Source organism: Micromonospora sp. SD12 (assembly GCF_052068495.1).
GTDB lineage: Bacteria > Actinomycetota > Actinomycetes > Mycobacteriales > Micromonosporaceae > Micromonospora > Micromonospora echinofusca.
Window position 1 is genome coordinate 56,910 of the sequence record NZ_JBQHDF010000009.1, and the last position, 55,963, is coordinate 112,872.

50 protein-coding genes (2 of these 50 only partly in view) are annotated in these 55,963 nt (G+C 74.7%); 14 read left to right on the top strand and 36 right to left on the bottom strand.

The window, feature by feature from the left end; translation table 11 throughout:
• Positions 1-325, bottom strand: the start of a protein-coding gene (locus ACTMS2_RS18840) for a DUF4012 domain-containing protein (RefSeq protein ID WP_441176538.1). The gene continues 1,454 nt to the left of window position 1, outside the view; the window shows 325 of its 1,779 coding nt (coding positions 1-325); it begins with the start codon at positions 323-325; the stop codon falls past the left edge of the window.
• A gap of 120 nt (positions 326-445) precedes the next feature.
• A complete protein-coding gene (locus ACTMS2_RS18845) occupies positions 446-1,669 on the bottom strand; it encodes a glycosyltransferase family 4 protein (protein WP_441176539.1) in 1,224 nt (407 codons plus the stop codon).
• Positions 1,670-1,831: 162 nt separating this feature from the next.
• Between ACTMS2_RS18845 and ACTMS2_RS18850 the strand changes: the two genes are divergently transcribed.
• Positions 1,832-2,386, top strand: coding sequence for an arsenate reductase/protein-tyrosine-phosphatase family protein (locus ACTMS2_RS18850; protein ID WP_441176540.1), 555 nt, complete (start codon positions 1,832-1,834; stop codon positions 2,384-2,386).
• Here the strand turns inward: ACTMS2_RS18850 and ACTMS2_RS18855 are convergent.
• A complete protein-coding gene (locus tag ACTMS2_RS18855) occupies positions 2,367-3,824 on the bottom strand; it encodes a polysaccharide biosynthesis tyrosine autokinase (RefSeq protein WP_441176542.1) in 1,458 nt (485 codons plus the stop codon). The two genes, ACTMS2_RS18850 and ACTMS2_RS18855, sit on opposite strands and share 20 nt — an antisense overlap.
• A gap of 331 nt (positions 3,825-4,155) precedes the next feature.
• Here ACTMS2_RS18855 and nhaA point away from each other — a divergent pair, with 331 nt between their 5' ends.
• Positions 4,156-5,472 (top strand): Na+/H+ antiporter NhaA, encoded by a 1,317-nt coding sequence (nhaA, locus tag ACTMS2_RS18860; RefSeq protein ID WP_441176544.1) that lies wholly within the window; start codon positions 4,156-4,158, stop codon positions 5,470-5,472.
• A 122-nt stretch (positions 5,473-5,594) separates the two neighbouring features.
• Here the strand turns inward: nhaA and ACTMS2_RS18865 are convergent, their stop codons facing one another.
• From ACTMS2_RS18865 to ACTMS2_RS18905, 9 genes are all read right to left on the bottom strand, one after another.
• Entirely contained in the window at positions 5,595-5,876 is a 282-nt protein-coding gene (locus ACTMS2_RS18865; RefSeq protein WP_441176545.1) for a hypothetical protein, read from the bottom strand.
• Positions 5,873-6,235, bottom strand: a complete 363-nt coding sequence (locus tag ACTMS2_RS18870; protein ID WP_089000051.1) for a DUF1622 domain-containing protein — start codon at positions 6,233-6,235, stop codon at positions 5,873-5,875. The genes ACTMS2_RS18865 and ACTMS2_RS18870 overlap by 4 nt, the downstream gene beginning before the upstream one ends.
• A gap of 101 nt (positions 6,236-6,336) precedes the next feature.
• Complete coding sequence (locus tag ACTMS2_RS18875) at positions 6,337-6,924, bottom strand: TMEM165/GDT1 family protein (protein WP_441176546.1); 588 nt, start codon at positions 6,922-6,924, stop codon at positions 6,337-6,339.
• Positions 6,925-7,184: 260 nt separating this feature from the next.
• Positions 7,185-8,150, bottom strand: coding sequence for an L-histidine N(alpha)-methyltransferase (gene egtD, locus ACTMS2_RS18880; RefSeq protein ID WP_441176547.1), 966 nt, complete (start codon positions 8,148-8,150; stop codon positions 7,185-7,187).
• A gap of 45 nt (positions 8,151-8,195) precedes the next feature.
• The gene (gene egtC / locus ACTMS2_RS18885) at positions 8,196-8,942 is read right to left on the bottom strand and encodes an ergothioneine biosynthesis protein EgtC (protein WP_441176548.1); all 747 of its coding nucleotides are present in this window, start codon (positions 8,940-8,942) and stop codon (positions 8,196-8,198) included.
• Between the two features lie 28 nt (positions 8,943-8,970).
• Entirely contained in the window at positions 8,971-10,308 is a 1,338-nt protein-coding gene (gene egtB / locus ACTMS2_RS18890) for an ergothioneine biosynthesis protein EgtB (RefSeq protein ID WP_441176549.1), read from the bottom strand.
• Positions 10,305-11,537 carry an ergothioneine biosynthesis glutamate--cysteine ligase EgtA gene (gene egtA / locus ACTMS2_RS18895; protein WP_441176550.1) on the bottom strand — a complete coding sequence of 411 codons (1,233 nt, stop codon included), beginning with the start codon at positions 11,535-11,537 and terminating at the stop codon, positions 10,305-10,307. The genes egtB and egtA overlap by 4 nt, the downstream gene beginning before the upstream one ends.
• 236 nt (positions 11,538-11,773) lie before the next feature.
• On the bottom strand, positions 11,774-12,565 hold the full coding sequence (locus ACTMS2_RS18900) for a hypothetical protein (protein ID WP_441176551.1): 792 nt from the start codon (positions 12,563-12,565) through the stop codon (positions 11,774-11,776).
• A 16-nt stretch (positions 12,566-12,581) separates the two neighbouring features.
• Positions 12,582-13,211 (bottom strand): RNA polymerase sigma factor, encoded by a 630-nt coding sequence (locus ACTMS2_RS18905; RefSeq protein ID WP_441176552.1) that lies wholly within the window; start codon positions 13,209-13,211, stop codon positions 12,582-12,584.
• A 545-nt stretch (positions 13,212-13,756) separates the two neighbouring features.
• Here ACTMS2_RS18905 and ACTMS2_RS18910 point away from each other — a divergent pair.
• Positions 13,757-15,118 (top strand): protein kinase domain-containing protein, encoded by a 1,362-nt coding sequence (locus ACTMS2_RS18910; protein ID WP_441176553.1) that lies wholly within the window; start codon positions 13,757-13,759, stop codon positions 15,116-15,118.
• A gap of 82 nt (positions 15,119-15,200) precedes the next feature.
• Here the strand turns inward: ACTMS2_RS18910 and ACTMS2_RS18915 are convergent, their stop codons facing one another.
• From ACTMS2_RS18915 to ACTMS2_RS18935, 5 genes are all read right to left on the bottom strand, one after another.
• Positions 15,201-17,684: an ABC transporter permease gene (locus ACTMS2_RS18915; RefSeq protein ID WP_441176554.1), complete on the bottom strand. Its 2,484-nt coding sequence runs from the start codon at positions 17,682-17,684 to the stop codon at positions 15,201-15,203.
• Positions 17,681-18,475: an ABC transporter ATP-binding protein gene (locus tag ACTMS2_RS18920; protein WP_441176555.1), complete on the bottom strand. Its 795-nt coding sequence runs from the start codon at positions 18,473-18,475 to the stop codon at positions 17,681-17,683. Before ACTMS2_RS18920 ends, ACTMS2_RS18915 begins: the two co-directional genes overlap by 4 nt.
• 149 nt (positions 18,476-18,624) lie before the next feature.
• Positions 18,625-19,290: a response regulator transcription factor gene (locus tag ACTMS2_RS18925; protein WP_358167407.1), complete on the bottom strand. Its 666-nt coding sequence runs from the start codon at positions 19,288-19,290 to the stop codon at positions 18,625-18,627.
• Complete coding sequence (locus ACTMS2_RS18930) at positions 19,287-20,531, bottom strand: sensor histidine kinase (protein ID WP_441176557.1); 1,245 nt, start codon at positions 20,529-20,531, stop codon at positions 19,287-19,289. The genes ACTMS2_RS18925 and ACTMS2_RS18930 overlap by 4 nt, the downstream gene beginning before the upstream one ends.
• 63 nt (positions 20,532-20,594) lie before the next feature.
• Positions 20,595-21,284 carry a DUF305 domain-containing protein gene (locus ACTMS2_RS18935; protein ID WP_441176558.1) on the bottom strand — a complete coding sequence of 230 codons (690 nt, stop codon included), beginning with the start codon at positions 21,282-21,284 and terminating at the stop codon, positions 20,595-20,597.
• 138 nt (positions 21,285-21,422) lie between these two features.
• Between ACTMS2_RS18935 and ACTMS2_RS18940 the strand changes: the two genes are divergently transcribed.
• Positions 21,423-22,874 carry an LVIVD repeat-containing protein gene (locus tag ACTMS2_RS18940; protein WP_441176559.1) on the top strand — a complete coding sequence of 484 codons (1,452 nt, stop codon included), beginning with the start codon at positions 21,423-21,425 and terminating at the stop codon, positions 22,872-22,874.
• Between the two features lie 74 nt (positions 22,875-22,948).
• Here ACTMS2_RS18940 and ACTMS2_RS18945 read toward each other — a convergent pair whose 3' ends face one another.
• The 4 genes from ACTMS2_RS18945 to ACTMS2_RS18960 all read right to left on the bottom strand — a co-directional run bounded on the left by ACTMS2_RS18945 (position 22,949) and on the right by ACTMS2_RS18960 (position 26,912).
• Positions 22,949-23,170: a DUF2188 domain-containing protein gene (locus ACTMS2_RS18945; protein ID WP_441176687.1), complete on the bottom strand. Its 222-nt coding sequence runs from the start codon at positions 23,168-23,170 to the stop codon at positions 22,949-22,951.
• A 125-nt stretch (positions 23,171-23,295) separates the two neighbouring features.
• Positions 23,296-24,228, bottom strand: coding sequence for a PfkB family carbohydrate kinase (locus ACTMS2_RS18950; RefSeq protein WP_441176560.1), 933 nt, complete (start codon positions 24,226-24,228; stop codon positions 23,296-23,298).
• A gap of 108 nt (positions 24,229-24,336) precedes the next feature.
• A complete protein-coding gene (locus tag ACTMS2_RS18955; RefSeq protein WP_441176561.1) occupies positions 24,337-25,947 on the bottom strand; it encodes an asparagine synthetase B family protein in 1,611 nt (536 codons plus the stop codon).
• A 5-nt stretch (positions 25,948-25,952) separates the two neighbouring features.
• Complete coding sequence (locus tag ACTMS2_RS18960; protein WP_441176563.1) at positions 25,953-26,912, bottom strand: DUF5715 family protein; 960 nt, start codon at positions 26,910-26,912, stop codon at positions 25,953-25,955.
• 1,146 nt (positions 26,913-28,058) lie between these two features.
• Here ACTMS2_RS18960 and ACTMS2_RS18965 point away from each other — a divergent pair.
• A complete protein-coding gene (locus ACTMS2_RS18965; protein ID WP_441176564.1) occupies positions 28,059-30,278 on the top strand; it encodes a family 43 glycosylhydrolase in 2,220 nt (739 codons plus the stop codon).
• Between the two features lie 95 nt (positions 30,279-30,373).
• Here ACTMS2_RS18965 and ACTMS2_RS18970 read toward each other — a convergent pair whose 3' ends face one another.
• Positions 30,374-30,901, bottom strand: a complete 528-nt coding sequence (locus ACTMS2_RS18970) for a 2'-5' RNA ligase family protein (protein WP_441176565.1) — start codon at positions 30,899-30,901, stop codon at positions 30,374-30,376.
• Between the two features lie 101 nt (positions 30,902-31,002).
• Between ACTMS2_RS18970 and ACTMS2_RS18975 the strand changes: the two genes are divergently transcribed.
• Complete coding sequence (locus ACTMS2_RS18975) at positions 31,003-32,799, top strand: DEAD/DEAH box helicase (protein ID WP_441176566.1); 1,797 nt, start codon at positions 31,003-31,005, stop codon at positions 32,797-32,799.
• A 65-nt stretch (positions 32,800-32,864) separates the two neighbouring features.
• Here ACTMS2_RS18975 and lon read toward each other — a convergent pair whose 3' ends face one another.
• The 5 genes from lon to ACTMS2_RS19000 form a co-directional block, all read right to left on the bottom strand.
• Complete coding sequence (gene lon, locus ACTMS2_RS18980; protein ID WP_441176567.1) at positions 32,865-35,195, bottom strand: endopeptidase La; 2,331 nt, start codon at positions 35,193-35,195, stop codon at positions 32,865-32,867.
• Between the two features lie 38 nt (positions 35,196-35,233).
• On the bottom strand, positions 35,234-35,491 hold the full coding sequence (locus ACTMS2_RS18985) for a hypothetical protein (RefSeq protein WP_441176569.1): 258 nt from the start codon (positions 35,489-35,491) through the stop codon (positions 35,234-35,236).
• Positions 35,492-35,514: 23 nt separating this feature from the next.
• A complete protein-coding gene (locus ACTMS2_RS18990; protein ID WP_441176570.1) occupies positions 35,515-36,621 on the bottom strand; it encodes a putative manganese transporter in 1,107 nt (368 codons plus the stop codon).
• 70 nt (positions 36,622-36,691) lie between these two features.
• The gene (locus ACTMS2_RS18995) at positions 36,692-37,561 is read right to left on the bottom strand and encodes a manganese catalase family protein (protein WP_357720787.1); all 870 of its coding nucleotides are present in this window, start codon (positions 37,559-37,561) and stop codon (positions 36,692-36,694) included.
• Positions 37,562-37,618: 57 nt separating this feature from the next.
• The gene (locus ACTMS2_RS19000) at positions 37,619-38,380 is read right to left on the bottom strand and encodes a sensor histidine kinase (protein WP_441176572.1); all 762 of its coding nucleotides are present in this window, start codon (positions 38,378-38,380) and stop codon (positions 37,619-37,621) included.
• 58 nt (positions 38,381-38,438) lie between these two features.
• Here ACTMS2_RS19000 and ACTMS2_RS19005 point away from each other — a divergent pair, with 58 nt between their 5' ends.
• From ACTMS2_RS19005 to ACTMS2_RS19015, 3 genes are all read left to right on the top strand, one after another.
• The gene (locus ACTMS2_RS19005; protein WP_441176573.1) at positions 38,439-39,080 is read left to right on the top strand and encodes a response regulator; all 642 of its coding nucleotides are present in this window, start codon (positions 38,439-38,441) and stop codon (positions 39,078-39,080) included.
• 137 nt (positions 39,081-39,217) lie between these two features.
• Positions 39,218-39,565, top strand: a complete 348-nt coding sequence (locus ACTMS2_RS19010) for a histone-like nucleoid-structuring protein Lsr2 (RefSeq protein WP_441176574.1) — start codon at positions 39,218-39,220, stop codon at positions 39,563-39,565.
• Positions 39,566-39,878: 313 nt separating this feature from the next.
• Positions 39,879-41,129, top strand: coding sequence for an MDR family MFS transporter (locus tag ACTMS2_RS19015; protein WP_441176575.1), 1,251 nt, complete (start codon positions 39,879-39,881; stop codon positions 41,127-41,129).
• 50 nt (positions 41,130-41,179) lie between these two features.
• On the opposite strand, the gene ACTMS2_RS19020 is transcribed toward ACTMS2_RS19015, so the two are convergent.
• The gene (locus tag ACTMS2_RS19020) at positions 41,180-42,418 is read right to left on the bottom strand and encodes a hypothetical protein (protein WP_441176577.1); all 1,239 of its coding nucleotides are present in this window, start codon (positions 42,416-42,418) and stop codon (positions 41,180-41,182) included.
• A 360-nt stretch (positions 42,419-42,778) separates the two neighbouring features.
• Entirely contained in the window at positions 42,779-43,663 is an 885-nt protein-coding gene (locus tag ACTMS2_RS19025; RefSeq protein ID WP_441176578.1) for a hypothetical protein, read from the bottom strand.
• Positions 43,664-43,818: 155 nt separating this feature from the next.
• On the opposite strand from ACTMS2_RS19025, the gene ACTMS2_RS19030 reads away from it, so the two are divergent.
• Positions 43,819-44,385 (top strand): GNAT family N-acetyltransferase, encoded by a 567-nt coding sequence (locus tag ACTMS2_RS19030; protein WP_441176580.1) that lies wholly within the window; start codon positions 43,819-43,821, stop codon positions 44,383-44,385.
• 12 nt (positions 44,386-44,397) lie between these two features.
• On the opposite strand, the gene ACTMS2_RS19035 is transcribed toward ACTMS2_RS19030, so the two are convergent.
• A complete protein-coding gene (locus ACTMS2_RS19035; protein ID WP_441176581.1) occupies positions 44,398-45,255 on the bottom strand; it encodes a phytanoyl-CoA dioxygenase family protein in 858 nt (285 codons plus the stop codon).
• Positions 45,256-45,399: 144 nt separating this feature from the next.
• Between ACTMS2_RS19035 and ACTMS2_RS19040 the strand changes: the two genes are divergently transcribed.
• A complete protein-coding gene (locus ACTMS2_RS19040; protein WP_441176582.1) occupies positions 45,400-46,128 on the top strand; it encodes a helical backbone metal receptor in 729 nt (242 codons plus the stop codon).
• Between the two features lie 36 nt (positions 46,129-46,164).
• On the opposite strand, the gene ACTMS2_RS19045 is transcribed toward ACTMS2_RS19040, so the two are convergent.
• Positions 46,165-47,052: a TerC family protein gene (locus tag ACTMS2_RS19045; protein WP_441176688.1), complete on the bottom strand. Its 888-nt coding sequence runs from the start codon at positions 47,050-47,052 to the stop codon at positions 46,165-46,167.
• A gap of 550 nt (positions 47,053-47,602) precedes the next feature.
• A complete protein-coding gene (locus ACTMS2_RS19050; protein WP_441176585.1) occupies positions 47,603-48,301 on the bottom strand; it encodes a CBS domain-containing protein in 699 nt (232 codons plus the stop codon).
• A 191-nt stretch (positions 48,302-48,492) separates the two neighbouring features.
• Here ACTMS2_RS19050 and ACTMS2_RS19055 point away from each other — a divergent pair, with 191 nt between their 5' ends.
• Together ACTMS2_RS19055 and ACTMS2_RS19060 are read left to right on the top strand one after the other, a co-directional pair.
• Positions 48,493-49,062, top strand: a complete 570-nt coding sequence (locus tag ACTMS2_RS19055; protein ID WP_441176591.1) for a hypothetical protein — start codon at positions 48,493-48,495, stop codon at positions 49,060-49,062.
• Positions 49,063-49,365: 303 nt separating this feature from the next.
• Positions 49,366-49,758 carry an FKBP-type peptidyl-prolyl cis-trans isomerase gene (locus tag ACTMS2_RS19060; protein ID WP_357720756.1) on the top strand — a complete coding sequence of 131 codons (393 nt, stop codon included), beginning with the start codon at positions 49,366-49,368 and terminating at the stop codon, positions 49,756-49,758.
• 277 nt (positions 49,759-50,035) lie between these two features.
• On the opposite strand, the gene ACTMS2_RS19065 is transcribed toward ACTMS2_RS19060, so the two are convergent.
• Positions 50,036-50,386 (bottom strand): STAS domain-containing protein, encoded by a 351-nt coding sequence (locus ACTMS2_RS19065; RefSeq protein ID WP_441176592.1) that lies wholly within the window; start codon positions 50,384-50,386, stop codon positions 50,036-50,038.
• Between the two features lie 153 nt (positions 50,387-50,539).
• Here ACTMS2_RS19065 and ACTMS2_RS19070 point away from each other — a divergent pair, with 153 nt between their 5' ends.
• Positions 50,540-51,559 (top strand): SMP-30/gluconolactonase/LRE family protein, encoded by a 1,020-nt coding sequence (locus ACTMS2_RS19070; protein WP_441176593.1) that lies wholly within the window; start codon positions 50,540-50,542, stop codon positions 51,557-51,559.
• 76 nt (positions 51,560-51,635) lie between these two features.
• Here ACTMS2_RS19070 and ACTMS2_RS19075 read toward each other — a convergent pair whose 3' ends face one another.
• The 3 genes from ACTMS2_RS19075 to ACTMS2_RS19085 form a co-directional block, all read right to left on the bottom strand.
• On the bottom strand, positions 51,636-52,904 hold the full coding sequence (locus ACTMS2_RS19075; RefSeq protein ID WP_441176594.1) for an Ig-like domain-containing protein: 1,269 nt from the start codon (positions 52,902-52,904) through the stop codon (positions 51,636-51,638).
• A 283-nt stretch (positions 52,905-53,187) separates the two neighbouring features.
• The gene (locus ACTMS2_RS19080; RefSeq protein ID WP_441176689.1) at positions 53,188-54,852 is read right to left on the bottom strand and encodes a right-handed parallel beta-helix repeat-containing protein; all 1,665 of its coding nucleotides are present in this window, start codon (positions 54,850-54,852) and stop codon (positions 53,188-53,190) included.
• Positions 54,853-54,994: 142 nt separating this feature from the next.
• Positions 54,995-55,963 carry the 3' portion of a dihydrolipoamide acetyltransferase family protein gene (locus ACTMS2_RS19085; RefSeq protein WP_441176595.1) on the bottom strand. Its footprint extends 408 nt past the window's final position, so 969 of the gene's 1,377 nt are visible here — the last part of the coding sequence; the start codon falls outside the window, past its right edge — the gene reads right to left on this strand; the stop codon is at positions 54,995-54,997.

Consider the following 55,963-nt stretch of genomic DNA (forward strand, 5'->3'; position numbering starts at 1 on the left):
TGTCGCCGGCGTACGGGGTGCGCCGACCGACCCACCAGCCGGGGTCACCGGTCGCCGCCCGGGCGCTGCCGGACTGCTCCTGCAACGCCGCGAGGGTGCGCTGGGCCCGGGCGGTGTCGCCCCCGAGCACCTGCGCGCTGAGCTCCCGGGCCAGACCGGCGGCGTTGAGCAGGTGGGCGCGGGCCTGCCAGCCCCGGAAGCCCACCCAGCCGGCGGTGAGCAGCAGCAGGGAACCCACCACGAGGGTGGCGAGCAGGGCCCGGCGCACCTGCCGCCGCCGGCGGGAACGACCACGCCGTCGACGCGGTCTCGCGCTCTCCGTCACACCACACGTCCTTCCTGGAAGACGGCCACCGGGCCGCATTCCGCTGCCGTTGCACACTGCTAACGATCGGTTTCACCCGGTGATGACGCGGTCGCCCCCTACGCGGGCCCCGCTCGTCGCTCACCGCACGCCGGCGCGCCCGGCGGCCGCCTCGTACAGCAGCTGTTCGATCCGGTCCACGCCCGCCGACATCGACATGTCGCGCAGGTACGCCTCGCGCCCGCGCCGGCCCATGTCGGTGCGGGCGGGCGGCGGGATGGTCGCGGCCAGCCAGAACCGGTCGGCCAGGCTCGCCCAGTCCTCCGGCGGGCAGGAGAGCCCCGCCCGGGCCCGCTCCACCACCTCGGCGGTGTCGCCGCCGGCGGAGGCCACCACGGGCGCGGCGCACGAGAACGCCGCCTGGAGCTTCGCCGGCAGGGTGCTGCGCAGCTCGGGCAGGTCCCGCAGCATGACGAGCTGGTAGTCGGCGGCGGCGTACAGGTCCGGCATGTCCGGCGGCGACCGCCGCTCGACGAAGCGAACGTTCTCGGCGCGCAGTTCGGCGGCGAGCCCCCGCACCCGCCGCTCGTCCGCGCCCGATCCCACCAGGACGAGGTCCACGGTGTGGTCCAGCGCCGCCGCCGCCCGCACCGCGGTCTCCAGTCCCTGCCGGGCACCGATCGTGCCGGCGTGCATCACCACGCAGCGCTCGTCGCGCCGCACCAGCCTGCGGGCCGCCCGGCTGGGCCGTGCGGGTTGGAAGATCCGCTCGTCGGTCCAGTTGAGCACCACCCGCACCCGGGCCGGGTCGGCGCCCGCCGCGACTACCCGGCCACGCAGCGACGGCGCGGCGACCGCGACCCGGTCGGCGGCCCGGTAAGCCCGCGTCATCGCGGCGGCGATCCGTGCGGCCCACCGCCCGTTCTCGGCCCCGACGGGCTCGTCCTCCGCCCAGACGTCCTGCACGTGCACGACGGTCGGCACCCGGCCCAGCACCCGCGGCAGGGCCGCCGCCGCGAAGGCGTTCGCCGGCGGCAGGTGCACGTAGAGGGCGTCGACGTCGGCCAGGAACGACCGCCCGGTCAGCGTCGCGCTGCCGGCGAACGACAGGTGCCCGGCCATCCGGGTGCGCACCGAGCCGTCGCCCGCCGAGTAGCGCGGCACCCGCCGTACGGTCAACCGCTCGCTGCGCGTCTCGTGCCGCCAGCGCTGCCGCCAGCCCGGATAGACGTGGCCGCCGGGATAGTCGGGGAAGCCGGTGAGCACCTTCACCTCGTGCCCCCGCACGGCGAGCTCCTCGGCGAGGCTGCCCGGGATGAACGCCGGCTCGGGCGGGAAGTGGTACGACAGGATCCCGACCCTCACCGACCCGCCTCCGTCCGGACAGCCCCGCTCGGCGCGGCACCGTGACGTCGGGGCGTCCGGCCCGCGTACGATGCCGACATCCCCTCCACGACCGGCCGGCTCCGACGGCCGGCGACCGGCGCGGCGCCACCGTCCGCGACGGCACCGACGAGAGGGGTCCGCATGGTCGACCGGGTGCTGTTCGTCTGCCACGCCAACCTGTGCCGCTCACCGATGGCCGAGTACATCGCCCGCCGCCTGCTGGCCGGGCGGGCGGTCACGGTCGCCAGCGCCGGCACCGACGCCGTCGACGACCTGCCGATGCACCCGTACGCGGCGGACCTGGCGGCGGAGACCGGCGGGGACCCGACCGACTTCCGCAGCCGACGGCTGCGCCCGGAGCACCTGGTCGGGGCGACGCTGGTGCTCGCGGCGACGCGCCGCCAGCGCTCGGTGTGCACCGCGCTCGCGCCGGCCGCGCTGCACCGGACGTTCACCGTCCGGCAGTTCGGCCGGCTGGCCGCAGCCGCCGACCCGACGACGGACCCGGCCGGGGCTCCCCTGCGGGCGGCGGTCGAGGCGGCCGCCCGCGCCCGGGGGCGGCTGCAACCCGCCACCCCCGACGCGGACGACCTGCGGGACCCCATCGGCGGGACCGTCGCCGACTTCCGGCGCTGCGCGGAGGAGATCGAACGGTCGATGCGACCCCTCGCGGCGCTCATCGGGACAGCCGGGTGAGTTCCTGCGTACGGTCGCTGACGACGTCGACGCGCTCCGCGTGCCGGGCCACCGGGGCCGAATCGGCCGGCAGGTCCGGCGTCGCGGCGCCCGCGACCACCCGGTAGGCCTCGTACTGGTACGCCTCCGCCTTGGCCACCTTGGCCATGTTCAGCACGCAGCCGAGCAGCCGTACGGAGACCGAGTTCAGGGCGCGGGCCGCCTGCGCCACCTGGCTGCGCGAGGTGCGGCCCTGCTGCGAGACCAGCAGCGCGCCGTCGGCCTGCACGGCCACCACCACGCCGTCGGTCACGGCCAGCAGCGGGGCGGTGTCGATGATGACGATGTCCGCCGACTCCCGCAGGGCGAGCAGCAGGTCCGCCATCGCCTTCGAGCCGAGCAGCTCGCTGGGGTTGGGCGGCGCCGAGCCGCTCGGGAGCACCAGCAGGGACTTGTCGCCCCAGCGCTGCACCACGTCACCGACCTGGACGTCGCCGACCAGCACGTCGGTGAGCCCGATGCCGGCGTCGAGGCCCAGGTAGTCGGCGACCTTCGGCCGGCGCAGGTCGGCGTCGACCAGCAGCACCCGCCAGCCGGCCTCGGCCAGGGCGATCGCGAGGTTGCAGGAGAGCGTGGTCTTGCCCTCCCCCTGAAGGGCGCTGGTGACCGCGATGACGCGGGCGGGCTCGTGCACGTCGACGAAGCGCAGATTGGTACGCAGCTTGCGCACCGCCTCGGCCCGGGCGGAGTTCGCCGCCTCGCCGACGATCAACGGTTGCGACTTCGCGGTGCTCTCGAAGGGGATCTCGCCGAGCAGCGGGCTGCCGGTGGTGCGTTGGAGACCGGCGGCGTCGCGCAGGCGGACGTCGGCGACCCCACGCAGGATCGCCAGGCCCACGCCGGCGAGCAGGCCGAGCAGGGTACCGACGGCGAAGTTGCGCACCGGCTGCGGCGAGACGGGCGTCGGGGTGACCCGGGGCCCGCTGACCACCTCGATGCGGATGGGGCCGGCCTTGCCGTCCTGGGTCGTCTCCACCTTCTGCACCAGCTCGACGAACTTCGCCGAGAGCAGTTCGGTGACCTTCAGGGCCCGGTTCTGGTCCGTGTCGGTCACCGACGCGCGCAGCAGCACGGTGCCGGTCTCGGTCGAGGTGCTGACCCGGCGCTGGATCTCCTCGGCGGTGAGCCCGACGGAGTTCTCGGCGACCACGCTCTGCGCGAGGCGGTCGCTGGTCAGCAGTTCAGCGTACGACTTGACCCGCTGCTGGAGGAAGAGGCCGCCCTGGTAGGCGTCCGTGACGCCCTGGCTGGGCGTGGTGACGAAGAAGGTCACCGACGCGACGTAGCGGGGCTGCGCCCGGACGGTGACGAGGGCGGTGACGCCGAGCGCGACCATGACGGCCAGGAGCACGATCCACCAGTGCCGGCGCACGAGGCGGAGTTGGCGGTACACGTCCATCAGGCGCGCCTCCGTACCGGGCCGGTAACGCCAAAGAACTTCACGAAAACCCCCAAGGTCGACTTAATCTCGTGAAACCATTAAAGCGACTCATACGCCTTATGTCCCGAGTTACGTATTTTCGGCCCTTGACATGTGCGCCCGACCCACCACCGGACAAACGGGCGGACGGCGTTCCGGGTGGCGGGAGAAACCGACCGGGCGTGACCTCGGCAGCAATGGGCCGTCCCGACTCGCCGGTCACGCCGCCGCTGGATAGGGTCGGCAACGGTGTGCCGGGAAGCCTGGTCGGCGTCGTTCCGTGCTGCCCAAGACCGAGGTGGATCCGCGCATGACCGACCGCACCCCGCACGCCGACCGCCCCCGCCCGAACCGGCGGTTCTTCTCGCGTACGTCCTGGCCGGAGGCCCGGTTCCTGGCCGACGTGCTGCGCACCGAGACCGTCGGCGGCGGGCTCCTGCTGCTGGGCGCGATGATCGCGCTCACCTGGGCGAACTCGCCCTGGGAATCCTCCTATGCCGCCCTCCGCGCGTGGGTGCCCTGGTCGGGCGGCGCGGCACTGCACCTGGACCTGGACCTGGCCGCCTGGGCCGCCGACGGTCTCCTGGCGATCTTCTTCTTCGTCGTCGGGCTGGAACTCAAGCGGGAGTTCGTCGCGGGCGAACTGCGCGACCCCCGCCGGGCGGCCCTGCCCGTGGTCGCGGCGGTCGGCGGCATGGCGGCGCCCGCCCTGATCTACCTCGCGGTCAACCTCGGCGGCGACGGGCTGCGGGGGTGGGCCATCCCCACCGCGACGGACATCGCCTTCGCCCTGGCCGTGCTGGCCGTCATCGGCTCGCACCTGCCGCAGGGCCTGCGCGCCTTCCTGCTCACCCTCGCCGTGGTCGACGACCTGCTCGCCATCACCGTCATCGCGATCTTCTACACCGACGACTTCAGCCCGCTGCCGCTGTTGGCCTCCCTGGTCCCGATCGCCGTGTTCGGCCTGCTCGTGCAGCGGCGCAAGACGTGGTGGTGGGCACTGATCCCGCTCGCCGCGACCGCCTGGACCCTCATGCACGCCTCCGGGGTGCACGCCACCGTGGCGGGCGTCCTGCTGGGCTTCACCGTGCCCGTCCTGCGGGGCAAGACCGGCGACTCGCACGGGCTCGCCGAGCACCTCGAACACCGCTGGCGTCCGATCTCCGCCGGCCTCGCCGTACCCGTCTTCGCGTTCTTCGCGGCCGGTGTCTCGCTGCGCGGCGCCGACCTGGGCGCGATCGTCACCGACCCGATCGTGATCGGCATCGTCGCGGGCCTGGTGCTCGGCAAGGTCATCGGGATCTTCGGCTCGACGTACCTGCTCGCCCGGTTCACCCGCGCCCAACTCGACGAGGACATCACCTGGACGGACCTGCTCGGGGTGGCGCTGCTCGCCGGGATCGGGTTCACCGTCTCCCTGCTGATCGGCGAACTGGCGTTCGGCTCCGGCACCGCAGCCGACGACAACGTCAAGGCGGCCGTGCTGACCGGCTCGGTGGTCTCCGCACTGCTCGCCACCGTCGTGCTGGTACGGCGCAACGCCGCCTACCGGCGCATCGCGCAGGCGGAACAGGTGGACGCCGACCGCGACGGCGTGCCGGACGTCTACCAGCACAGAGAGGGCTGACCGGACCGGCTCGTCCGGCGCCGGCCGCCCGGCGCCGACAGGTCACCGCGCCGCGCCGGGGTCGCGACAGGCGGGCTCTGCCGGGTCGGGACGCACCCCCGCCGGCCGGGGCGCACCGCTGTTCATCCGGGCGCGTCCGGGGCCCGCTGCGGCGGGTTGTGGGCACGCCCGTGCGGCGCGCCGGCGGTGAGCGCGGCCCAGAGCAGCCGGCGCAGCAGCACGATCGCCGCCGCGGCGGCCAGGTCCGGCCAGTCCTGACCGCCGGCCAGCCGCAGCAGGCCCGCGGCGGTGAGCAGGTCCAGCAGCACCCGCATCGCCGAGCGCCAGGAGCCCGTGCCGACCAGCACCGCCAGCCCGGCCAGGGCGGCGGCCGCCGTGACGGCGGTGACCAGGTCCCGGATCACCCGCCGCGCTCCGCCCCCCGCACCTGCTGCTGCTCCTGGCGGATCTCCCGACCCAGGAAGTAGTTCAGCGCGGTCCGGATCGCGGCGATGGCCGCCAACTGCCCGATCTGGGCGAAGGTCGGCGACACCGCCGTACGCAGGATGTCCGCCGCGAGCTGGAACTCCAGCCCGAGGGTGAGGAACCGCCCCAGGGAGAGCCGGATCGGGGTGAACACGGCGGCGCTGCGGTGCCGCAGCCCCTCGACCACGAACCGCAGCGCCGCCCACGCCGCCCCGACGAAGATGACCACCGCCCCGGCGACCTCCACCGCGGTGACCAGGATCTGGTAGCCGTGGCGCAGGATCTCCTCGACACCCATCCGCTGGCGTTACCCGGCCAGCGGGGCGGTAGTCGGCCGCCAGCGCGGCAGCGGACGGCGGGAGGTAGCGGCCGGTAGGGCGGTGGTCGGATGGTCGGCCGTCAGGTGAGCTGCGTGACGGCCTCCAGGATCAGCCAGAGCCCGCAGATCGCGAAGAGCACCGCGGCGCCGTACTTGATGGTCTTCTCGGGCAGCCGCCGGCCGAGCATCCGCCCGACGAGGATGGCGAGCGCGTCCGCCGCCACCATGCCGATCGTGGAGCCGAGCCAGGTGCCGAACCAGCCGTACTGGGTGGCGAGGGTGATCGTGGCCAGCATGGTCTTGTCGCCCAGCTCGGCCAGGAAGAACGCGACCGACACCGCGACGATGGCGGACTTGCTGGTCTTCTCGGCCTTGCGCTTCTCCTCCTCGGTGAGGGTGTCGCCCCGCAGGGTCCACGCCCCGAAGCCGAGGAACGCCAGGCCCGCGACGAGCGAGATCCACTCCGTCGGCAGGGCGGCACCGAGCCCGTAGCCGATCGCCACCGAGGCCAGGTGCACCACGGCGGTGGCGACGGTGATCCCGATCAGGACCGGCACGGTTTTGAAGCGGGTGGCGAAGGTCAGGGCCATCAGCTGGGACTTGTCCCCCAGCTCCGCGACGAAGATGACGCCGAAGCTGACGACCAGCGCGACGAGGAAACCTTCCATGACATCCTTCCGGATCAAGCCGGGAGGAGGTACGGGGGCGCCCTCGACCCGGCTGCTACAGCCTGGGTCGAAGGTCTCGCCCGCCTCGGATGACGAGGCCGCGTGGCCGGATGCGGAACGCACCAGTGTGTCGACCACGACATTGGGGGCTACTCCCCTTCGCGCCGCCCAGCCTAGCCGATCACCGATCGTCCCGGCCCCGGCGGGTGAAGATGCTCACCCGCCGGGACCCGCCACCGGTCGACCGGCAGGCCGGCCGGTCACTCGGCGCGGGCCAGCGTGACGCCGAACAGGCCGTCCGGGTCGGTCCAGAAGTCGTGGGCGGCGAAGCCTGCGGCGCCCAGCTCGGCGGCGACGCCCTCGGGGCGGAACTTCGCCGACACCTCCGTACGCAGCTCCTCGCCCTCGGCGAAGGTGACCGTCAGGTCGAGCACCCGTACGCGCATCGGCCGCCGCGCCCGCAGCCGCATCTCGATCCACTCCCGCTCGGCGTCCCAGAGCGCGACGTGGGCGAACCCGTCCGGGTCGAAGTCGGCGCCCAGTTCCCGGTTGACCACGCGCAGCACGTTGCGGTTGAACTCGGCGGTGATACCGGCCGCGTCGTCGTACGCCGGCACCACCACCGCCGGATCCTTCACCAGGTCGGTGCCGATCAGCAGCCAGTCCCCCGGTTCCAGCGCGGCCCGCATCGCGGCGAGGAACCGCGCCCGCTCGGCCGGCAGGAGGTTGCCGATCGTTCCGCCGAGGAAGAGCACCAGGCGGCGCCCGCCGGTCGGCAGGCGGTCCAGGTGGCGGGTGAAGTCCCCCACGATGCCGCGTACCCGCAGCCCCGGGTAGTCGGCGGCGATCTCGGCGGTGGACTGCCGCAGCGCGCTGACCGACACGTCCAGCGGCACGAACGTGCCGAGCCCGCCCCGGCGGGTGAACGCGTACAGCAGCAGGCGGGTCTTCTCCGACGAGCCCGAACCGAGCTCGATCAGCGTCTTGGCCCCGGTCAGCTCGGCGATCGTGGCGGCCCGCTCGGCCAGCACCGCGCGCTCGGCCCGGGTCGGGTAGTACTCCGGCAGCCGGGTGATCTCCTCGAACAGCTCGCTGCCGCGGGCGTCGTAGAACCACTTGGGCGGCAGCCACTTCTCCTCGGCGGTCAGGCCGGTGCGGACGTCCTCCCGCAGGCTGCGGCCCAGGTCCTGCTCCTCCAGGTGGATCTCCAGCGGCTCCGCGCTCATGTCATCCCCTTCGTCGTCGGGTGGAACGTCCCTGTCGGCCGGCGGTCAGACCTCGGCGAGGGCGTGGACGCGCACCCCCGTCGCGGTGGCCTCCACCAGTCGCCCCTCCGGCACCGCCTGCCAGCCGGGGTCGTCGTCGTGCGGTTCGGACGCCAGCAGCACCGAGGCCGGCGTCGCGCGGATCGACAGCGCGTGCCCGGCCGCGCTCGCCACCACGGTGCGCCCGTCGGTGAGCAGCAGGTTGAGCCGGGAACCGGGTGCGGCCGCCGCAACCGCCGTCACGGTCTCGGCGATGGCGCGCGCCGGCTTCACCCCGGCCCGCAGCCGGTGGCGCACCAGCGTCCACAGCAGCGCCGAGTCGGTGGACGCGTCGAGCGTGAGCAGGTCGCGTACGGGCAGGGTGGCGGCGAGCGGGACCATCGAGTCGGGCCAGCCCCGCACCACCCCGTTGTGGCTGAACAGCCAGCGCCCCTCGGCGAACGGGGCGGCGGCCCCGTCGAGCACCGCCATGCCCACGGTGGCGGAGCGGACGGCGGCCAGCACCGCGCCGGCCGAGGTCACCTCCGCGAGCTGGGCGATGGTCGGGTCGCTCCAGATCGGCTGCGAGCGCCGGTAGCGCACCGGCTCGCCGTCGCCCGGATACCAGCCGACGCCGAAGCCGTCGGCGTTGATCGTCCCTCCGCCGCGCATGTCGCGCGGCGCCCAGGACTGCCGCGCCAGGGAGTACGGCGGGTCGAACAGCAGCTCCCGCAGGGTCACCGGCGGCCCCAGGTAGGCCAGGTGGCGGCACATCAGGCGGCACCGCCCCGCGAATCCGTCCTCACGGCTGCGCCTCCTCCGGCCGGGCGTCCCGGGCGCAGCGGAAGCCGCTGAAGATCTGCCGCCGGATCGGGAAGTCCCAGTTGCGGAAGGTGCCCCGGCAGGCGGCCCGGTCGGTGCCGAACGACCCGCCGCGCAGCACCCGGTGCTCGTCGCCGAAGAAGACCTCCGAGTATTCGCGGTAGGGGAACGCGGTGAAGCCGGGGTGCCCCCGGAACGGGGTGGAGGTCCACTCCCACACGTCGCCGATGAGCTGGTGCACGCCCAGCGGCGAGGCGCCGGCCGGGTAGGCGCCCACCGGCGCGGGCCACAGGTGCCGCTGGCCCAGGTTGGCGTGCTCGGCGGTGGGGTCGTCGTCGCCCCAGGGGTAGCGGCGGGAGCGGCCGGTGGCCGGGTCCCAGCGCGCCGCCTTCTCCCACTCCGCCTCGGTCGGCAGCCGCTTGCCGGCCCACGCGGCGTACGCCTGCGCCTCGTGGAAGCAGACGTGCACCACCGGCTCGTCGTCGCGTACCGGCGCCCACTGCCCGAACCGCCGGCAGGCCCAGCCGTCGCCGTCGCGTCGCCAGTGCATCGGCGCGACCAGCTCCGCCTCCCGGCGGTGCCGCCAGCCGTCGGGGCTCCACCAGCGCGGGTCGTCGTAGCCACCGTCGGCGATGAACTCGCGGTAGCGCCCGTTGGTCACCGGCGCGGCGTCGATGACGTACGCCGGCAGGCGCACCCGGTGGGCGGGGCGCTCGTTGTCCAGCGCCCACGGGTCGGTGTCGGTGCCCATGGTGAACTCGCCGGCCGGCACCAGGACCTCGGCGTCGACCCGGACGCGCGGCTCCGGCGGCGGCGGGGCGTGCAGCACCGCCGGGCCGGCGCGCAGCTGGTGGGTGGCGAGCATCGTCTCGTCGTGCTGCTGCTCGTGCTGCACGATCATGCCGAAGGCGAACCCGTCGGCGACCAGCGGTCGCTCGGTGAACGCGACCCGGTCCAGCAGGTCGAGCACCTTGCCCCGGACGGTGAGCAGGTAGGCGCGGGCCTCCTGCGGGGGCAGCAGCGGCAGCGTAGGGCGGTCCCGGCGGGGCTGCTTGAATGCGTCGTACAGGTCGTCGATGTCCCGCCGTACGGGTTCGCGCCCGCCCACGTCCCGGACCAGCCAGAGTTCCTCCTGGTTGCCGACGTGGGCGAGGTCCCAGACCAGCGGGGACATCAGCGGCGAGTGCTGCCGCACCAGGTCGGCCTCGTCGACGGCCTCGGTCAGCAGGGCGGTGCGGGCGCGGGTGCGTGCCAGCTCCGCCGCGATCCGGCTGCGCAACTGCTCCGCGCCCGTCGACTGCGTGGACGTCCCGGTCACCGGTGGCTCCTTCCCGCGGCGTCGCGCCGCCGCCGTACGCCTCGGTCGATGTCGTCGTGCAGGGCCGCCGGCAGGTCGAGCCGGGGCAGGGCCGCGAGGGCCAGGTCGAACAGGTCCGCCGCGGCGGCGGCCAGCGCCGGATCGCGCAGGCCGTGGCGGGCGGCGGGGTACCAGCGGTGCGCCACCGGACCGGCGACGTCGCGGGCCGCGCGGACCGTGGCGGGGTCGGCGAGCAGGACGGCCAGCACCGCGAGCGGGAGCATCCAGCCGCGGCCCGGCTGCGTGTCGAGGTAGCGCAGCTCCAGGTAGCCCCGGGGCCGCACCGGCGGGAAGAGGGTGCTCACGTGGTAGTCGAGGTCGTCGGTGGTGGGCGGCCGGGGCAGCGCCCCGTCGAGCCAGTCGGCGAACGTGATCCCCGGCGGCGGCGTCCAGTCGGGGCCGTCGCCGCGCACGCAGAGCAGCGGCGCGGCGAGGACGTACCTCGTCCAGGCGGTGACGGGGTCCACGTCGGTCGTCGGCGTCCAGACGGGACGGGTGCGGGCCGGCTCGATGCCGTACCAGGCCGCCATCCGGGCGGACGCCCAGCCGGTGCTGCGGCCGGCGTGCCGGTCGGCCGTGGCGAACGCGGCCAGCAGGGGCGGCCCGAGCGCGTGCACCGCCGCCCACCGGTCAGCCAGGTGCTCCGGCTCTCCCGCGTCCAGGCAGACCTGGAGGCCGGCGGTGCTGTACATCATCGTCCGGCCGGCCGGCCCGCGCCGGTCGAAGACGTGGCGCATGGCGCGGTAGCGGGGGCCTTCGACCACCGGCCGGGGCGGCCGGTGCGGATCTATGCCGCTGCGGCCGAGGACCAGCCCGGCGGCGTCGAGCAGGCCGCTCAGCTCGGCGATGTCGCCGTCGGCCGCGTGGATGAGAGTGGCGAGCGAGGAGCGTGGCGCGGTGGAGATCTCCAGCTGCCCGCCCGGCTCCACAGTCACGGTGCCACCGTGCGGGAGCGGATCGGCGGGGCTCGCGCGGTCGAGGGTGCGGGGGCTGTGCCGCCCCAGAGCCGCCCGTAGCCGCTCGCCGTCGACCGGGCGGGCGGGATCGGCGGCGTCGTGCACGGTCCATTCGAGTTCGACGCCGGTGTGTGTCGGCGGACCGGTCTTGAAGCAGATGCGCGCGAGGTGGCCCTCGGCGGCGGTGGACTCCCGCAGAACGGTGGTCCGGTCGAGCTCCGGCGACGTCACCACAGGGCGGTCTCCCTTCCCGGCAGGCTCCCGATCGATGTCACCGTAACGCCACCCACCGTCATCGGCGAGGGCGTCGACGACCCCACCCGTTCCTGTCTAGCAGACGAATTTCGTCCTACCGGCCGGAATGTGCAGCGCAGACGGGCGGCCCCGGCCCGCCGCGACGGCCGGGGAATCGGGCCGCGCCGGCTCAGCCGGTGGCGGCCACCCGGGCTGTCCGGAGAAGCGCGGACGACTCAGTCGGCGGCGGTCGGACCTGGGGTCGGCGACGGCCGCTGCTTCGTCGGCTCGTTTGGCGACTCCGGCGACTCCTTCGCCGCCGCCTCGGGCACCAGGTCCCCGCAGAAGCCCTCGACCTGCCCACGGCCGCCCGCCGCGGTCACCAGGCGGGCGAACGAGGGGGTGTCCAGCGCCCGCTCCCGCTGCGCCGGATTCTTCGCCAGGTACGCCCGGCAGAGGCCCTGCAGCTGCTCGGGGCGCTCCTGCGGCGTCCCCGGGGCGGCGCCCGTGGTGCTTCCGGGGGCGGGTACGCCCGAGTTCGGCGGGGCGGTGGCACCGGTCGGGGTCCCGGTGGGGGCGCCGCCGCCGGTGGCTGCGCTCGGCCCGTCGCGCTGTGGCGTCGAGGTGGTTGGCGACGCGGTGGCCGGTGCCGGGGTGGCGGGGTGTCGCGGCGGGGCCGGGTCGTCGGCCCGGTCGAGCGTGACGGCCGCGAAGGCGGCGCCCGCGGTGGCGGTGACGGCGATCCCCGCCCCCCAGGCCACGACGCCGGCGGTGAACCGGCGGCGGCGCGGCGCCGGGACTCCCCCGGCGGCGGGTCCGGCCGCGCGAGCCGCCCGGAAGGCGGCCACGGCGGCCTCCTCGCCGGCCAGTTCGCCGGGACGGGCGGGAGCGGCGGCGGCGGCGAGCAACCGGCTGAGCGGCTCGGACACGTCGGTTTCCGGCGTACGGGGCGCGTCCGCCCGCGCGTCGTCGAGGAGCCGGTCGGCCGCGCCGCGGTCGGCGGGCCGCCCGGTCCGACGGAAGAACATCCTGAATCCCCTCACGTCAACCGTCCGCCGGCTCGACGTGCGACGCCTGCCGCCCGCCGGTACGCGGTCGCGGCGTCACGGCGGCCTCGGGCGCGGCCGGCGACCGGGCCGGGTCGTGGCGTTCCATCAGCGCGGCGAGCCGGCGCAGTCCCCGGTGGGCGGCGGTGCGTACGGCACCGGGCCGGCGGCCGAGCACCCGCCCGGCGGTCTCGGCGTCCAGCCCGACGACCGCGCGCAGCAGCACGGCCTCGGCCTCGCGGGGCGGCAGGGTGGCGATCAGCGCGAGCGCCGCCTCGGTGCCGATCGTCTCGCCGGCCCGTTCGGCGGTGTCGGCGTCACCGGCCAGTTCGGCGAGCGCCTGCACCGGTACCGGCAGCGACGGACGACGGCGTTGCCGGCGCAGGTGGTCCATTGCCCGGTTGCGGGCGATGGTGACGGCCCACGCCCGGAACTCACCGCCGGTGAAGCTGGGCAGGTCACGGGAGATCTGCAGCCAGGTCTCGGAGGCGACGTCCTCGGCGTCCGCGCCGACCAGGGCGGTCAGGTAACGGAGCAGGCCGGGCTGGAGGCTGCGGTAGAGGAAGCGGAAGGCGTCCTCGTCGCCGGCCTGCGCCGCCACGACGGCCTCGTTCAGCTCACCCGCCATGCGGCTGCCGCTCTCGTCCCGGGGACACGTGCAGGCGGCGCACGCCGACGTGGGCGTGCGCGAGGCAAGCACGGTCCGGCAACCGGAACTGATCCCGCACCCTCAGCCCCCCGCTGACCTGATCACGCCCGGGACCGCGTCGCCCGGACGGCACGTCCGGACTCTGCCGTGGCGGCACGGCCTGTGGCGCAGGTGCCGCGGCGGCGCCGTGGGGCGGGCCCGAGACGGGCTAACGCTAGGAGCGCCGGGTCGATCGGGCAAGCCCAGTCGGCGGGCAAAAGAGTGAGAATTATCTAGCCGTTCGGCCGGCCCGTCGCTGTAACGGTGCGGCGACCCGCGACGCTGCGCCGATCGGCGGTCGCGGGCGGCGGCGCGTTCATCCAGCGTAAGGCCGTCCTGGGCGGATCGGCGTCACGCACGGTCCGCGACCCGTCACAGGGTATCCGAGGCGGGTCGGGTTGCGCTGCCCCCGCGTCGCGGCCGGCGCGGGCCGGGCCGGGGGCGGGCGGCGAGCCGATCCCGGTGGGTCTGGGTACGGTGGTGCTGTGTTGTCATCGGAGGTCGTACTCAGCGGTCGCTACCGCCTGGACGAACGTGTCGCCACGGGCGGCATGGGCGACGTCTGGCGGGGCAAGGACCTCGTCCTCGGCCGGCAGGTCGCGGTCAAGGTCCTGCTGCCGGCGCTGGTCTCCGACCCCGACTTCATCGCCCGCTTCCGCGCCGAGGCCCGGATCATGGCCGCGCTGCGCCACCCGGGCATCGTGCAGGTCTTCGACTGCGGCGAGGACGACCTGCCCGACGGGAGCCGGGCCGACTACCTCGTCATGGAGTTCGTGACCGGCCAGCCCCTGTCCAAGCGGATCGAGGCCGCCGGGCATCTCGACGTGGCCGAGACGATGGCGATCGTCGCGCAGGTCGCGCAGGCGCTGCACGCCGCGCACCTCGGCGGGATCGTGCACCGCGACGTCAAGCCCAGCAACCTGCTGGTGCAGGAGGACGGCAGCGTCGTGCTGGTCGACTTCGGCGTCGCCCGGTCGACGAACGTCACCAGCATCACCAGCACGAACGCGGTGCCCGGCACCGCCCTCTACATGGCTCCGGAGCAGGCCGCCGGCCGGCCGGTGTCCGGCGCGACCGACATCTACGCGCTCGGCGCCGTGGCCTACTGCTGCCTCAGCGGCAGCCCGCCGTTCACCGGCGACAACCCGTTGCAGGTCGCCGTGCGCCACCTCGACGACGAGCCGCCGGAGCTGCCGCACGAGGTCCCGGAGGCGGTCCGCGCGCTGGTCTCCCGCGCCCTGGCCAAGGACCCGGCCGACCGGTTCAGCAGCGCGGCGGCGATGGCCGAGGCCGCGCGGGCCGCCGTGTCCGACCCCTCCGCGGCCACCGCCATGGTGCCCGCCGCCGCGGCCGTGGGCGGCGTGGACCCGGACACCCGCACCGACATGCCGGCCGTCGCCGGCGTGGCCCGTCGGAGGCGCCGCGGCACCCTCGTCGGCGCCGCGGCGGCCGTGCTGGTGGCATTGGCCGGGCTCGGCGCGGCGCTCGGCGCCTCGGGCGAGGCCGACGCGCCGGCGGTCAAGGTGCCGCAGGCGACCACTCCGGCCGCGGAGCCGAGCGGTGACGCGCAGGCGCCCGCGGAGCAGGACGACGAACCCGCCAACCCGGGCCGGCCGTTCCGGCCGACCGGCTCCACCTCCAGCCCTTCGCCGTCGGGCACCGCACCCCCGGTCTCCCCCCAGCCCAGCGGGTCGGACGCCCCGGAGTCCCCCGAGCCCAGCGGCACCACCGAACCGCCGCGCCCGTCGCCCAGCACCGCCGTCCCGACGCAGAGCCCGCCGCCGCCGGTGGAGCCGACCGAGACGCAGACCACGCCGGTCGAGCCCGCCAACCCCCCGGCGGGCTGACCGCACACCGCGCCCGCGCACCGGCCCAGGGGGGGCCGGCCGGTCCCGCCGTCGCGGTGGCGGCGGGACCGGGCAGCGGATGTCACTGGTCGCCGAGCGCCTCGACCACCGGCCGCGACAGCGCGCGGCGGGCCGGCAGCACCGAGGCGACCAGGGCGGCCACCACCGCCACCCCGAGGATCAGCCCGAGCTGCCCCACCGGCAGCACCACGGCGAAGTCGCCGCTGATCCGGGCCAGCAGGGCCATCGCGGCGGCGCTGACACCGGTGCCGAGACCCACCCCGAGCAGCGCGCCGACCAGTGCCATCAGCACCGCTTCGACGGCCAGCATGGCGCGCATCCGTCCCCGGGTCAGCCCGACCGCGCGCAGCACGGCGTTCTCCCGGGTCCGCTCCACCACGGACAGGCTCAGCGTGTTGGCGACCCCCACCAGCGCGATCACCACGGCCAGGCCCAGCAGCGCGGTGACGAGGGCGAGCAGCATGTCGACGGTGGCGGTGAGCATCTTCTTGTAGGCGCCCTGATCCATCAGGTTGGCGGTCGGATACCGGGCGACCACCGCCTCGATGGCGGCCCGGGCCTGCGCGGCGGAGACCCCGTCGGCGGGGTCGATCTCGGCCAGGTAGCCCCGCTCGTCGGGAAAGAGGGTGGCGAAGTCGGCGTCGACCACCTCGATCACGTGACCGGCGGGTACGGGGCTGCCGGCGAGCGTCGGCCCGTCGGCGGTGACGACCGCGGCCACCCGCAACGGCCGACCGCGTACGGTCACGGTGGAGCCGGTCGTCCAGCCCCGGGCCTCGGCCAACTCCCGGTGCACCAGCACCTGTCCCGGACCCAGCCGATCGACCTGCCCCGACACGACACCGGTCAGGGTCCGGCCGACCAGGGCGGGGTGCGCGACCTGGATCCGCACGTCGGCGGCGACGGCACCCCGCTGCTCGTGCACCACCGCCAGCTCGGGTCGCGCGCGCAGCTCGGCCACGAGCGGTGCCGGAAGATCCCCGCCGATCCCGGTGACCAGCCAGTCCACCCCGATCTCGGCGTCCACGCTGCGCTCGATGCCGTCCTTGGTGCTGCGGGCGCCGACCACGAAGGCAGACACCAGACCGATCCCGATCACCAGGGCCGTGGCGGTCGCGGCGATCCGGCGCGGATTGCGTACGGCGTTCGCGACGGCCAGCCCGGCGGTGGCACCGAACAGCCTGCGGGCCGGCCACCCCAGCACCCGGACCAGCGCCGGCACGAGCACCGGGCCGAAGAGCACGATCCCGAAGAAGGTGAGTACGCCGCCGGCGGCCACCAGGACCACCTGCACGGCGTACGCGGCGGCGAGCAGCGCGGCGATCCCGGCGGCGAAGACCACCGCGCCGGCCGTCAACCGGAGCCGGCCGGCGCCCCGGGCGGGCTGGACCGCCGCGTCGGTGAGCGCGGCGACCGGGGCGACGCGGGTGCCCCGCCATGCGGGCAGCAGGGCGGCGCCCATCGTGATCGCTGTGCCCAGGAGCAGGCTGACCAGCACGGTCGACGCGGTGACGGTGAGCCCGCCGGGGACCGGCGCGTCGAGCCGCGTCATCACCTGGTTCATGCCGCCGGCCAGGGCCACGCCGATCAGCACGCCGGCGGCGGAGGCGACCAGCCCGACCAGCGCGGCCTCCAGCAGCGCGGCGCGGAACAGCTGGCCCCGGGTCGCGCCGACCAGCCGCAGCAGCGCGGTCCGCCGCGTCCGCTGGGCCAGCACGATGGCGAAGGTGTTGGCGATGACGAAGCCGGCGACCACGACGGCGACGCCGGCGAAGGTCAGCAGCACCATGTTGAACTGCTCGAGGTCGCGGACCGCGTCGGTCACGGCGTCGTCGAGGATGCGCTGCCGGGTCTTGACGGTCGCGCCGGCGCCGACGGCCCCGGCGGCCCGCTCGACCAGTGCCCCGTCGGCCGCGCCGGGCCGGGCCGCCACCATGATCCGGTCGTAGCCCCGCTGGCCGGTGACCGCGAGGGCGTCCGCGCCGACCAGGCCGATGAACGGGCCGCCGACGTCGCGGGCGGTGCCGGCCACGTCGACCGTGCCGACCAGGGTGTACGGGCGGGCGGCTCCCCCGCCGCCGCCGACGCGTACCCCGCTGCCGAGGGCGAAGCCCTCCTGCTCGACGGTCGCGGCGTCCAGCACGACCTCGCCCGGGCGGTCGGGCAACCGGCCGGCCACCACGTCGTACGAGCGCAGCGCCTCGTCGACGGGGATCGCGGCGAGGACGGCGTAGCCGAGCACGGGGCGCCCGTCGGCGCCCACGATCCCGCCGGAGCCGAGCAGCTCGCCCTCGGCGGCGGCGACCCCGTCGAGGGCGCGCACCTTCTCGACCAGCACGGCCGGCAGCGGGTCGTCCGTGGCGGAGTAGACGGCGAGGTCGGTGTACCGGTCGAACGCCCCGGCCCGCTCGTACGCGCCGGCGCGCATCCCGTCGACGAAGATCAGCGTGCCGGCGATGAACGCGACGCCGAGCACGATGGCCAGCGACGAGAGCATCAGGCGCAGCGCCTCGGCGCGCAGCTGGCGCAGGGTCGTACGGATCATCGGGTCACCGCCTCGCGGTCGGCGCCCGGTGCGCGCGCCGGGTCGAGGCCGGCGAGCGCGTCGAGGACCCGCTCGGCGGTCGGCGCGGTGAGGTCGCGTACCGGCCGGCCGTCGGCGAGGAAGACGACCCGGTCGGCGTGCCCGGCGGCCGACGGGTCGTGGGTCACCATGACCACCGTCTGGCCGAGGGTGTCGACGGCCTCGCGCAGCAGGCGCAGCACCTCGGCGCCGGAACGCGAGTCCAGGTTCCCGGTCGGCTCGTCGGCGAAGATCACCCAGGGTTTGGTGATCAGCGCGCGGGCCACCGCCACCCGCTGCTGCTGGCCGCCGGAGAGCTCGGCGGGGCGGTGGCGCAGCCGGTCGGCGAGCCCCACCGCGGCGACGACCTGGCGCAGCCAGGCCCGCTCCGGTCGCCGGCCCGCGATGGCCAGGGGCAGCACGATGTTCTCCTCGGCGGTCAGCGCCGGCAGCAGGTTGAACTTCTGGAACACGAAGCCCACCCGGTCGCGGCGCAGCAGGGTGAGCCGCTTGTCGTCGAGGCGGGCGAGGTCGGCGTCGCCGATCCGCACGCTGCCGGAGGTGGGCCGGTCCAGGCCGGCGAGGCAGTGCATGAGCGTGGACTTGCCGGAGCCGGACGGGCCCATGATGGCGGTGAACCGGCCGGCGGCGAAGTCGACGTCGACGCCGTCGAGGGCGACGACAGCTGCCGGGCCGGTGCCGTACCGCTTGGACAGGCCGTGGGCGGCGACCGCGACGCCGGCGGTGGCGTGCGCGGGAGGTGCGACGGACACGTGGAACTCCCCGTGGAGATCGTGGCTGGGACGTCTCCGACGCTATGGGCGCCGCCGGTGCGACCGCGTCCACCCGCGCGGGGTGGCCCCGCTGCGACCTGGGGCGCCCCTGACGGGGTGGGCCCGTACGACCTGGGTCGTATCCGGTCTCAGCCGCCGGGGGTGACCAGCCCGGTCTCGTACGCCAGCACCACGGCCTGCACCCGGTCGCGGAGCTGGAGCTTGGCCAGGATCCGCCCGACGTGCGTCTTCACGGTGGCCTCGGCGACGTGCACCCGGGCGGCGATCTCCGCGTTGGAGAGGCCCTGCGCCACGAGCAGGAGGATCTCCCGCTCGCGTTCGGTGAGCTGGCCGATCCGGGGGTCCTCGGCGGGCCCGGGACCGAGCCGACCGGCGAAGCGGTCGAGCAGCCGGCGGGTGATGGACGGGGCGACGACCGAGTCACCCTGGGCGACCACCCGGATGGCGGCCAGCAGTTCCTCCGGCGGCACGTTCTTGAGCAGGAACCCGCTGGCGCCGGCCTGGAGCGCGGCGAAGGCGTCCTGCTCCGTGTCGAAGGTGGTGAGCACCAGCACCCGGGGCGAGCCGGCGGGCCGGTCCCGGCAGATGCGGCGGGTGGCCTCCACCCCGTCCATGGTCGGCATCCGGACGTCCATCACCACGACGTCGGCCTCGACGCGGGCCAGCAGCCGCAGGGCGTCGGCGCCGTCGATCGCCTCGCCGACCACCTCCAGGTCCGCCTGGGAGTCCAGCACCATCCGGAAACCGGCGCGGACCAGCGCCTGGTCGTCCACGATCACCACGCGGACCGTCATGCCGCCGTCACCTCCGTCGTCGCGGACGTCGACGGTAGCGGTAGCCGCGCCTCGACCTGCCAGCCCCCGGCCAGTCGGGGTCCGGCGGTCAGGCTGCCGTCGTACACGCCCACCCGCTCGCGCATGCCGACCAGGCCGTGCCCGCCGGAGGGCGCCGGGCTGACCGGGGGGCGGCCCTGGCCGTCGTCGACCACCCGCACCACCACGGCGTCGCCCGCGCAGGCGACGGTGACCTCGACGCCGGCGCCGACCCCGGCGTGCTTGAGCGCGTTGGTCAGCCCCTCCTGCACCACCCGGTAGACGGTCAGCTCCAGCCCGGGCGGCATCGGCGCCGGCTCCCCGGTGACCGTGTGCCGGGCCCGGAGGCCGGCGGCGCGGAAGCGGTCGAGCAGGGCGGGCAGCTCCGTCAGCGCCAGCCGGCGGTGCGCCGGGTCGGCGGCCGCCCCGGCGCCGTCGGGCGCACCCGCCGCGCCGGGCCCGGCCTGCGCGTCCGGCGCGCTGGGCTCCCGCAGTACGCCGACCAGCCGGCGCATCTCCTCCAGCGCCTGCCGGCCGGTGTCGGCGACCACCTTGACCGCCTGGCGGGCGGTCTCCGGGTCCCGGTCGAGCATGAACCGCGCCCCGTCGGCCTGCACGATCATCACGGCCATGCTGTGCGCCACCACGTCGTGCAGCTCGCGGGCGATGCGGGTGCGTTCCCCGGCCACGGCGGCGCGCGCCTCCGCCTCCCGTTCCCGCTCCAGGGTGGCGGCCCGTTCCTCCAGGGTGAGCACGTAGAGCCGGCGGGTCCGCACGTTCAGCGCGACCAGCCAGACGGCCCCGGTGACCAGGCCGTAGTAGATCGCCGTCGCCCACCAGGCGATGACGCCCTGGGTCTGCAGGCCGGCGAGCACCACCCCGACGGCCGCCCCGACACCCGCGAGGATTCCGTCGCGCAGCCGGTCGGCGTACTTGACCACGCTGTAGAGGGCGATCAGCACGGCGACGTCGAAGGCCAGCGGCCCCCACCCGGCGACCACCTGCACCAGCGCGAGCGCCGCCACCGCCACGGCGACCGCCGACGGGTGGGCCCGGCGGAACAGCAGCGCCACCGCCATCCCGGCGCTGACCAGGGTGGCCTTCCATCCGCCGGGCTGGTTCGCCAGGCCGGCGAGGCCGAGGAGCACCACCACGGCGGCGACGAGGACGTCGAAGGCGACGCCGCGCCACGGGCGGCCGAGGATCGTGCGGTTCACGGTCACCCAGCGTACGTGCCGCAGGTCAGGGGTCACCCGCCCCGGGCCGGGTCGGGTGGCCCGCCCGGGTCACGCCAGCAGCTCGCGCATCCGGTCGATCTCGACGGTCTGCTCGGTGGCGACGGAGTTGGCGAACTCCGACAGGGTGAGGTCGGAGCCGACCTTGAGCAGGTCGGTGGCCATCTGGACCGCGCCCTGGTGGTGCTCGGTCATCATCCGCACGAAGAGCCGGTCGAACTCGGCGCCCCGCGCCGCCGCGAGCTGCCGGATCGCCTCGGGCGTCTGCATGCCCCGCATGCTGCCGTGGTCGTGGTCGGCCACGTCGGTGGAGAGCCCGCGCGCCTGCAGCCAGCCCCGCATCATGCCGATCTCGGGGCCCTGGCTGGCCCGGATCCGCTCCGCGAGGGCGCGCAGGGCCGGGTCGCCGGCACGGTCGCCGGCCAACTCCGCCATCTCCAACGCCTGGGCGTGGTGCGGGATCATCATCCGGACGAACCAGACGTCCATCGAGTTGTGCCGGGACGTGGCCGCGTCGCGCAGTTCCTCGGCGGGCCGGACCGCCGCGGTCTCGCCCGGCCGACCGGGAACGATCACCGCGGGCCGGCTCGGGCCCACCGGGGCGGACGTCGTGGCGGGGGCGGCGACCTGTCCCGCCGGAGCCGTGGTCGGGCCGCCGGAGCGCAAGACGGCGACGACGACCACCGCCAGCAGCGACGCGGATATGACGACGGCCAGGGTCCGCGCACGGCGGTTGGTCATGGGCCACTCCCCCCGGTAGAGGTCATGGCGATGCTATCCATCGACCGACGCGCATTCATGTGATCTGCATCACATCGATGGAACTCATCGGACTGTAGGGTGTGGCCAATCGCCATCCCCTTGCGAAGGGCGTCGCCGATGACCAGTTTCCGCACCCTGCGGGCCAGGCGGCTCACCACCGTGAGCCTGGCCGCGGCCGGCCTTCTCCTCGCCAGCGTCGCCACCGCCACACCCGGAAGCGCCGGGGTGGCGGCGCGGTCCGCCCCATCGGGCACCGTGGACACCACCAACACCATTCCGGGCGTCGACGAGATCGTCAGCAGCCCGAACCTCCGGCAGATCGCCAACCTGCCGAAGCAGGCGCCGCTGGACGCCACCAACAGCGACCTGGCCTTCCAGGGCCGCTACGCCTTCGCCGGCAACTACAACGGCTTCGTCATCTACGACATCTCCCGGCCGAGCGCGCCGAGCGTGGTGTCGCAGGTCTACTGCCCCGGGTCGCAGAACGACATCTCCGTCCACGGTGACCTGCTGTTCCTCTCCACCGACTCCTCGCGCAGCGACGACTCCTGCAACAGCACCAGCGCGCCGGCGACGGAGAAGGCGTCCTGGGAGGGCATCAAGGTCTTCGACATCAGCGACAAGGCCAACCCGCGCTACGTCAAGGCGGTGGAGACGGCCTGCGGCTCGCACACCCACACCCTGGTGCCGGGCAAGGACCGCAAGACCGTCTACCTGTACGTCTCCTCGTACAGCCCGCGGGCGGAGTTCCCCGACTGCCAGCCCCCGCACGACTCCATCTCCATCGTCAAGGTGCCGGTGAAGTCGCCCACCGACGCGGCGGTGGTGGCCTCGCCGAACCTCTTCCCGGACGGCGGCTACGAGGGCCGGCCCGGCGGTTCGGCGACCACCGGCTGCCACGACATCACCGCCTACCCGGAGAAGAACCTCGCCGCGGGCGCGTGCATGGGCGACGGCATCCTGATGGACATCTCCAACCGGGAGGCCCCCCGGCTGATAAGCCGGGTCCGGGACACCGTCAACTTCGCGTTCTGGCACTCGGCCACGTTCAACAACGCCGGCACCAAGGTGGTCTTCACCGACGAGCTGGGCGGCGGCGGCGCGGCCACCTGCAACGAGGCCATCGGCCCGGAGCGGGGCGCCGACGCCATCTACGACATCACCGGTCGCGGTGACGCCCGCAAGATGGTCTTCCGCAGCTACTACAAGATCCCCCGGATGAACGCCGACACCGAGAACTGCGTGGCGCACAACGGCTCGCTGATCCCGGTGCTCGGTCGCGACATCATGGTCCAGGCGTGGTACCAGGGCGGCATCTCCGTCTGGGACTTCACCGACTCGGCCAACCCCAAGGAGATCGCGTTCTGGGAGCGGGGCCCGCTCTCGGCCGACCGGCTCGTCGGCGGTGGCACCTGGTCCGCGTACTACTACAACGGCTACATCTACTCCAACGACATGGTCAAGGGCCTCGACGTCCTGAAGCTGACCGACTGGCGCACCTGGTCGGCGAACCTCGTGCGGTACCGCGAACTGAACGTGCAGACCCAGCCCAGCTACCTGAGCTGGTAGTCGCCCGACGCGCCGACGGGCCCGACCCCGCAGGGGGTCGGGCCCGTTCGTGTCCGGATCGGACGCGGCGGCGCTCAGCCGGCCGGCGGGTACGGGTCGTTCTGGTACGTGTACTCCGTCTCGATCTTGCCGTCGGAGGTGTGCACGACGAGCTGGCTCGGCTCGTTGTCGTGCGCCGCCCGGCGTCCCGCCTCGACGGCGAGCTGCTTCGTGTCGAACGTGCCGACGACCTGGCTGCCCTGCTCGACCTTCCAGCCGCCGCCGTTCGGCACGACGTGGTATTGATTGCGCTTCATGTCAGTCACCCGCCTCTCGGTCAGGATCTCGGGATACCCGGGCCCCGGGGACGGAAAACCCGCCTTCGTGCCCGACCGTCCACAATCGTCACCCCGTCCGGCGGTCGCGTCTCGGCGAGTGCCGGTCACCCGGCCGGTATCCGGTCGAGCTGCGCGCGGATCGCCTCTGGCGTCAGCGCGGGCCGACCACCCGGATGACCGACGGTGGCGCCGGCAGCGGCGACGGCGTACCGGGCGACCCGCTCCCGGGACTCGCCCCGCAGCACGCCGAGGGTCAGCGCGGCGACGAAGGCGTCCCCCGCGCCCGTATCGTCCACGGTGGGCGTCTCGCTCAACGGCAGGAACAGCTCGCCGTCCGGCCAGACGAACGCGTTGCCCTTCCCGGCCACCTCGACGGCCAGCAGCGACGGGCCGCGGCGCAGCAGCGCGCGCCCGGCGGCGAGCCCCGCCCCGGCGTCCTCCGGCGCGACGCCGGTGATCAGCTCGACCTCCCGCGCGTCGGCCCGCAGCACGTCGGCGAGGGCGAACAGCGCGTCGGCGTCGGCCCCGTCGGCGGGGGCCCCGTCGAGCACGACCAGCCGGCCGGCCTCCCGGGCGGTCCGGGCCGCGGCCAGCGCGGTCCGCGCGGGCTGCTGGAGTTGGATCAGTACGGCCCGCGCGGCGCGCAGCGCGGGCGCCGCCCCGGCGACGTCGTCGGGGGTGAGCAGGGTGGCCTCCGGCAGGTCCTCCAGGTAGCGCCAGTCCGCGTCGGCGTCGACCACGTCGACGATGAGCCCGGTCGGGGTGCCGGGCCGCCGGCGTACCCACTCCACGTCGACGCCGTCGGCCCGCGCCAGCGCCAACAGCCGCTCCCCCACCTCGTCGTCGCCCACGACCCCGAGCAGACCGACGGCGGCGCCGAGCTGCGCCAGCCCGACGGCCTGGTTGGCCCCCTTGCCGCCGAGCAGTTCGCGCCGCCGCCGTACCGGGGCGCTCCCGCCGGCGGCCGGCACCTCGTCCACCAGCAGCACGAGATCCCGGGCCACCTGCCCGAGCACCATCACGTCCAGTTCCACCATGCCCGCAGCACTACCCGCGACCGCACCGGTTGATCCGCGCCGGGCGCGAGGCGTGTCCGGTCGCGAGGCGCGCCCCGGCCGGCGCCGCGAGGGGTGCGTGCCGACCGGTCACCCGGGCAGCGGCGCCTCGTCGCCCCGCGTGCGGCGCGGCCCGACCAGCCGACGCACCATCGGGGCGGCGTTCCACTTCGCCGCGCCCACCAGGTCGCGGGCGTGCTCCAGCACCGTGTAGTCGGGCCGGGCACGGCCGTCGGCGATGGCCCGGTCCAGGTCGTTGCCGCACCGGGTCAGCACGTTGTCGAAGTCGCGGCGCACCGGTTCGAGCAGGTCGTAGCCGAACGAGCGGTGCAGCCGGGCGAAGAGCGGCTTGTAGAGCCGGGCCCGCTCGTGCAGCCCCGAGGAGTACGACATGGGGTTCTTCGGCCGGCGCCGGACGTAGTCCGGCAGCAGGTCGGCGAAGGCCCGCCGGACGATCCACTTCTCCTGCCCCTCGCGCATCTTCAGCCCGATCGGCAGCCGCATCGCCAGCTCGACCAGGCTCAGGTCGAGAAACGGCACGCGCGCCTCCACCCCGTGCCCCATGCCGGCCCGGTCGACGCGCTGCAACTCCGTACGGCAGAGGTTGCGGATCTTGTGCAGGAAGAGCCGGCGGGACGCCTCGGGACCGACCTCGTGGTACATCGGGTAGCCGCCGAACAGCTCGTCCGAGCCGTCGCCGGTGAGCGCCACCTTCACGCCCAGCTCGCGCAGCCGGCGGAACAGCGGCAGGGTGACCACCGCGTTGATGATGTCGCCGTACTCGGTCAGCTCGGACATCCTGATGGTCTCCCGGATGTCGGCCAGCCGGATGTCGCGGGGGCGCAGCTCGACCACCTCGTGCGGCACCCCGAGGTCCTTCGCGAGCCGCCGCGCGTACGCGACGTCGGGGCTGTCGGGCACGCCGACCGTGACGGCGACGCAGTCGGGGTGCATCTCGCGTACGTGCAGCAGGGCCAGCGAGCTGTCGAGGCCGCCGGAGAGCACCACCCCCACGGTGAGGTCGGTGTCCACCCGCATCCGGATGCTGTCGGTGAGGGCGGCACGGACGAGCAGGGCGGCCTCGTCCGGGTCGTCCACCACCGGCAGCCCGTCGCCGAGGGTGAGCAGGTCGACGTACGCGCGCAGCCGGACCGAACCGTCGGGCTCGGCCCAGCCGTGGTGCCCGGGCGGCACCTCGGCGATCGGGGCGCGGTGACCGACCAGTGCCTTGACCTCGCTGGCGACGTGCAGGCAGCCGGGCGTGCGGCACCAGTACAACGGCTTGACGCCGAGCGGGTCCCGGACCAGGTAGGCCCGGCTGGTGGCCCGTTCCACGACGGCGAAGGCGTACTCGCCGCGCAGCCGGGTCACCATGCCCTCGCCCCAGCGCAGGAACGCCGCGAGCACCACCTCGGTGTCACTGGTGCCGCGGAAGCGGTGGCCCAGCCGGACGAGTTCGGCGCGCAGCTCGTGGTGGTTGAAGACCTCGCCGTTGTAGCAGAGCAGCCACCGCTCGTCGGCGGAGGCCCACGGCTGCACGGCGCGTTCGCGGTCCACGATCGGCAGCCGGCGGGTGCCGGTGAGCAGGCCGTTCTCGTAGCGGGTCTCGGTGACCTCGCCGCGTGGGGCGAGGGTGGCGAGCATCCGCCGGAAGATCGTCGGATCGGCCTCGGGGCCGAGGCTCAACGCGATGCCACACATCGGGCTCAGACCCCCATCTCGGCTTCGTACGCCCGGCGCAGCCGCCGCCGTGCCGCGGGCGCGAGGCACACGTGCCAGGCCTGGCCCTCGTCGACCACGTTGACCTCGCCGGCCCGCTGCCGGGCCAGCAGCAGCTCGGCCAGGGTGTCCCGGACCCCGAACCTGTCGAACCACTCCATCTCCAGGTCGACCGCCCAGCCGAGGCAGTGGCCGCTGGGCACCATGGCGGCGTACCCGAGCCGGCGCAGTCGGTGCTGGTGCTCGGCGCTGCGGACCAGGCTGGTCACCCACAGCGGCGGCGTGCCGGCCGGGGTGCTGGCGGCGAACTGCCGGGCGATGTCGTTGAGCAGCGCCACCACCTCCCGGCGGGCACGCCGGAAGCGCAGTCCGGCGGTACGCGGCGTGGCGGCGGGCAGCAGCCGGCGTCGCACCGCCCGCGCGCCGCGTCCCAGCAGCGTGCGGGGCTGCTCGGTGTAGCGGAAGCGCAGCAGGTCCCGCCTGCGCAGCCACTCCAGGTCCACCAGGTCCGGGCTGGCCTCGACCTGGGCGTCGGTGAGGAAGGTGGGGGCGTCGCGCCACCACATCACGTCGACGCGGGAGAGCAGGTAGATCCGGACCAGCGCCGTGAGGTCGGCGGCGGAGCTGCGCGCGTTGGGCTGGTACCGGGCCATCTCCAGCAACAGCGTCTCGCGGGCCCCGACGGGCCCCTGCGGGGTGGCGTCGAGCACCGCGGCGATCGCGGGCTCGCGCAGCCGGTCGTCGATCAGCATCTGCCGCGCGTTGGTGCAGGACTCACCGGCGAGCGCGCCGACCTCGACCAGCAGGTCGGCCACGGCCGCCCGGTAGGCGTCGAGATCCGGTGCCGCGGGCCGCGTCGGCGTGGCGAACGCGCGCCGCCGCGTCGGGGCGGCGGGTGTGACGGAGGAGCCGGGCCGCTGTCCCGGGCTTCGGCTGGGCACTCGCATGGTCGGGTCCTCTCTCCCGTCACGGCAGCACTGTGCATCGCCCTGAACACACCGTAATCGGGCCGGACGGGAGGAGTCCGAACAATCTTCCTATCTACTCCTTCGGGGCTCCCCTGCCGCCGCCAGGCACGAACGGCCACGGCCGGGACACCGCCGCCCAACCCGCTGCACCTCGGCCCACGACGGCAGGTGGTACGCGCACCGCGGCGCCGCACCGCGCCGCACGCAGCGCCCCGAGCCCCGGGGAGCCCTGGAGCCCCGGAGCCCCGGAGCCCCGGAGGCCAGGGTGGCCCTGGCGACTCACTGCCTCCCCAGAGGGCGCGGGTGATGCTGGCGCGGCGGGGGCGGCGGCTGCGGCGTCCATCAACGCGAAACCGCCGCCAGCGCAACCGCCGCAGCCGGCCACGCCAGCCAGCTCCAGCTTCACGAAAAGTAGTTGTCCGGTCGCCCGGCCACATCCCCCCTCACCGCCCTTTGCTCTGCATCCACATACGCACCAACTACTTAGAGTCAGGCGCACTCACGCCTCCGGCCGGGCCAGCAAGCACAAAATCCCAGCTCATAGGAGTGGTGCGGGGAGAGATGCAGAGCAAAGGGGCGAGAGAGCCATCAGCGGCCGAAGCGTCAGCCGTGACACACGGTGACCACCGCTCGCCATCACCGTCCGTAACAAGCTTCGGGACGGGACATCTTGTTTTCCGCCGCCCGGAAGATCGGTTTTGAAAGCGACCGCCGGGCGGAACGGGCGTCCGCGAAGCGCCGACCGACGGGCGCGAGGCGCGCACGGCGGCGGAACGCCGACCGGCGGCGAGCACGGCAGCGAGCACGGCAGCGGGCACGGCAGCGGGCACGGAGGCGGACGCGGGGGCGGACGCGGGGGCGGACGCGGAGGCGGACGCAGGGACGGAGGCGGGGCAGGGACGGGGCCGGGGACCAGCGCGCCGGATCAGCGCCAGGACCAGCGCGCCAGACCGGCGGCGGACCGGCGGCAGACCAGCGCGGGAGTGGCCACGGACCCACGCCCGGGGCACGGGTACCTCGCGGCGGACGCTGACGTGCCGTCAATCCTTTACAACGTTGTATCCAACGTTGTAGAAACGGACACGCACCGATCCTGATCGACATCTCGCACCCGAGGCAGGTCTGATGGGACATCTCCGCAGCGCCGGGGCGCTCGCCGCCGTCATCGGTCTGGTCCTGGCCGGGACGGCGTCCGCGCCGGCCGCCGCCGTACCCGACCTCCGCTACCACAATCCCGTCTCGGCCGGGTTCGCCGACACCTTCGCCGACCCGGTGATCGTCCGTGGTGAGGATGGTTTCTGGTACGCGTACGGCACCACCGACCCGCTGCGCGAAGGCGAGGGGGTCTTCCACCGCGTCCCCACCGCCCGCTCGGCCGACCTCGTCGACTGGACGTACGTCGGGGACGCCTTCGGCGCCGATCAACGCCCGGCGTACGCGGCGCCGGGCGCCGGCTTCTGGGCCCCCGACGTGCGCCGGGTCGGCGACCGCTGGGTCATGTACGTGACGGTCACCGACACGACCGTCTCCCCAGACGGGGGCGACTTCGCCGTCGGCGCGGCCACCGCACCCACCCCGACCGGCCCGTGGACCTTCGCCGACGAGCCCGTGGTCGCGCCCCGCCCCGGCGGTGGCGGGGGCTGGTTGTGGACCATCGACCCGAGCCAGTTCACCGACGTCGACGGCCGGCACTACCTCTACCACGGCAGCTACTACGGCGGGATCTCGGTGACCGAGCTGTCCCCCGACGGGCTGCGCGCGGTCGGCACGCCCACCATGGTCGCCATCGACAACAAGTTCGAGGGCAGCCACGTGGTGCGCCACGACGGCTGGTACTACCTGTTCGCGTCCACGGCCAACTGCTGCGCCGGCCCGGCCACCGGCTACTCCGTGCAGGTCGGCCGGTCCCGGAGCCCGCGCGGGCCGTTCGTCGACCGCGACGGCATCGCGCTGACCGCCTCCCGGGCCGGCGGCACGCCGGTGCTCACCCAGAACGGCAACCGGTGGATCGGCACCGGCCACAATGGCTTCCTCACCGACCTGTCGGGCCAGGACTGGATCGTCTACCACGCGATCGACCGGGCCGACCCTTACCTGGACGAGCCGTTCGGCGTCAACGAGCGGCCGATGCTGCTGGACCGCCTCGACTGGATCGACGGCTGGCCGACGGTGAACGCCGGTGCCGGCCCGTCCGAGGGCGCCCGGCCCGCGCCGGTCACCACCGGGCGGGTGGACGAGCGCTTCGACGCCGGGCTGGCCGGCTGGCGGCGCGGCGCCGGGGACTGGCGGGTCACTGACGGCCGCCTCACCGGCAGCGGCGCGCTGACCAGCCGTACGACCGTGGGTGGTGACGTGCGGGCGGAGGCCGACCTGCGGCTCTCCGCCGCCGGGGCGGCCGGGCTCACGCTCGGCGGCCGGGTCTCGGTGCGGGTGGACGCCGCCGCCGGCCGGTTGGTCGCCGCCGACGGCGGGCGTACCGTGAGCGCGCCGCTGCCCGCCGGCTTCGACGCCGCGGCGGGGCACCACCTCGCCGTCGAGGTACGCGGCCGGGACCTGGTGGCCGAGCTGAGCCCGGCCCGCCTCGGCGACCAGCTGGCGGTCGTGTCGCTGCGGCTGGCGCGGCCGGTGGCGGGGCGCCTCACGCTCACCGCGACCGGCGGGTCCGCCGGGTTCGACAACGTCAGCGTCGCCCGGCTGCACCGACCGGTGCGCCACGCCGTCGCCGAGCCGCGGGCGGGCCGACTGCTGCCCGCGTTCTCCGACGAGTTCACCGGCGGGCTGGACCCGGCGTGGCGGTGGCTCCGGCCGGACCCGGCGGCCACCGTGTCGGGCGGGGCGCTGCGCTGGCCGGTGCAGGGTACCGACCTGACCGGCACCGGCAACACCGCCGGCGTGCTGCTGCGCGACGCGCCGGGCGGCGACTACGTCGTGGAGACGAAGGTGACCCTCGACCTCGGCGAGGAGACGGTCCGCAACTACCAGCAGGCCGGGCTCGTCGCCTATGTCGACGACGACCGCTTCGCCCGGCTGTCGCAGGTCGCCATCTGGAACACGCGGCAGGTGGAGTACGGCTACGAGCTGCCCTTCGCCGGTCGGCCGGTCTACGGCGGCACCATCGTCGGCACCCCGGCGACCACCACCTGGCTGCGGCTGGCGCACCGGGTCGACCCGGTCTCCGGCGAGCACGAGTTCCGCGCCGGCTCCAGCCGGGACGGGCGCAACTGGACGTGGGGCGGGGTCTGGACGTTCCCGGCCGACACCACTCCCCGGATCGGGCTGGTCGCGCACGGCGGCGCCGACCCGGCGGTCACCGCGCACTTCGACTACCTGCGCTTCCACCGCTGAGCCCCGCTGAGCCCTTCGACCGGGCCGGGCCCCCGCCGGACGGTGGGGCCCGGCCCCGTCTCCGGGCGGCGGGGCCGGCGCGGCGGCGGGGCCGGTCAGCCGCGGCGGTCGTCGCCGCCGAGCGGGCTGACCGTCCGGGTCGACCCGTCGTAGCTGCGGGCGGCGACGAAGGTACCGCCGGGGCGCTCGACGCCGGCGACCGCGCGGGCCAGCCGGCGGTCGGCGTCGCGGAAGCGCAGCGCCAGACTCAGGTGCGGCCGCCAGCGCCCGGGGGCGTGCCAGGGGCGCTGGCCCGGCGCCGCCGCCAGGACGTCCCACACCGACGCGTGCAGGGCGGTCAGCTCCGGCGACGGGCGCAGCAGCCACACCAGCGGGGCGCTGCCGTCGAGCACCGCGATCCGGTCCAGCCGCACCGGCAGCGGCAGCGCCGCGTCGAACAGTGCGGCCAGGCGCGGCCGGGCGCCGGGCGGGAACTCGTCGACGGCGGCGAGGGTCAGGTGCGGCCGGTTGGTCGGGTGGGCGTTGCGGGCCAGGCTCGGCAGGCCCGACGCGGCCAGCCGCTCCCAGGCGCCGCGCACGGCCGCCTCCAGCTCGGGCGAGCAGACCAGTTCGACCGTACGCACGCCGCCAGGCTAGCCCCCGGGGCACGGCGACGGGCCCGCCCGGGTCACGGTTGTGCCGGTCGGCGAAACGGCGTCGCGGCGGTGATGAAAAGCTTGACGGCATGAGTTCCGCACCCGTACGGCACGACCCGCCCACCGAACCCGGCCCCGCCGCCCTCGACGACACGAGCGCCTTCGCGGATCTCGGACTACGCGCCGAGTTGCTGGGCGCGCTGACCGCCCTGGGCTACGAGGAGCCCACCCCGATCCAGCGGGAGGCCATCCCGCCGCTGCTGGCCGGTCGGGACCTGTTGGGTCAGGCCGCGACGGGTACGGGCAAGACGGCCGCCTTCGCGCTGCCGCTGTTGCAGCGGATGCCCGACGACCGGCCCGGCGGCGCCCCGGTGGCGCTCGTGCTGGTGCCCACCCGCGAGCTGGCGGTGCAGGTCTCCGAGGCGTTCCACCGCTACGGTAAGGACCTGGGCGCGCGGGTGCTGCCCATCTACGGCGGGCAGCCGATCGGCCGGCAGTTGCGCGCCCTGGACCTCGGCGTCGACGTCGTGGTCGCCACCCCGGGCCGTGCGTTGGACCACATCGCGCGGGGCACGCTCGACCTGGGCGCGCTGGCCACGGTGGTGCTCGACGAGGCCGACGAGATGCTCGACATGGGCTTCGCCGAGGACATCGAGGCGATCCTGGAGCACGCGCCGGAGCAGCGGCAGACGGTGCTCTTCTCGGCGACGATGCCGGCGCGCATCGACGGGCTGGCCCGCAAGCACCTGACCGACCCGATACGCATCCTCATCGCCCGCGAGCAGCCGGTGGCCGGCGAGGCGCCCCGGGTGCGCCAGAGCGCGTACATCGTCGCCCGGGCGCACAAGCCGGCGGCGCTGGGCCGGGTGCTGGACGTCGAGTCCCCCACGGCGGCGATCGTCTTCTGCCGCAGCCGCGAGGAGGTCGACCGGCTCACCGAGACGATGAACGGCCGGGGCTACCGGGCCGAGGCGCTGCACGGCGGGATGAGCCAGGAGCAGCGTGACCGGGTGATGGGCCGGCTGCGTACGGGCACCGCGGACCTGCTGGTGGCCACCGACGTGGCCGCGCGCGGTCTGGACGTCGAGCAGCTCACCCACGTGGTCAACTACGACGTGCCGTCGGCGCCCGAGTCGTACGTGCACCGCATCGGCCGGGTGGGCCGGGCCGGGCGGGAGGGCGTGGCGATCACTCTCGCCGAGCCGCGCGAGCACCGGATGCTCAAGACCATCGAGCGGGTCACCGGTCAGCGCATCACCATCGACAAGATCCCGACCGTGGCGGACATGCGTACCCGGCGGCTGGAGCTGACCCAGGGCGCCCTGCGGGAGAGCCTGCTGGAGGACGACCTCGACCCGTACCGGGCGATCGTCGAGTCGTTGACCGACGAGTTCGACCTGGTCGAGGTGGCCCTCGCGGCGGTGAAGCTGGCGCACGAGGCGACGTCGCCGGGCTCGGACGACGAGGAGGAGATCCCCCAGGTTCCCGTCCGGGGCCCGCGCGAGGGGCGACCGGAGGCCGGCGGCCGGGGCGAGCGCCGGGGCGGTGCCCGGCCCCGCACCGGCGGCACCACCCAGGTCTTCATCGGGCTGGGCCGGCGCGCCGGGGTCCGCCCGCAGGACCTGGTGGGCGCGATCACGGGCGAGACCGGGATCAGCGGTCGGGACATCGGCTCGATCGAGATCGCCGACCGGTTCTCGCTGGTGGAGGTGCCCCAGGGCGTCGCCGACGAGGTGATCGCGGGGCTGCGCGGCAGCACCATCAAGGGTCGCAAGGCGACCGTACGCCGGGATCGTGACGTCGACGGCGGCGGCGAGCGCCGCTTCGACGGGGCCGACCGGCGCGAGCGCCGCGACCGGGACTTCGACCGGCGCGACCGCCGCTGACCCCGCACGTCAGGAAGGGCCCCCTGTCAACGCCTCGCGCGTAGCAGGGGGCCCTTCCTGACACCTCAGGCGGCGGTCAGCGCCGGGTCGGGGCGGGTGTCGGCGTCGGTCGGACGCAGCGCCAGGGCGAGCACGTCGGCGACGTCGGCCAGGGTGTGCACGGACAGCGCCTCCCGCACCTCGGCGGGCAGGTCGTCGAGGTCCGGCTCGTTGCGGGCCGGGATGATCACCTCGGTCAGGCCGGCCCGGTGGGCGGCGAGCAGCTTCTGCTTCACCCCGCCGATGGGCAGCACCCGGCCGGAGAGGGTGACCTCGCCGGTCATCCCGAACTCGGGCCGCACGGGCCGGCCGCTGGCCAGCGACGCCAGGGCGGTCACCATGGTGATACCGGCGCTGGGGCCGTCCTTCGGCACCGCGCCCGCCGGCACGTGCAGGTGGATCCGCCGTCCGGCCAGGGCGTTCGGGTCGAGCCCGAGGCGGCGCCCGTTGGAGCGCAGGTACGACAGCGCGATGTGCGCCGACTCCTTCATGACGTCGCCGAGCTGGCCGGTCAGGGTCAGCCCCGGCTCGCCCTCCATGCTGGTGGCCTCGATGAAGAGCACGTCGCCGCCCGCGCCGGTGACGGCCAGGCCGGTGGCGACGCCGGGCACGGCCGTCCGCTCCGCCGATTCCGGGGTGAACTTCGGCCGCCCGAGGTAGGTGGCGAGGTTGCCGGTGTCGACGCGGACCGGCGCCGGGTCGGTGGCCAGGGCCACCGCGACCTTGCGCAGGATCTTCGCGAGCGCCCGTTCGAGCTGCCGTACGCCGGCCTCGCGGGTGTACTCGCCGGCGATCCGGGCGAGGGCGTCGTCGGCGACGTCGACCTCCTCGGCGGTGAGCCCGGCCCGTTCCCGCTGCCGGGGCAGCAGGTGGTCGCGGGCGATGGCGACCTTCTCCTCCTCCGTGTACCCGTCGAGGGTGACCAGTTCCATGCGGTCCAGCAGCGGGCCGGGGATGGCCTCCACCACGTTGGCGGTGGCCAGGAAGAGCACGTCGGACAGGTCGAGGTCGACCTCGAGGTAGTGGTCGCGGAAGGTGTGGTTCTGCGCCGGGTCGAGTACCTCCAGCAGGGCGGCGGCCGGGTCGCCGGAGTAGCCGGCGGCGAGCTTGTCGACCTCGTCGAGGAGCACGACCGGGTTCATCGAGCCGGCCTCGCGCAGGGCGCGCACGATCCGGCCGGGCAGCGCGCCGACGTAGGTGCGCCGGTGGCCACGGATCTCGGCCTCGTCGCGTACGCCGCCGAGGGAGACCCGGACGAAGTTGCGGCCGAGCGCGCGGGCGACCGACTCACCGAGGCTGGTCTTGCCGACGCCGGGCGGGCCGGCGAGGGCGAGCACCGCGCCGGAGCCCCGGCCGCCGACGACGCCGAGGTTGCGCTCGGCGCGCCGGTTGCGCACGGCGAGGTACTCCAGGATGCGGTCCTTGACGTCGGCCAGGCCGGCGTGGTCGGCGTCGAGCACGGCGCGGGCGGCGGCCAGGTCGGTGTGGTCCTCCGTACGGGTGCCCCACGGCATCTCCAGCACGGTGTCGAGCCAGGTCCGGATCCAACCCGCCTCCGGGGAGGCGTCGCTGGCCCGCTCCAGCTTGCCGACCTCGCGCAGCGCCGCCTCGCGGACCTTGTCGGGCAGGTCGGCGGCCGCCACCCGGGCCCGGTAGTCGGCGGAGCCGTCCGGCTCGTCCTCGCCGAGTTCCTTGCGGATGGCGGAGAGCTGCTGGCGCAGCAGGAACTCCCGCTGGGACTTCTCCAGCCCCTCGCGGACGTCGGTGCTGATCTGCTCGGCGATCTCCTGCTCGGCCAGGTGGTCCTTCACCCAGCCGACGAGCAGTTCCAGCCGGGCGGTGACGTCCGGCGCGGCGAGCAGTTCGGTCTTCTGGGCGAGGCTGAGCCAGGACACGTAGCCGGCCGAGTCGGCCAGCTCGGAGAGGTCGGTCATCCGCTCGATGGCGTCGATGACCTGCCAGGCGCCGCGCTGCTGGAGCACGGACGTCATGAGGGCGCGGTACTCGCGGGCGAGTTCGCGGGCACGCCCGGCGGGAGCGGGTTCGTCGAGTTCGGTCGCCTCGACCCAGAGGGCGGCGCCGGGGCCGGGCACGCCGGAGCCGATCCGGGCGCGGGACAGGCCGCGGACGACGGCGGCCGGTTCGCCGCTGGGCAGCCGGCCGACCTTCTCGATGGTGGCGACCGCGCCGACGGGGCCGTACTCGCCGTCGAGGCGGGGCACGGCGAGCAGCGTGCCCTCGCCGGTGGCGCGGGCCGCGTCGACGGCGGCCTGGGTGGTCGGGTCGAGGGTCACCGGGATGACCATGCCGGGCAGGAGCACGGCGTCGGTCAGGGGAAGTACCGGGAGAGTTGCCATCGAACACCTGCTATCGCGTTGAGTTGAGCGTGTCCAACTCAAGTAACAAAGCGTTCCCCTTGTTCCGAACTGTGATCCAGACCACCGGCCGCCGCCGCGCTGCGCCCCGGACGCAGCAGCTCCCGCACGCCGCCGGCGCCCCCGGCGACCGCCACCGCGAGCGGGATCGCCACGCAGGTCAGCGCCAGTGCGGCGACGGTCCAGCCCGGCAGGCCGGCCACCGCGGCGACGCCCGTCAGCACGGCGAAGACGAGGAGCTTGCGACGGGTGCGGGCGATCGGGATCGCGACGGACATCGGGATCTCCCCTCCGTACGGGATCAGAGCAGGACGAGCAGCGCGGCGCCGACGGCCGCCGCCGGGACCGTGGTGACGACGGTGGCGAGCGCCGCCGAGTGCCGGCGCAGCGCGGCGAGCGGGATCAGCGCGTCCCCGTCCTGGCTGATCGCGTTGGCGACCAGAGTGGGCAGGGGCAGGCCGCCGCTGACGTACAGGCCGGTGAAGACGATCTGCACCGCGCACCCGGGGATCAGGCCGATGCCCGCGCCGACCAGCACGCCGACGAGGCCGGTGAGGGCGAGCTGGGAGCCGTCGAAGCCGGTCGTGGTCGTCACCACCTGCCAGCCGAGGTACGCCACCGCGACCCAGACGGTGACGAAGGACGCCTCGTGCGCGCTGTGCCGCAGCGTCTCCCGCAACGAGCGGGGTTGCGCCGTCTCCAGGCTGTCGTCGGCCAGCCGTCCCCGGCCGGCGGCGAAGATCAGCGCGGCGGTCAGCGAGCCGAGCACCCCCAGCGCCAGGTACGGGTCGACGCCCCCGAAGGACCGGCTCAGCGCGCCCGGGTCGACCAGTTGGAAGACCACCGGCACCGAGACGGCGAACGCCGGCGTGGTCAGCCCCCAGAACGCCGTGGACGCCGGTACGCGCGGCAGCAGCCCGCCGAGCAGCCGTCGCGCCCCGGCGAGGTCCGGGCCGCCCACGGCCGCGAGTCCTACCGGCGTGGGTGCGGCGGCGACCCGGCGGTTGACCGCGCGGGCCGGATCGATGCCGAGCGCGTCGACGACGTACCCGGTCACCAGGCCGACCGCGAAGAGCAGTACGTGGATCTTCAGGGCGAACACGGGATTCCAGGCGAGCACCACCCACGACGAGTCCCCCATGGTGGCCGCCAGGGCGGCGACCACCGTGCCGAAGGAGACCTTCCCCCGGGCGTAGAGCGGCATCAGGACGATCGCCCCGCCGCAGCCGGGGCTGACGCCCAGCAGCGCACCGACCAGCGGGCCGAGCCGGGGCCGGCTGGTGAGCCCGTCGGTGACCCGGTCGCCGTAGCGCCAGCGCAGCCAGCCGAAGAGCGCCACCATCACGGCGACGTACACACCCACCTGCATGAACGCGTCCGCGAGCGGGCGGAGCACGAGTTCGGTCACGGCGCACCTCCTCGGGGTACGGCGTCGCCGGGGCCGCCCGCCGCTCGCGGACGCCCCCGGCACGACGGCGTCAGGTGAGCTTGCTCTTGACCTTGTTGACGGCGCCCTTGGCGAGGCCCGGGTTCGTCCCGTAGAGCCTCGGGTCGCCGGGCGGCAGGACCGGCTCGGGCGCGTGCGCGCGCGGGCTGTGGTCGTAGCGGAACTCGCCCTTGCCGTCGGGCGCCGGCCCGGACGCCCAGCGCCCCTCCGACGCGTCGGTGCCCGGCGAGAAGTCCAGGTACGTGTAGCTGAACTTCTCGGTGAACTCCTTGGAGTCCGGGAAGGCGTCGGGCACCGGCATCTCCTCCAGGCCGTCCTCCTTGAGCTGTTCGATGGCCGCCATCCACATGTTCTGGTGCATGGTGTCGCGGGCCAGCAGGAAGCGCAGCATGTTCTTGACCCCGGGGTCGTCGGTCATGTTGAACAGCCGGGCCACCTGGAGCCGGCCCTGCGCCTCGGCCGTGACGTTGAGCTGGAAGTCGGCCATCAGGTTGCCGCTGGCGGTGATGAAGTTGCCGTTCCAGGGCACGCCGGCGCTGTCCACCGGCAGCGCTCCGCCGCCGCCGTGGATGAAGTGCGCCGGGTTCGAACCGCCGTAGATCGCCCCGACCATCGGGTTGTCGTCGGCGGCCTCCTGCAACGACAGCGGGGCGTTCTCCAGCAGCCGCGTGATCATCGTGGCGATCATCTCGACGTGGCCCATCTCCTCGGTGCCGACGTCGAGGAAGAGGTCCTTGTACTTGCCGGGCAGGCGGCAGTTCCAGCCCTGGTAGAGGTACTGGTTGGCGACGGTCATCTCGCCCCACTTGCCGCCCAGGATCTCCTGGAGCCGACGGGCGAACGCGGCGTCCGGGCCGTCCGGCTTGGCCTCGAACTGAAGGTCCTTGATGTGGCTGAACAACGTGTCCTCCTCGGTGCGGTCGGGCTGTCACCGAGGCGGTTCCCCCGACGGCCGGCCCTATCGGGCCAACCGGTGGCCCCGCGGGGACGGCCTACCGGCGCCGGGCACGGGCAGCACCACCTCGAGGGCCACTCCGCGCGGTCGCAGCCGGTGCAGGCGCAGCCGTCCGCCGTCGGCGGCGAGCAGCCGCCGGACGATCCACAGCCCGAGCCCGGAGGCCCCGGCGCCGGGGCCGGGGCGGCTCAGGGCCTCGACGAGGGACGGGTCGATCTTGCCCTCGTCGGTGACGACGATGCTCAGACCCCGGGGGCCGAGCGCGGCGTGGATGCCGATCCGGCCGGCGGCCGGGCCGTGCCGCAACGCGTTCTCCACCAGGTTGGTGACCACCTGCCGGGTCCGCCGCCGCGGCACCGGGCAGCCGCCGGCCCGCCGGGTCACGTCGATCAGCCGCCGGCCCGGCGGCACCAGGGTCGCCGCGCCGCGCAGGATCTCCGCCAGCGGCGCCGCCGGGTCCGCCGCCGGGGCGAGCGCACCGGTGCCGGCAGCCGCGTCCCGCAGCAGGCCCTGAAGGTGTACGGCCTGCTCGTGGGCCAGCGCCGTGATGGCGCGCCGGTCGTCGCCGGTGAGCGCGAGCCGGTCGTCCGCGAGGGCGCGGGTGAGCGAGGTGAGGGCGCTGACCGGGGTGCGGAACTCGTGGCAGAGCACGCGGAGCAGCAGTTCCGGGTCGGTGTCCAGGGCCCCCGGATCGGCGGGACCCGCCTCGGGTCCCGCCCACCGGAGCACCCGCAGCGGGCCTCGCCACCCGTGCCGTGCGCGCATCCGCCCGACCTCCCTCGTTAGGCCGCATGATCGGTACCCGCTCGGGAACGGACCAGGCATGCCCGCTCCCCCCGTCGTCCGGTTGGCCGTGGTCGACGACCACCCGCTGTTCGTCCGCGGGCTGGAGCTGCTGCTGCCGGCGACGACCGACGGGCGGGCCGAGGTGGTGGGCTCCACCGGCGACGCCTCGGCCGCCGCCTCGCTCGTCGGGCGCTGCCTGCCCGACCTGGCGCTGGTGGACCTGCACATGCCGCCGCCGGGCGGGATCCGTGCGGTGGCGGCGATCCGGCGCACCACGCCCCGCGTACGGGTGGTGGCGATGTCGGGCGGGGAGGACCCGGCGCCCGCCCTGGAGGCGCTGCGCGCGGGCGCGGAGGCGTACCTGCCGAAGACCGCCGAGCCGGAGGAGTTGCTGCCCCCGCTGCTGGCCGTCCTGGACGGCTGGGCGGTGCTGCCGGGACACCTGCTGCGCGCGCTGCTGCGTTCCGGCCGGCCGGCACCGGTCGACCTCGACGACGAGGAACGGGTCATGCTGCGTGCCATCGCGCGGGGATGCAGCACCGTCGAGATCGCCGAACGGATGCATGTCTCGGAACGCACCGTGAAGCGGATGACGGCCGCGCTGCTGCGGAAGTTGCGAGTATCCACACGGGCCGAGGCGGCGGCGCTCGCGGGTCACGCCGGTCTGCTCGGCGACTGAACGCCGGGCTTTGCGCCGACCCGTTTTCCCGCCATAACACGACTCGCCGAAATGAGGACGACGCGCATTGTTGCGGATTCACCGTGGGATAGGTCAAACTTTGACCACACCCCGCCCCACACAGGGAGTAATTGACGATGGCGAGAAAAGTAATCACGGTCCTGACCGACGACCTCGACGGTGGAAAGGCCGACCGGACCGTCGAGTTCAGTCTGGACGGCGTGGCCTACACCATCGACGTCTCCGACGAGAACGCGGGCGTGCTGCGCAAGGCCCTCGACCCGTACATCAACGCTGGCCGGCGGATCGGCCGAGGGTCCGTCGACACTGGGCGGCCCCCTCGGCGGGCGGGCGCGTCGGGCGGCTCGGGAATGGACCGGGAGCAGAACCGGGCCATCCGGGAATGGGCCACCAAGAACGGCTACAAGATTTCCGAGCGTGGCCGCATCCCGGTCGAGGTCGTCGAGGCGTACAAGAACCGCTGACGCCGGGCTCACGCTCGGGCTCGTGCGGGGTCACGCTGAGGAATCAGCGCGGCCCCGCCGGTCTTTTCCCACGGCGGACCATTCGCGGGGCCCGCACCCACCGGCGGGTCCATTCTCGGCCCGCTCCCATTGCACGCATCGGCCATCGGCGACGCCGGGGCGCTTCGAGTCGTCCCAGAACGCGCGTTCGCCGACCTCCCGGCCGTGACCATCGCCACGATCACACCGAGGCGCCCCGCGATCGTCACCCTTCCCGAGTGTAATGAGCGACAGCTTTGTCGAGCATTACCTGCTCGGATCTCGGGGGTGGCGGATGACGCGATGGTGGAGCCAGACGGCGGGCGGGTTGCCCCGCACCTTCTGGTACCTGTGGACGGCCACGCTGATCAACCGGCTCGGCAGCTTCGTCGCCATCTACCTCGGCGTCTACCTGGTCTCCGTACGTGGCCTCAGTCCCGCGTACGCCGGGATCGTGATCGGGCTGCACGGGGCCGGCAGCGCGGCCGGGGGCGTGCTCGGCGGAATCGTCGCGGACCGGTGGGGGCGGCGGCCCGCCATGCTCACCGGCAACGTGGCCGCCGCGGCGGCGGCGGTGGCGCTGGGCCTGAGCGGGCACCCCGTGGCGATGGCGGCCCTGACCCTGCTGCTGGGGCTCTTCCTGGGCGTCGCCCGGCCGGCCTTCACGGCGACCGTCATCGACGTCGTCGGCGAACGGGACCGTCTGCGCGCGCTGACGCTGAACTACTGGGCGATCAACATCGGGTTCGCGGTCGCCGCGACCGTGGCCGGCCTGCTGGTCCGGGCCGACCCGCTGCTGCTGTTCGCGATCAACGCGGCGGTGCTGCTGGGCACGGCGGCCCTGATCGGGCTCAAGGTGCCCGAGTCGCGGCCCGCCCCGGTGACCGTCGCGCAGTTCGCCCGCGCCGACTCCGCCGGGCTCGGCACCGTGCTGCGGGACCGGGTCTTCCTGGCGTTCACGGCCCTCACCGGCCTGGCCTGGCTCTGCATCCAGGGCAGCGTGATGCTGCCGGTGGCGTTGCAGGCCGACGGGCTGCCGACGTCGGCGTACGGGCCGGTCATCGCGGTCAACGGTCTGATGATCGTGCTCGGGCAACTCTTCGTGCCCCGGCTGGTGGGGCGCTTCGACCGCTCCCGCACCATCGCCGTCGCCGTCGTGGTGGTCGGCGTCGGCTTCGCCCTGACCGCCCTGGCCGACGCCGTCTGGTTCTACGCGCTCACGGTGGCCGTCTGGACGCTCGGCGAGATGTTGATGACCCCCTCGAACTCGGCGCTGACCGCGGACCTCGCGCCGGCCGCCCAGCGCGGCCGGTACCAGGGCGTCTATTCCCTCGGCTACGCGTTCGCCAGTTTCGCCGGGCCGACGGTGGGCGGGCTGGTCGCCGCCCGGTACTCCACCGACGTGCTCTGGCTGGGCCTGTTCGGGCTGGCTCTGCTGGTGGCCGCCGGCAACCTCGCCGCCGTACGGCCCCGGGCCCGGCGGATCAGCGCCCTGCGCGCCGCCGCGGCGCCGGCCGTCCCGCGGGAGGCGGCGACGCTGGCGTGAGCGCACCGTCCGGAGCCGGCGGGGTACGTCCGCCGGCCCCGAGACGGCGGTCAGCCGACCTCGATGCGCACCACGTCGAAGGCCGGGGTCTGGTTGGCCCGTTCCATCATCGGCACCCGGTGCGAGCCGTCGCCGGCCCAGACCGCGCACTGGGCGGTGCCGGATCCGGGCAGGCCGGGAACCTGGATGGTGACGTCGTCGGGTTCGGCGCCACCACGGCTGTCCTCGGTCGCGACGAAGAACGCCGGCACCTCCTGCGGCTCCGGCGGCTGCCGGAGGCTGCCCAGCATCCGGCAGGCGGTGTGGAAGTGGCCGCGCACCAGCCCCTGGTCGTTGAGCAGCGAGCTCTCCACGTAGTACCCGCCCTGCCCGGCCGCCAGGAAGCGGTCCCGGACGAGGTTGCGGGTGGAGACCCGCAGGGTGAACGGCTGGTTGGCGCCCACCCGCTCGGGGAATTCGGTGATCAGCAGCGACGCGTTGTTCGCGGCGGCACCGACCTCACCGAACGCGGTGCTGACGCAGCGGTTGCCGTTCTGGAAACCGTCGTGCGGCTGCAACCGGCTGTCGTCGCAGTCGTTCGCGATAACGCCCAGCCCGGAACCGGGACCGCCGTTGTTCCCACCACCGTTGTTCCCACCACCGTTGTTCCCACCGCCGTTGTTCCCGCCGCCGTTGTTGCCCGTCGGGGCGACCCGGCACTCCGCGAGCCGGGCCAGGCCCTGCGGCCGGGGGCCTGCCCGGTCGATCGCGATGGTGATCCGCTCCAGCGTGGCCCGCCGCTTGGCCGCCAGCGGCTGGAGGATCGAGGTACGCACGAACTCCGCGCCCCGCCGCCCCTCGGCGGCCAGCCGCCGGTCCGCCTCGGCGATCTGGGCCTGCAACAGGTTCAGGTTCCGGTCGACCTCGGCACGGGCGCGATCGGGCACCCGCGGGAGCTGGCCGGCCACGTCGGGGCAGGCCACGGCCGAGCCGCCGTTGTCGGCGCCGCCGCCGCGCGTCTGCTCGCACTCCGCGACCGTCTGCTGCCCGTCGCCCCAGTGGTTGCGTACCCACCGGCCGTCCTGCCAGGTCCGGCTGGTGCCGCGCCCGCTCGGCGCGGTCGCGCCGGGGCTGGGCTCCACGCAGGCGGCGGAGGCCGGCCGGGTGGTGGTCGACCGCCGGTCCTCGGCGGACGAGATCTGGGTGACGGCGACGATCCCGCCGAAGACGGCGAGGGTGCCGACGACGGCCAGCAGCCGCTTGCTCCGGGCGGTGCCGGACGACCGGCGCGCCCGTGTGGACCTGCGCATCGAATTGCTCTCCTTCGCGATCCGGTAGTTGATTCGAGACCTCGGCGGACCGACGGAATCGAGGGGGCGCACCCGACGGGAACCGTCGCGGCGAACCGGCGGCACGTCGATGACCGACGATGCCCTTTCCGCACCGTCTACCGCGTCACGGGACGCGGTCGGGGAGATCCTGTCCATTCCCGCAGGAGTACGGGACGCCCGGCGCGAAGGTTCAACGCGTTCCCGGGATTCCGGAAGGGGCTCTGCGCCGACCGCCGTCGGCGGAGACCCGACCCGTGGCGCCCTCCGGGCGGCCGTGTCGCGCGGACCGGCCGCCGCCTCCGGGCGCTGGGCGGTGCCGTCCGCCCGGGGTGAAGCCGGTCAGTCCGCGCAGAGGTGGGCGAACGCGAAGCCGCCCGTCATCTCGTCGTGCCGCGACTGGAGCCGCCGGATCTCGGCGAACAGCTCGTCGCGGGGCGTCAGCACCGGCTCGGCCGCGTCCAGCGCGCGCAGGCGCTCGCCGACGGCCACCGCCGCCAGGTCCTCGGCCAGCCGCCCCGGGTCCACCCCGGCGGAGACCCGCCGCTCGCGCACCGTCACCCGCTCCACGAGGCAGGCGTCGGGGCGTACCTGCACCCAGCTCCATCCCTCGGCGGGTCCGTCCGCCCAGCGCACGTGCAGGCCCCGGACGATCGGGTCGGCCAGCCGCCGCGCCACGTACGCCTCGACGGCGGCGGCCCGGGCCAGGGCGCCGAGGTCGTTGACAGGACCGGTCCGCCCGTCGGGCAGCCGGCCGAGGATGTCGCGGAAGCCGACCGGCGGTGCCCCGGCGTCGTCGGGCTCCCCCGCGCCGAGGGCCGCGTACGCGCGCGCGTCGATCACGTACGCCACGATCCGGCGCCCGTGGGCCTCGGCCCGCAGCGTCGGCGACCCGATCCGCAGCACCGCCAGGCCGACCGCCTCGGCGACCGCGTTCTTGAGCCGCTCGACCCGCTGCCCGGCGGAGTTGGGAGGCGCGACGGGGCCGATCTCGACGGCGAAGACGGGCCGGGCCGTGTCGGCGGCGCAGACGACGAGGTCGTAGCCCTGTCGGCTGGCCGTGCTCCACTGGTTGCCGGTGACGCCCGGCGGGCGCCCCTGCACCAGCTCGCCGAGCCGGCGGGGACCGTGCACGAGCTGGTCGCCCCGGACGAGCAGCGGGCCGCGCCCACCGTCCCCGGCGACCGCGCGCAGCCAGGAGTCGCCCCCACCACCGGTGCCCGTCATCCGCCTGATCCGTCCGTCCCGCCGCCGGTCCCGGCCGACGCGTCGGCCGGGGCGAGTCTAGGCGGTCGATCATGACCGGCGTGGTGGCGGTGTCCCTCGGGCCGCAGGCCCGGAATTCGATTGAGGCTGCGCGCCCGTGCCGCTGGGATGGGCGGGTGAGCGTCTTCCTGAGCACCCCGCGGCTGGTGCTGCGCGAGTTCACCGCCGATGACGCCGACCTCCTCGTCGAGCTGGACGGTGATCCCGAGGTGATGCGGTACCTCACCGGCGGGCGCCCCACCCCGCCCGAGGCGGTCCGGGAGCGCGTCCTGCCCCGGATCCTCGCCCATTACCGACGGGCGCCCGGCCTGGGCTGGTGGGCGGCGCAGGACCGGGGCTCGGGCGCCTTCCTGGGCTGGTTCGAGTTCCGTCCGACCCGCGACGGCGACGCCCGGGAGGTGGAGCTGGGCTACCGGCTGCGCCGGGCCGCCTGGGGCGCCGGGCTCGCCACGGAGGGCTGCCGGGCGCTGATCGACAAGGGCTTCGCCGAGCTCGGCGTGCGGCGGGTCACCGCGAACACGATGACCGTCAACGCCGCGTCGCGCCGGGTGATGGAGAAGTCCGGGCTGCGGCTCGTCCGGACGTACGTCGGGGACTGGCCGGAGCCGATCGACGGCGCGGAGCACGGCGAGGTGGAGTACGCGCTGACCCGCGAGCGCTGGCTGCGTCGCGACGCCGACTAGGTGCGGCGCGGGCTACTCAGCGCCCATCACCAGGCCCTCGATGGTGTGCTTCTGCCGGATCGGCGTCAGGGCGTCGACCACCGGGCAGGGCAGGTGCGCGCGCACCTGCTCGGGCAGGCCCGCCCAGTACTCCCGGGTGACCGCCATGTCGTGGTGCTCGGCGTTGCCGGCTCCCGGCGCGTCGACGCCGAGCACCAGCACCGGTCGCGACAGGGTGGAGACGTTCGGCGTGCCGCGGTGCACGGTCAGCGCGGACCGGGCGGAGATGTCGCCGCGCCGCGGGTACTTGCGGACCGCCCGTTGCTCGTAGCGGGGGTAGCGCCCCCTCGGCGGGAACATCTGGTGGTCGAAGTCCCGCCCGTCGTCCCACTGGGTGCCCGGGGCGATCTCGAACGGCCCCATCTCCTCCACCGTGTCCACCGTGGTGAGGTTGAAGGCCAGCGACGTCAGCCGCCGCTGCCGGCGGGTGTCCTCCGGCATCGGGAAGTCCCGGTGCCACGGCTGCATGACCGCGCCGGGGAACGGGATGTCGAAACCGAGCTCGACGATCTGGTAGTCGGAACCGAGCACGGCCCGGCACACCGAGACCACCCAGGGGTGGGTCACCAGGTCGACGAAGCCGCGCAGCTGCTCGGGGTGGATCTCCACGTACCACCGCTGCGGGCCGCGACCGACCGCGCCGTCGGGGCGGGAACGGGCCTCCCGGAAGGCGGCCTCGACGTCCTCGCCGACACGGTCCACCCAGTCCACCGCGAAGGCGCCCCGGCAGGCGGTGATGCCGTCACGGTAGAGCTCGCCGAGCGCCACCAGGGGCACCTCCTCCTCGGCGGGGGCGGCGGGCGGCGCGGGCGGGGTGGCGTGGGGCCTCATCGAACCTCCTGAGGGGACCAGGCGAGTATTACAACGTTGTAGAGCCGTCGCAAGGGACGCCTGTCCGGCGACCGGAACGCGGGTCAGGGCATGATGGACCGGTACGCCGGCGCTCGGCGTACCGGACCGGGGAGGTGCGCGGGCGTGCGCGTCGTGTCGTTGGTGCCGTCGCTGACCGAGGCCGTCGCCCTGACCCTGCCGGGTCTGCTGGTCGGCGCCACCGACTGGTGCACCCACCCCGCCGGACTGGAGGTGACGCGGGTCGGCGGGAGCAAGTACCCCGACCTCGACCGGGTGCTCGCGCTGCGCCCCGACCTGGTCCTGCTCAACGTCGAGGAGAACCGCCGCGAGGACGCCGACGCGCTGGGCGCCGCCGGCGTGCCGGTGCGGGTGACCTACCCGCGTACCGTCGACGAGGCGCTGGCCGAGCTGGCCGACCTGATGCGCGACCTGGGCGCCCCGGCCGAGCCGGAGTGGCTCGCCGTGGCCCGCCGGGCGTGGGCCGACCTGCCCGCGGCCCGGCCGGCCCGCCGGGCGGTCGTGCCGGTCTGGCGGCGGCCGTGGGTGGTGCTGGGCGCCGACACCTTCGCCGGCGACGTGCTGCGCCGGCTCGGCGTGACCAACGTGTACGCCGACCACGTCGAGCGCTACCCCCGCCCGGGCCTCGACGAGCTGCGCGCCCGCGCGCCGGAGCTGGTCGTGCTGCCCGACGAGCCGTACCTCTTCACCGCCGACGACGGGCCGGAGGCGTTTCCCGGCACCCCCTGCGCCCTGGTCTCCGGCAGGCACCTGACCTGGTACGGCCCGTCGCTCGCCGAGGCGCCCGCCGTACTCGCCGCGCAGCTCGCCGACCCCGTCGTGCGACCGAACTGACCCGCCGGGCCCCCGGCCTCGGCCGCGTTCGCGCCGTCAGCCCCCCGCGCGCCGACGCCGTTCGCGCCGCGCGTCGACGAGGCTCCACCCGATCGCGACCGACAGCGTCAGCACCACCACCGCGAGGGTCAACCAGATCGGCAGCTTCCCGACCGGCGTCTCGGCCAGGATCAGCTTCACCCCCGCGAAGGCCAGCAGCACGGCCAGCCCGTACCGCAGGTGGCCGAAGTGTCGCAGCAGGCCGGCCAGGCAGAAGTAGAGGCTGCGCAGGCCGAGTACGGCGAACGCGGTCGCCGTCCAGACGAGGAACGTGTCGGTGGTGATGGCGAGGATCGCCGCCACCGAGTCGATCGCGAAGATCACGTCGGTGGCCTCGATCGCGACCAGCGCCACCAGCAGCAGGGTGGCCCTGCGTCGGCCGTCGACCCGGGCGGTGAACCGGCCGCCGTGGTAGCGGGGCTCGGTGGGCACCAGCCGCCGGAACGCCCGGACCGCGACGTTGCGGTCGGGGTCGACGTCCGGCTCGCCGCGTACCGCCAGTCGCCACCCCGTCCAGATCAGGAAGGCGCCGAGCACGACGCCGGCCCAGGTCAGCCGCTCCAGCAGCGCCGCGCCGGCGAAGATGAACGCCAGCCGGAACGCGAGCGCACCGACGACGCCCCAGAAGAGCACCTTGTGCTGGTACGCGGCAGGCACCCGGAAGTACCCGAACAGCAGCGCGAAGACGAAGACGTTGTCGACGGAGAGCGCCTTCTCCAGCAGATAGCCGGAGAAGTACGCCCCGGCCGGCTCGCCGCCGCGCCACAGCCAGACCACCAGACCGAAGGTGAGCCCGGCGGTGATCCAGACGCCGCTCCACAGCAGCGCCTCACGCAGTTCGATCACGTGGTCGTCGCGGTGGGAGAACATGTCGACGGCGAGCATGACGGCGATGACCACGCCCACCGCCGCCCAGGCCCACAGCGGTGCCGCGAACGTCGCCTCGTCCACCCGGCGTCCTCCGCATCCCCGACGGCGGCTCCGCTCCCGGCGTACGGCCGGCGCACGCCCCGACTTGCCGGCGGGGCGGACGCCCCGTGAGGCCGGCGGCGCGGGTGCGCACGTGGCGCCCGGCACGCACTGGTGCCGGCGCGCCCGATGCCGGCGTACTGGCCGGACCACCCCGACCACGCCCGCGCACTGGTGTCCGGCGGCGCAGGGGGCCGTCCGGCGGCGGCCGGCGGCCTGAGCGCGTCCGATCCCGAGCCTAGGCGAGCCGACCACGGGCCGACGGCGGTCCGGACAAGTCGGGGCCGCCGACGTTGCGGCCCCGCGCCGACGTCAGGCGTACGGGCGGCCCACCGGGTCGGCAGGGCGGTGGTCGCCTCCCGCGGCGAACCCGGCCCCACGATCGGCACCCGGCGGGTCCCGACCCGCCTCGGCCCCGGGGCGGTCCGGACCCGCACGGCGTCGGCGGGTCCGGACCGCGGCCCTGTCAGGCCACCGGGGTGACCCGGTCGGCGTCGAGGTCGACGAGCGCGCTGTCGTCGACGTCGTAGGCGAGGGTGCTGGTCACCCGGACCACGCCGCTGACCTGCCCGGCGAGCCGGGCCGCCAGCTCGACGGCGCTGCGCCGGTCCAACCGGCCGTCGAGCGTCACCTCGCCGTCGCGCACCCGGACCGTGACCAGGCCGTCCCGCACGGCGAGCACCCGACGCAGCACCTCCTGCACCACGTCCTCGCGGATCTCCGCGTCGGTGCGCAGGTGCACCCGCAGCAGGTCGCCGCGCGTGACGATCCCGACCAGGCGGCCCAGGTCGTCGAGCACCGGCAGCCGCTTCACCGACTCCCGGTCCATCCGCCGGGCGGCGGCGGAGATCGTCGCCTCCGCCCAGGTCGTCACCGGCGGTGCGGTCATCAGCTCACGCGCCACCAGCGCGTCGGCCTTCTCCCGGGCGACGCGGCGACGGCGCCCCTCGAAGACCCGCCGCTCGTCCGGGTGGCCGGCCTGCTCGACCTTATGCAGGAGGTCCGACTCCGACACCACGCCGAGGACCCGGCGGAACCCGTCCACCACGGGCACACCGCTGATGCCCCGCCGGACCAACGCGTCGACGATCTCCCGGTAGGGGGTCTCCTCCCCCACCGTCGCGACCTCCCGCGTCATCACGTCGCCCACCTGCCACGTCCTCATCACGACCTCCCTGTCGTTTCACCTGCGACGCTACGGCCGGGTCGGCCCGCCGGGTCAGGGCCGCCGGACCGGGCCGGAAGGGGTCCAAGGTCCCGGTCCGTTGGGGCCCGGTCGGCCCTGCCCCGCCGACGCCGGCAGGCGTCCAATGGAGATGCCACCGGGAAAGCGCGGTGCGAGGCACACGAAGGGACGTGGAGACAATGACCGCGACGATCGAGCGCACCACCGCCAGGACCGACGCTCCCGTGGCGGAGACGCGGCACGAGACCACCAGGCAACGGGCGGCCCGGTACGTCTTCGCCGGCATCCGGATCGCCCTCGGCTGGACCTTCCTCTGGGCGTTCCTGGACAAGGTCTTCGGCCTGGGCTTCGCCACCGAGGCGAAGAACGCCTGGATCAACGGCGGCAGCCCCACCAAGGGCTTCCTGACCTTCGGTGCCGCGGGTCCGTTCGCGGACTTCTACCACGGCATCGCCGGGGCCGCCTGGGCCGACGTGCTCTTCATGACCGGCCTGGCCGCGATCGGCGTGGCGCTGCTGCTCGGCATCGGGATGCGCGTCGCCGCGGTCGCCGGCGCGGTGCTCTACGTGATGATGTGGACGGTCGTCCTGCCTCCCGAGAACAACCCCTTCATGGACGACCACCTGCTCAACGCGGCGCTGCTGGTCGGTCTCGCCCTGGTCAACGCCGGCGCGACCCTCGGCCTGGGCAGGGCGTGGGCGAAGCTCCCGATCGTGCGGCGGTTCCCCTGGCTGCGGTGACCGGGTACGGCATCTCCCCCGCAAGCGGGCGTCACCACCGGTGGCGCCCGCTTCCGCGTGCCCGCCCGGCCAGCTCGCCTGCCCGCCCGGCCAGCCCGCGGTCGCGCCCCGGCCGCCTCACGTGCTCGCCCCACCGCCTCACGCGCTCGCCCGAACGTCTCCCGTACCCGGCCCGACTGCCGGCCGGCGCGCCGCCCCGAACCCGTCGGGCGTTCCGGGCGGGACCGCCACGCGGCGCCCGATCGCCATCGGGCAGGATCTCGGGTGACGGACATCAGGACCGAAACGGTAGGAGACTCCCGAATGAACCAGGCAGCAGGCGCCCGCTCGGGCAAGCCCGAGGTGGGTCCGATCGAGGGCGCGCCCCCGGCCGATCTCGTCATCGACGACATCACCGTCGGCGAGGGGCCGGAGGCCCAGCCGGGACAGCTGGCCAGCGTCCACTACGTGGGGGTCGCACACTCCACCGGTCGCGAGTTCGACGCCTCGTGGAACCGGGGCGAGGCGTTCGAGTTCCCGCTGGGCGGCGGGCAGGTCATCTCCGGCTGGGACCGGGGCGTCGTGGGCATGCGGGTCGGCGGCCGGCGCCGCCTGACCATCCCGCCGCACCTGGGTTACGGCGACCGGGGCGCCGGCGGCGTCATCAAGCCGGGCGAGACGCTCGTCTTCGTCGTCGACTTGCTCGGCGTGCGCTGAGCGCGAAGCGATCCACCGATCGGACGGTCGGACCCCGGGCGCGCGGCTGACCGCACGGCGGCGGGCCGGTCACCGCAGCGGGCGACCGGCCCGACCACCGGCCGGTGCCGCCTGCGAGCGGCCCGTCGGGCGCAAACGGCGAAGGGCCGGTCGGTGCGGACGGCGGACCACGGGTCGGTGCGGGCGGCGTACGGCGCCGTCGGCACCGGCCCGCACGCGTACGGCGCCCGGGCTCCGCAGGTCTCGCGGCCGGTAGGTCGCACCGGCGGCACCTCGGTCAGCAGGGCACCAGCTCCCGGTCGGCGCACAGATCCATGATCGGGATGACCCGGTGCAGGCCGGTGGCCCGCAGCACCCGATCGACGACCGGGTCGGGACGGAGCAGCACCAGCTCCCCGCCCCGGGCGCGGACGCGCAGGTGCGCGGCGACCAGCGCCCGCACCCCCGCGGCGGAGAGCAGGCGGACGCCGGAGAGGTCCAGTCGGAGCACGGGCCGGGGCGGGGCGTCCCAGAGCGCGGAGCGGAAGGCGCCGACCGTGGCGATGTCGACCTCGCCGGTCGCCCGCACCTCCACCTCGTGGTCGGCCACGGTGATCTCCATGTGGAGCCGGTCGTCGCGCTGTCGCATACCGACGAACCTATCCCCCACCACCGACATTTCCGCCCTGCTGAGGGACCGGATCCGGGTACGCCCAGGGTCTACCCGGAGACTCCCGGATCCTCCTCAGGGAGGACGCCCGCAGGGCCTGTGGGCTGCGACATCGGCGGGCGAGAATGGGGCATGGTCCCTCGCCGCCCCCGTGCGCCCCGGCTGATCCGCCCCGTCCGCGAACCCGCCACCGTGCCGCCGCCGCTCGACGGTCCGTGGGCGCCCGCCGACCGACGGCTCGACGCCGTCGAGCTGCTGCCCCTGCCGGCTGGCGTGTCCGGCCCGGAGGACGTGGTCGTCGACCCGTCCGGCCGGGTCGTCAGCGGGTCGGAGGACGGCAGGCTCTGGTGGTGGCCGGTGGACGCGCCGCCCGGCACCCTCCCCCGGCCGCTCGCCGACACCGGGGGCCGACCGCTGGGCGTGGAGGTCGACCCGCGCGACGGCAGCCTCGTGGTCTGCGACGCGTACCGGGGGTTGCTGCGGGTGACCGGTGACGGGGCGGTACGCGAGTTGGGCGGGCTCGGGGCGAGGGCGCACCTCACCGACAACGCCACCGTCGCCCGCGACGGGACGGTCTACTTCACCGACTCCTCCGACCGCTTCCCGCTCTCGCACTGGAAGCGGGACCTGCTGGAGCATCGGCCCAACGGGCGGGTGCTGGCGTACGACCCGCGCAGCGGACGCACCGACGTCGTCCGCGCCGGGTTCCACTTCCCCAACGGGCTCGCGCTCACCCCGGACGAGTCGGCGCTGATGCTGGTCGAGACCGCCACCCACCGGCTGGTGCGGGTCGCCCTGGCCGACGGCGCGGTCACCGTCCTGGCCGACCTGCCGGCATACCCGGACAACCTCACCCCGGTGGGCGACGGGACGTACTGGATCGCGCTGCCCAGCCCCCGGGTGCCGGTGGTCGAGCGGCTACTGCCCCACCCCCGGCTGCGGCAGCTGGTGGCGGTGCTGCCGGCGGCGGTGCAGCCGAAGCCGCTGCGCTACGGCCTGGTGGCCCTCGTCGATGGCGAGGGGCGGGTGCTGCGCACCCTGCACGGCCCGCGCGGGACGTACGACATGATCACCGGCGTCCGTCAGCACGGCGGGCACCTGTGGCTGGGCAGCCTCACGGGCCCCGGGGTGGCCCGGGTGCCGCTGGGCTGAGCCGCGCGACGACCGGCACGCCCGGGACCGGCCCGCGTGGCGGCGGACCGGTCCGGCGGGTGTGCGTACGGTCTGGTCAGCCGCCGCGCACGGACGGCGCCGGCGCCGGCGAGCCCCCGGCCACCGCGCCCGGGTGCGGCGCGGCCGACGGGGACGGCCGCAGCCCGGCCGGAACGGGCAGGGCGCTGCCCTTGACGAACTCGTCCCAGCTGACGTTCCAGGCCGTCCAGCCGTTGCCCTCGTTCAACTCGACCTCGGTGCCCTTGATGGTGACCAGGTCGCCGACCTGCGTGACGCCCATCAGCCAGTCCGCGGCCTCGTTGGACACGTTGGTGCAGCCGTGCGAGACGTTGGTGTTGCCCTGGTCCCCCACCGACCAAGGCGCGGCGTGGATGAACTCGCCGCCCCAGGTGAGCCGCTGGGCGTCCTCGACGTCGACCACGTAGGGGTCGGCCGAACCCCGGGTGTCGAACGTCGTGAAGTCGTGCTTCTCCATGATCACCATCTTGCCGCTGGAGGTCGGCGTGCTCGGCTTGCCCATGCTGACGGGGATCTTGCGGACCACCTTGCCGTCCCGCAGCACCGACATCTGCTTGGTCGCGTTGTCGATCTCCAGGGCGACCTGCCGTCCGATCTTCGAGGTGGCGGTGCGGTCGGAGTCGCCGACCCGCTCCTTGCCGATCGGCAGGCCCTCCAGCCCGGCGCGGACGCTGATGCTGGTTCCTGGCCGCCAGAAATCGGGGGCCCGGTAATAGGCCTGGCTGCCGTCGGACACCCACGACCAGGCGCCCGGCTGCGGCGGATCCGTCTTCACGAACAATCGGCGCTGCACGTCGGCCCTGGCCTCTTTCGGAATGGGCGGGTCGAAAGCCACGGTCACCGGCATGGCGGTGCCGTACGTCCGATCACCGGCGAAGTACAGCGTGCTGGTGACTTCCGGCTTCGTCGGTTTCGGCATCGTGGTGAAGGTGGTCTTCCGGGTGGTCGTCGTTCCCGAGTCACCCGTGGCGGTCACCTCCGCGGTGTACGTGCGCTTCGGCTGCAACGGCGCCTTCGGCACCCAGCCCGAGCCGTCCTCGCGGGGCTCCGCCTCGACCCGAGCGCCCTTGTCGTCGGTGATCCGGACGGCGGTCACCTTGCCGTTCCTGACCGCGGTCCCCACCTCGGCGGTGATCGGCACCTCCCGGGCGCGGTCGGCGGGCGTCACGGTCAACTCCAGTGCCGCCGCGGCCCGTTCCTCGGCCGGCCGGGCGCCCGGTTTGCGGTCGGCGGTGCACCCGCCGAGGGCCAACGGCGCGGCCGCGATCGTCACGGCCAGCACCGCCAGTCGCCGCCTCAACTCCATGATGCGTCCCCCCGTTAATTGGTGTCCCTCAGCCACATTCTCTCCACGCCCCGTCGCATGGGAGCGCAATTTCGACGGAAATGAAGACGCAATTTCGGGAAGCATTTCCCGCCCTGCACGGAATGGGGCCGCCCGCGCCTGCTTCCGGATCCGTCCGCAATCGTCCGCCCCCGCCGTCGCCAGCCCCCCTGGTGCCCGTCCGTCCCGCCTGCGCCGCCCCGCCGAGGGCGCTCACGTTCCCGCGCCCTCGGCGCCGGGGAGGGCGCCCTGCTCCCGCCGCTGCTCACGTCCAGTCGTCGTCGCCGTGGTTGCGATCCCACCGGCCACCCACGGGCGGGGTGTCCATCCGGATCGCCGAGTCGGCGTTGCCGGCGAGGTCGTTGTCCTCGACGCGGCAGTCCACGCAGCTGCCCTGCGCGGTGATCCACAGTCCGTGGTTCTGCGTGCTCGGCTGCTTGTTGTCCCAGATCCGGTTTCCCCGGATGGTGGCCGAGTCGACGGCCGCGTTGATCGCGATGCCGGCCCGCACCGGCGGCCCTCCCGGCAGCTCGTACGGCGTGCCCGGCGCCGGGGTGGCCCCGCTCCACCCGCTCGGCGAGTCCGGTCGGATCGGCGCGAGCGTGAGCTCGGTGTCGTCGTTGGCCGCCACCACGGCGATCCGCTCGCCGACGTGCACCACCTTGCCCCGGTGGCCGTCGTTCGGCCACGTCGCCCGCCGGTCCACCACCGACTTCTCGGTGTACCGCACCGAGTTACCGTGCCCGCTCATGGCCGGCGCCCACTGCCGTCCGTTGTTCCGGATCCGGTTGCCGACCACGATGGCGTCGCGGATCGGCCGGTCGATACGGATGGCGTCGGCGCTGTTGCCGTAGAAGTCGTTGCTCTCGATGACGATCTCCTCGGCCACGGCCTCCTCGGACCCGCCGAGGTCGCGCTGGTGGTAGCCGTAACGGCCATTGCCGCTGATCCGGTTGCCGCGGATCGTGTACGGGCCCGGGGTGTTGCCGATGCTGACCCCGTCGCGCAGGTTGCCGTCGATCACGCAGTCGGTGAGGATGCCGCCCCGCCCGGCGGTGTGCGTGGTGCCCTTCGCCGAGACGTGGAAGCCGGCCTCCAGGTTGCCGGTCATCGTGCAGGCGGAGACGATCAGGCCGTTCGCGCCCCAGTCGGAGATGCCGAAGCGGTTGCCCTGGGTGTGGCAGCCGATGATCCGCACCCCCCGTGGGCGCAGCTGGCCTGCCTCCTGCAACTCCAGGAAGATGCCGTTGGTGGCGTTGGCGACCGCGCTGCAGTTGACGATGTTGAACCGCTCCACGCTGCCCCAGCCGCCGATGCCGACGCCGATGCCCGCGCCACCCATCTCGGTGCCGTTGTCCAGCCGCCCACACCCGACCACCAGCACCCCGTCGATCAGGCAGTCCTGGAGGAAGTCGCAGCCCAGGCCGGTGGCGGCGGTGTGGTGGATGTACAGGTTGCGGAAGACACCCCGTACGACGTACTGCAAACCGAGCCCCTTGGCCAGCGGGTTGTAGTCCGCCGACGCCACTCCCGAGCCGTCGATCTCGAAGTCGGCGAAGGTGCAGTCGGCCAGGTGCCGGTCCCGGTCGGCGCCGTGCTGGAGCGTGGTGTAGAACGCCAGCGGCGACGGGTCGGCCCGGTTGCCGGCGTTGCTGAGCACGAAGCGGGTCGCCCCCGGGCCGGCGCCGACGAGCGACACCCCGGTACGCCACACGGTGCCCGAGTCCCGCATCGAGTAGACCCCGGGCGGGCAGTAGATGATCCTCGCCCGGCCGTCGGCGGCGTACGCGTCGCCGAGCCGGTCCACCAGCGCGGCGAGCGCCGGCTGGTCGTTGGCGACCCCGTCGCCGACCATGCCGTGCTCCCGGGCGTCGCAGAGCAGCGGGGCGCCGGCCACCGCGTGGCGCCGCACGCCTGCGGCGGAGGGCATGTCCGGGTACGCCACTCGTCCTCCCCTCGGCGGGACTGCCCGGCCCGCATTCCCGGCGCGCCCGTAGGGAAACGCGGCCCGGCACGGCGACGGCCCCGGCGCCCGCCGGGAGGCGGAGGGCCGGGGCCGTCGCGGACGCGGGTCAGACGTTGGCGATCAGCACCGCCGGCCGCTCGACGCAGTCGGCGACGTGCCGCAGGAAGCCGCCGGCCACCCCGCCGTCGCAGACCCGGTGGTCGAAGGTCAGGCTGAGCTGCGTCACCTTGCGCACCGCGAGCTGCCCGTCCACCACCCAGGGCTTGTCCACGATCCGGCCCACCCCGAGCAGCGCCGCCTCCGGGTGGTTGATGATCGGGGTGGAGCCGTCGACACCGAAGACGCCGTAGTTGTTGAGCGTGAACGTGCCACCGGTCAGCCGGGCCGGGGGCAGCGTGCCGGCCCGCGCGGCCGTGGTGGTCGCGCTCAGCTCGGCGGCCAGCTCGGCGGTGGTGAGCCGCTGCGCGTCCCGCAGCACCGGCACGACCAGCCCCCGGTCGGTCTGGGCGGCGATGCCCAGGTGCACCCCGGCGGACTGGACGATCCGCTGGCCCTCGGTGTCGACCCGGGCGTTGAGCTGCGGGTACCGGCGCAGCCCGGACAGGCAGATCCGGGCCAGCAGGGCCAGGATGCTCACCGGCGCGTCCGGGGTCGCCGCGTTGATCGCCGCACGGGTCTCCAGCAGCCCGGTGGCGTCCACGTCCACCCAGATGGTGACCTCGGGGATCTCCCGCCGGCTGCGGGAGAGCTTGTCGGCGATCACCTTGCGGATGCCGGTCAGCGGGACGACGAGGTCCTCGGCGCCGGGGACGGCCGACGGGGCGGGCTCGTCCGGCACCGCGGCGAGCCGGGCGGCGGGCGTGGCCGCCTCGGCGACGGCGGCCTCCACGTCCGCCCGGCGCACCACGCCGCCGGGGCCGGTGCCGCGCAGGGCGGCCAGGTCGAGGCCGTGCTCGCGGGCCAGCCGGCGCACGATCGGCGAGATGACCAGGGGCGCCGCCGCGGCGTCCGGACGGTCGGCAAGGGCGGCCGGACGCTCGACCGGGGCGGGCGCCGCCGACGCGGCGGGGGTGGG

What these genes read in the sequence shown, in the direction of transcription:
- ACTMS2_RS18850 (WP_441176540.1), top strand. Translation starts at nt 1,832, where the DNA reads ATGGTCGACCGGGTGCTGTTCGTCTGCCACGCCAACCTGTGCCGCTCA.
- ACTMS2_RS18855 (WP_441176542.1), bottom strand. Translation starts at nt 3,824, where the DNA reads ATGGACGTGTACCGCCAACTCCGCCTCGTGCGCCGGCACTGGTGGATC.
- nhaA (WP_441176544.1), top strand. Translation starts at nt 4,156, where the DNA reads ATGACCGACCGCACCCCGCACGCCGACCGCCCCCGCCCGAACCGGCGG.
- ACTMS2_RS18870 (WP_089000051.1), bottom strand. Translation starts at nt 6,235, where the DNA reads ATGGGTGTCGAGGAGATCCTGCGCCACGGCTACCAGATCCTGGTCACC.
- ACTMS2_RS18875 (WP_441176546.1), bottom strand. Translation starts at nt 6,924, where the DNA reads ATGGAAGGTTTCCTCGTCGCGCTGGTCGTCAGCTTCGGCGTCATCTTC.
- egtD (WP_441176547.1), bottom strand. Translation starts at nt 8,150, where the DNA reads ATGAGCGCGGAGCCGCTGGAGATCCACCTGGAGGAGCAGGACCTGGGC.
- egtC (WP_441176548.1), bottom strand. Translation starts at nt 8,942, where the DNA reads ATGTGCCGCCACCTGGCCTACCTGGGGCCGCCGGTGACCCTGCGGGAG.
- ACTMS2_RS18900 (WP_441176551.1), bottom strand. Translation starts at nt 12,565, where the DNA reads ATGTTCTTCCGTCGGACCGGGCGGCCCGCCGACCGCGGCGCGGCCGAC.
- ACTMS2_RS18905 (WP_441176552.1), bottom strand. Translation starts at nt 13,211, where the DNA reads ATGGCGGGTGAGCTGAACGAGGCCGTCGTGGCGGCGCAGGCCGGCGAC.
- ACTMS2_RS18915 (WP_441176554.1), bottom strand. Translation starts at nt 17,684, where the DNA reads ATGATCCGTACGACCCTGCGCCAGCTGCGCGCCGAGGCGCTGCGCCTG.
- ACTMS2_RS18925 (WP_358167407.1), bottom strand. Translation starts at nt 19,290, where the DNA reads ATGACGGTCCGCGTGGTGATCGTGGACGACCAGGCGCTGGTCCGCGCC.
- ACTMS2_RS18935 (WP_441176558.1), bottom strand. Translation starts at nt 21,284, where the DNA reads ATGACCAACCGCCGTGCGCGGACCCTGGCCGTCGTCATATCCGCGTCG.
- ACTMS2_RS18940 (WP_441176559.1), top strand. Translation starts at nt 21,423, where the DNA reads ATGACCAGTTTCCGCACCCTGCGGGCCAGGCGGCTCACCACCGTGAGC.
- ACTMS2_RS18945 (WP_441176687.1), bottom strand. Translation starts at nt 23,170, where the DNA reads ATGAAGCGCAATCAATACCACGTCGTGCCGAACGGCGGCGGCTGGAAG.
- ACTMS2_RS18950 (WP_441176560.1), bottom strand. Translation starts at nt 24,228, where the DNA reads ATGGTGGAACTGGACGTGATGGTGCTCGGGCAGGTGGCCCGGGATCTC.
- ACTMS2_RS18955 (WP_441176561.1), bottom strand. Translation starts at nt 25,947, where the DNA reads ATGTGTGGCATCGCGTTGAGCCTCGGCCCCGAGGCCGATCCGACGATC.
- ACTMS2_RS18960 (WP_441176563.1), bottom strand. Translation starts at nt 26,912, where the DNA reads ATGCGAGTGCCCAGCCGAAGCCCGGGACAGCGGCCCGGCTCCTCCGTC.
- ACTMS2_RS18965 (WP_441176564.1), top strand. Translation starts at nt 28,059, where the DNA reads ATGGGACATCTCCGCAGCGCCGGGGCGCTCGCCGCCGTCATCGGTCTG.
- ACTMS2_RS18975 (WP_441176566.1), top strand. Translation starts at nt 31,003, where the DNA reads ATGAGTTCCGCACCCGTACGGCACGACCCGCCCACCGAACCCGGCCCC.
- lon (WP_441176567.1), bottom strand. Translation starts at nt 35,195, where the DNA reads ATGGCAACTCTCCCGGTACTTCCCCTGACCGACGCCGTGCTCCTGCCC.
- ACTMS2_RS18985 (WP_441176569.1), bottom strand. Translation starts at nt 35,491, where the DNA reads ATGTCCGTCGCGATCCCGATCGCCCGCACCCGTCGCAAGCTCCTCGTC.
- ACTMS2_RS19000 (WP_441176572.1), bottom strand. Translation starts at nt 38,380, where the DNA reads ATGCGCGCACGGCACGGGTGGCGAGGCCCGCTGCGGGTGCTCCGGTGG.
- ACTMS2_RS19005 (WP_441176573.1), top strand. Translation starts at nt 38,439, where the DNA reads ATGCCCGCTCCCCCCGTCGTCCGGTTGGCCGTGGTCGACGACCACCCG.
- ACTMS2_RS19010 (WP_441176574.1), top strand. Translation starts at nt 39,218, where the DNA reads ATGGCGAGAAAAGTAATCACGGTCCTGACCGACGACCTCGACGGTGGA.
- ACTMS2_RS19015 (WP_441176575.1), top strand. Translation starts at nt 39,879, where the DNA reads ATGACGCGATGGTGGAGCCAGACGGCGGGCGGGTTGCCCCGCACCTTC.
- ACTMS2_RS19020 (WP_441176577.1), bottom strand. Translation starts at nt 42,418, where the DNA reads ATGCGCAGGTCCACACGGGCGCGCCGGTCGTCCGGCACCGCCCGGAGC.
- ACTMS2_RS19025 (WP_441176578.1), bottom strand. Translation starts at nt 43,663, where the DNA reads ATGACGGGCACCGGTGGTGGGGGCGACTCCTGGCTGCGCGCGGTCGCC.
- ACTMS2_RS19035 (WP_441176581.1), bottom strand. Translation starts at nt 45,255, where the DNA reads ATGAGGCCCCACGCCACCCCGCCCGCGCCGCCCGCCGCCCCCGCCGAG.
- ACTMS2_RS19045 (WP_441176688.1), bottom strand. Translation starts at nt 47,052, where the DNA reads ATGCTCGCCGTCGACATGTTCTCCCACCGCGACGACCACGTGATCGAA.
- ACTMS2_RS19050 (WP_441176585.1), bottom strand. Translation starts at nt 48,301, where the DNA reads ATGAGGACGTGGCAGGTGGGCGACGTGATGACGCGGGAGGTCGCGACG.
- ACTMS2_RS19060 (WP_357720756.1), top strand. Translation starts at nt 49,366, where the DNA reads ATGAACCAGGCAGCAGGCGCCCGCTCGGGCAAGCCCGAGGTGGGTCCG.
- ACTMS2_RS19065 (WP_441176592.1), bottom strand. Translation starts at nt 50,386, where the DNA reads ATGCGACAGCGCGACGACCGGCTCCACATGGAGATCACCGTGGCCGAC.
- ACTMS2_RS19070 (WP_441176593.1), top strand. Translation starts at nt 50,540, where the DNA reads ATGGTCCCTCGCCGCCCCCGTGCGCCCCGGCTGATCCGCCCCGTCCGC.
- ACTMS2_RS19075 (WP_441176594.1), bottom strand. Translation starts at nt 52,904, where the DNA reads ATGGAGTTGAGGCGGCGACTGGCGGTGCTGGCCGTGACGATCGCGGCC.
- ACTMS2_RS19080 (WP_441176689.1), bottom strand. Translation starts at nt 54,852, where the DNA reads ATGCCCTCCGCCGCAGGCGTGCGGCGCCACGCGGTGGCCGGCGCCCCG.